Source organism: Streptomonospora wellingtoniae (genome assembly GCF_031845375.1).
Lineage (GTDB): Bacteria > Actinomycetota > Actinomycetes > Streptosporangiales > Streptosporangiaceae > Streptomonospora > Streptomonospora wellingtoniae.
This window is the reverse complement of sequence record NZ_JAVREK010000016.1, coordinates 1-56,532: the sequence shown is the minus strand read 5'-3', so window position 1 is coordinate 56,532 and position 56,532 is coordinate 1. Positions and strand designations below refer to the sequence as shown.

General features: G+C 72.2%; 52 protein-coding genes, 1 tRNA gene and 2 pseudogenes (1 of these 55 only partly in view). 32 read left to right on the top strand and 23 right to left on the bottom strand.

The genetic code is table 11. The annotated features are described in order from the left end of the window. Positions 1 to 131: the start of an HD domain-containing protein gene (locus RM446_RS15625; RefSeq protein ID WP_311546037.1), read on the bottom strand. Its footprint begins 457 nt before the window's first position; the window shows 131 of its 588 coding nt (coding positions 1-131); it begins with the start codon at positions 129 to 131; its stop codon lies beyond the left edge, outside the window. An 11-nt stretch (positions 132 to 142) separates the two neighbouring features. Then, complete coding sequence (locus tag RM446_RS15620; RefSeq protein WP_311546036.1) at positions 143 to 1,273, bottom strand: helix-turn-helix domain-containing protein; 1,131 nt, start codon at positions 1,271 to 1,273, stop codon at positions 143 to 145. 107 nt (positions 1,274 to 1,380) lie between these two features. Here RM446_RS15620 and RM446_RS15615 point away from each other — a divergent pair, with 107 nt between their 5' ends. The 7 genes and pseudogenes from RM446_RS15615 to RM446_RS24860 all read left to right on the top strand — a co-directional run bounded on the left by RM446_RS15615 (position 1,381) and on the right by RM446_RS24860 (position 6,748). Continuing rightward, positions 1,381 to 1,695, top strand: a complete 315-nt coding sequence (locus tag RM446_RS15615) for a hypothetical protein (protein ID WP_311546035.1) — start codon at positions 1,381 to 1,383, stop codon at positions 1,693 to 1,695. After that, positions 1,692 to 1,970, top strand: a complete 279-nt coding sequence (locus tag RM446_RS15610; protein WP_311546034.1) for a hypothetical protein — start codon at positions 1,692 to 1,694, stop codon at positions 1,968 to 1,970. Before RM446_RS15615 ends, RM446_RS15610 begins: the two co-directional genes overlap by 4 nt. Positions 1,971 to 2,239: 269 nt before the next feature. After that, a complete protein-coding gene (locus tag RM446_RS15605; protein ID WP_311546033.1) occupies positions 2,240 to 3,292 on the top strand; it encodes a methyltransferase domain-containing protein in 1,053 nt (350 codons plus the stop codon). 252 nt (positions 3,293 to 3,544) lie between these two features. Further along, a complete protein-coding gene (locus RM446_RS15600; RefSeq protein WP_311546032.1) occupies positions 3,545 to 4,426 on the top strand; it encodes a protein kinase family protein in 882 nt (293 codons plus the stop codon). Positions 4,427 to 5,006: 580 nt separating this feature from the next. After that, on the top strand, positions 5,007 to 5,276 hold the full coding sequence (locus RM446_RS15595) for a hypothetical protein (protein WP_311546031.1): 270 nt from the start codon (positions 5,007 to 5,009) through the stop codon (positions 5,274 to 5,276). A 99-nt stretch (positions 5,277 to 5,375) separates the two neighbouring features. Continuing rightward, on the top strand, positions 5,376 to 5,888 hold the full coding sequence (locus tag RM446_RS15590; RefSeq protein WP_398695293.1) for a DUF6879 family protein: 513 nt from the start codon (positions 5,376 to 5,378) through the stop codon (positions 5,886 to 5,888). Between the two features lie 46 nt (positions 5,889 to 5,934). Next, positions 5,935 to 6,748: pseudogene (locus RM446_RS24860) on the top strand (DUF6082 family protein). Between the two features lie 17 nt (positions 6,749 to 6,765). Here the strand turns inward: RM446_RS24860 and RM446_RS15585 are convergent. The 3 genes from RM446_RS15585 to RM446_RS15575 form a co-directional block, all read right to left on the bottom strand. Then, positions 6,766 to 7,164 (bottom strand): PIN domain-containing protein, encoded by a 399-nt coding sequence (locus RM446_RS15585; RefSeq protein ID WP_398695270.1) that lies wholly within the window; start codon positions 7,162 to 7,164, stop codon positions 6,766 to 6,768. Continuing rightward, positions 7,161 to 7,430: a CopG family transcriptional regulator gene (locus tag RM446_RS15580; protein ID WP_311546028.1), complete on the bottom strand. Its 270-nt coding sequence runs from the start codon at positions 7,428 to 7,430 to the stop codon at positions 7,161 to 7,163. Before RM446_RS15580 ends, RM446_RS15585 begins: the two co-directional genes overlap by 4 nt. 131 nt (positions 7,431 to 7,561) lie before the next feature. Then, a complete protein-coding gene (locus tag RM446_RS15575; protein WP_311546027.1) occupies positions 7,562 to 10,966 on the bottom strand; it encodes an ATP-binding protein in 3,405 nt (1,134 codons plus the stop codon). Between the two features lie 370 nt (positions 10,967 to 11,336). On the opposite strand from RM446_RS15575, the gene RM446_RS15570 reads away from it, so the two are divergent. After that, positions 11,337 to 11,858 (top strand): hypothetical protein, encoded by a 522-nt coding sequence (locus RM446_RS15570; protein ID WP_311546026.1) that lies wholly within the window; start codon positions 11,337 to 11,339, stop codon positions 11,856 to 11,858. Here RM446_RS15570 and RM446_RS15565 read toward each other — a convergent pair. The 3 genes from RM446_RS15565 to RM446_RS15555 all read right to left on the bottom strand — a co-directional run bounded on the left by RM446_RS15565 (position 11,848) and on the right by RM446_RS15555 (position 14,213). Then, a complete protein-coding gene (locus RM446_RS15565) occupies positions 11,848 to 12,354 on the bottom strand; it encodes a hypothetical protein (RefSeq protein ID WP_311546025.1) in 507 nt (168 codons plus the stop codon). The two genes, RM446_RS15570 and RM446_RS15565, sit on opposite strands and share 11 nt — an antisense overlap. 87 nt (positions 12,355 to 12,441) lie before the next feature. Beyond that, on the bottom strand, positions 12,442 to 13,239 hold the full coding sequence (locus RM446_RS15560; RefSeq protein WP_311546024.1) for an ABC transporter permease: 798 nt from the start codon (positions 13,237 to 13,239) through the stop codon (positions 12,442 to 12,444). Then, the gene (locus RM446_RS15555; protein WP_311546023.1) at positions 13,236 to 14,213 is read right to left on the bottom strand and encodes an ABC transporter ATP-binding protein; all 978 of its coding nucleotides are present in this window, start codon (positions 14,211 to 14,213) and stop codon (positions 13,236 to 13,238) included. The genes RM446_RS15560 and RM446_RS15555 overlap by 4 nt, the downstream gene beginning before the upstream one ends. A gap of 397 nt (positions 14,214 to 14,610) precedes the next feature. On the opposite strand from RM446_RS15555, the gene RM446_RS15550 reads away from it, so the two are divergent. The 8 genes from RM446_RS15550 to RM446_RS15515 are packed head-to-tail and all read left to right on the top strand — an operon-like array spanning position 14,611 to position 21,181. Continuing rightward, positions 14,611 to 15,336, top strand: a complete 726-nt coding sequence (locus tag RM446_RS15550; RefSeq protein ID WP_398695266.1) for a helix-turn-helix transcriptional regulator — start codon at positions 14,611 to 14,613, stop codon at positions 15,334 to 15,336. A gap of 19 nt (positions 15,337 to 15,355) precedes the next feature. After that, the gene (sufB, locus tag RM446_RS15545) at positions 15,356 to 16,768 is read left to right on the top strand and encodes a Fe-S cluster assembly protein SufB (RefSeq protein WP_311546022.1); all 1,413 of its coding nucleotides are present in this window, start codon (positions 15,356 to 15,358) and stop codon (positions 16,766 to 16,768) included. Positions 16,769 to 16,770: 2 nt separating this feature from the next. Next, positions 16,771 to 17,940, top strand: coding sequence for a Fe-S cluster assembly protein SufD (sufD, locus tag RM446_RS15540; RefSeq protein WP_311546021.1), 1,170 nt, complete (start codon positions 16,771 to 16,773; stop codon positions 17,938 to 17,940). After that, positions 17,933 to 18,265, top strand: a complete 333-nt coding sequence (locus tag RM446_RS15535; protein ID WP_311546020.1) for a non-heme iron oxygenase ferredoxin subunit — start codon at positions 17,933 to 17,935, stop codon at positions 18,263 to 18,265. Before sufD ends, RM446_RS15535 begins: the two co-directional genes overlap by 8 nt. A gap of 7 nt (positions 18,266 to 18,272) precedes the next feature. Next, positions 18,273 to 19,040: a Fe-S cluster assembly ATPase SufC gene (sufC, locus tag RM446_RS15530; RefSeq protein WP_311546019.1), complete on the top strand. Its 768-nt coding sequence runs from the start codon at positions 18,273 to 18,275 to the stop codon at positions 19,038 to 19,040. Beyond that, positions 19,037 to 20,326, top strand: coding sequence for a cysteine desulfurase (locus tag RM446_RS15525; protein ID WP_311546018.1), 1,290 nt, complete (start codon positions 19,037 to 19,039; stop codon positions 20,324 to 20,326). The genes sufC and RM446_RS15525 overlap by 4 nt, the downstream gene beginning before the upstream one ends. 19 nt (positions 20,327 to 20,345) lie before the next feature. Further along, complete coding sequence (sufU, locus tag RM446_RS15520) at positions 20,346 to 20,831, top strand: Fe-S cluster assembly sulfur transfer protein SufU (protein WP_311546017.1); 486 nt, start codon at positions 20,346 to 20,348, stop codon at positions 20,829 to 20,831. After that, positions 20,828 to 21,181, top strand: coding sequence for a metal-sulfur cluster assembly factor (locus RM446_RS15515; protein WP_311546016.1), 354 nt, complete (start codon positions 20,828 to 20,830; stop codon positions 21,179 to 21,181). Before sufU ends, RM446_RS15515 begins: the two co-directional genes overlap by 4 nt. A gap of 120 nt (positions 21,182 to 21,301) precedes the next feature. Here RM446_RS15515 and RM446_RS15510 read toward each other — a convergent pair whose 3' ends face one another. The 4 genes from RM446_RS15510 to RM446_RS15495 form a co-directional block, all read right to left on the bottom strand. Next, positions 21,302 to 21,694 carry a PIN domain-containing protein gene (locus tag RM446_RS15510; RefSeq protein WP_311546015.1) on the bottom strand — a complete coding sequence of 131 codons (393 nt, stop codon included), beginning with the start codon at positions 21,692 to 21,694 and terminating at the stop codon, positions 21,302 to 21,304. After that, on the bottom strand, positions 21,691 to 21,969 hold the full coding sequence (locus tag RM446_RS15505) for a type II toxin-antitoxin system Phd/YefM family antitoxin (RefSeq protein ID WP_311546014.1): 279 nt from the start codon (positions 21,967 to 21,969) through the stop codon (positions 21,691 to 21,693). The genes RM446_RS15510 and RM446_RS15505 overlap by 4 nt, the downstream gene beginning before the upstream one ends. 39 nt (positions 21,970 to 22,008) lie before the next feature. Continuing rightward, positions 22,009 to 24,153: a hypothetical protein gene (locus RM446_RS15500; protein ID WP_311546013.1), complete on the bottom strand. Its 2,145-nt coding sequence runs from the start codon at positions 24,151 to 24,153 to the stop codon at positions 22,009 to 22,011. A gap of 436 nt (positions 24,154 to 24,589) precedes the next feature. After that, positions 24,590 to 25,027 (bottom strand): SseB family protein, encoded by a 438-nt coding sequence (locus tag RM446_RS15495; RefSeq protein ID WP_311546012.1) that lies wholly within the window; start codon positions 25,025 to 25,027, stop codon positions 24,590 to 24,592. 280 nt (positions 25,028 to 25,307) lie between these two features. Here RM446_RS15495 and RM446_RS15490 point away from each other — a divergent pair, with 280 nt between their 5' ends. Then, the gene (locus tag RM446_RS15490) at positions 25,308 to 26,288 is read left to right on the top strand and encodes an SGNH/GDSL hydrolase family protein (protein ID WP_311546011.1); all 981 of its coding nucleotides are present in this window, start codon (positions 25,308 to 25,310) and stop codon (positions 26,286 to 26,288) included. Between the two features lie 87 nt (positions 26,289 to 26,375). Here the strand turns inward: RM446_RS15490 and RM446_RS15485 are convergent, their stop codons facing one another. The 5 genes from RM446_RS15485 to RM446_RS15465 form a co-directional block, all read right to left on the bottom strand. Beyond that, positions 26,376 to 27,560 carry an EAL domain-containing protein gene (locus RM446_RS15485; protein WP_311546010.1) on the bottom strand — a complete coding sequence of 395 codons (1,185 nt, stop codon included), beginning with the start codon at positions 27,558 to 27,560 and terminating at the stop codon, positions 26,376 to 26,378. 259 nt (positions 27,561 to 27,819) lie between these two features. Then, positions 27,820 to 29,058: a beta-ketoacyl-ACP synthase II gene (fabF, locus tag RM446_RS15480; protein ID WP_311546009.1), complete on the bottom strand. Its 1,239-nt coding sequence runs from the start codon at positions 29,056 to 29,058 to the stop codon at positions 27,820 to 27,822. Between the two features lie 110 nt (positions 29,059 to 29,168). Then, positions 29,169 to 29,408 carry an acyl carrier protein gene (locus tag RM446_RS15475; RefSeq protein ID WP_311546008.1) on the bottom strand — a complete coding sequence of 80 codons (240 nt, stop codon included), beginning with the start codon at positions 29,406 to 29,408 and terminating at the stop codon, positions 29,169 to 29,171. Positions 29,409 to 29,491: 83 nt separating this feature from the next. Continuing rightward, the gene (locus tag RM446_RS15470) at positions 29,492 to 30,445 is read right to left on the bottom strand and encodes a beta-ketoacyl-ACP synthase III (RefSeq protein ID WP_311546007.1); all 954 of its coding nucleotides are present in this window, start codon (positions 30,443 to 30,445) and stop codon (positions 29,492 to 29,494) included. Further along, positions 30,445 to 31,404 (bottom strand): ACP S-malonyltransferase, encoded by a 960-nt coding sequence (locus RM446_RS15465; protein ID WP_311546006.1) that lies wholly within the window; start codon positions 31,402 to 31,404, stop codon positions 30,445 to 30,447. The genes RM446_RS15470 and RM446_RS15465 overlap by 1 nt, the downstream gene beginning before the upstream one ends. A gap of 221 nt (positions 31,405 to 31,625) precedes the next feature. Here RM446_RS15465 and RM446_RS15460 point away from each other — a divergent pair, with 221 nt between their 5' ends. Next, a complete protein-coding gene (locus RM446_RS15460; protein WP_311546005.1) occupies positions 31,626 to 32,849 on the top strand; it encodes a PucR family transcriptional regulator in 1,224 nt (407 codons plus the stop codon). 541 nt (positions 32,850 to 33,390) lie between these two features. Further along, positions 33,391 to 34,254: a hypothetical protein gene (locus tag RM446_RS15455; RefSeq protein WP_398695259.1), complete on the top strand. Its 864-nt coding sequence runs from the start codon at positions 33,391 to 33,393 to the stop codon at positions 34,252 to 34,254. Between the two features lie 134 nt (positions 34,255 to 34,388). On the opposite strand, the gene RM446_RS15450 is transcribed toward RM446_RS15455, so the two are convergent. Continuing rightward, positions 34,389 to 35,090, bottom strand: coding sequence for a GntR family transcriptional regulator (locus RM446_RS15450; protein WP_311546004.1), 702 nt, complete (start codon positions 35,088 to 35,090; stop codon positions 34,389 to 34,391). Between the two features lie 257 nt (positions 35,091 to 35,347). Between RM446_RS15450 and RM446_RS15445 the strand changes: the two genes are divergently transcribed. The 5 genes and pseudogenes from RM446_RS15445 to RM446_RS15425 all read left to right on the top strand — a co-directional run bounded on the left by RM446_RS15445 (position 35,348) and on the right by RM446_RS15425 (position 40,010). Next, positions 35,348 to 36,595, top strand: coding sequence for an NRAMP family divalent metal transporter (locus RM446_RS15445; protein ID WP_311546003.1), 1,248 nt, complete (start codon positions 35,348 to 35,350; stop codon positions 36,593 to 36,595). A gap of 57 nt (positions 36,596 to 36,652) precedes the next feature. Next, positions 36,653 to 37,435, top strand: a complete 783-nt coding sequence (locus tag RM446_RS15440) for a LamB/YcsF family protein (RefSeq protein ID WP_311546002.1) — start codon at positions 36,653 to 36,655, stop codon at positions 37,433 to 37,435. Positions 37,436 to 37,529: 94 nt separating this feature from the next. Further along, positions 37,530 to 38,132: pseudogene (locus tag RM446_RS15435) on the top strand (5-oxoprolinase subunit B family protein); the annotation flags it as partial. Positions 38,133 to 38,256: 124 nt separating this feature from the next. Next, a complete protein-coding gene (locus tag RM446_RS15430; RefSeq protein ID WP_311546001.1) occupies positions 38,257 to 39,111 on the top strand; it encodes a 5-oxoprolinase subunit C family protein in 855 nt (284 codons plus the stop codon). A gap of 74 nt (positions 39,112 to 39,185) precedes the next feature. Further along, a complete protein-coding gene (locus RM446_RS15425; RefSeq protein ID WP_311546000.1) occupies positions 39,186 to 40,010 on the top strand; it encodes a putative hydro-lyase in 825 nt (274 codons plus the stop codon). Between the two features lie 34 nt (positions 40,011 to 40,044). Here RM446_RS15425 and RM446_RS15420 read toward each other — a convergent pair whose 3' ends face one another. Then, the gene (locus RM446_RS15420; protein WP_311545999.1) at positions 40,045 to 42,003 is read right to left on the bottom strand and encodes a DUF7800 domain-containing protein; all 1,959 of its coding nucleotides are present in this window, start codon (positions 42,001 to 42,003) and stop codon (positions 40,045 to 40,047) included. 160 nt (positions 42,004 to 42,163) lie between these two features. On the opposite strand from RM446_RS15420, the gene RM446_RS15415 reads away from it, so the two are divergent. The 4 genes from RM446_RS15415 to RM446_RS15400 all read left to right on the top strand — a co-directional run bounded on the left by RM446_RS15415 (position 42,164) and on the right by RM446_RS15400 (position 43,929). Next, the gene (locus tag RM446_RS15415) at positions 42,164 to 42,577 is read left to right on the top strand and encodes a YjbQ family protein (protein ID WP_311545998.1); all 414 of its coding nucleotides are present in this window, start codon (positions 42,164 to 42,166) and stop codon (positions 42,575 to 42,577) included. A 182-nt stretch (positions 42,578 to 42,759) separates the two neighbouring features. After that, complete coding sequence (locus RM446_RS15410) at positions 42,760 to 43,191, top strand: DUF3052 domain-containing protein (RefSeq protein WP_311545997.1); 432 nt, start codon at positions 42,760 to 42,762, stop codon at positions 43,189 to 43,191. A gap of 126 nt (positions 43,192 to 43,317) precedes the next feature. Continuing rightward, positions 43,318 to 43,779, top strand: a complete 462-nt coding sequence (locus RM446_RS15405; protein ID WP_311545996.1) for a peroxiredoxin — start codon at positions 43,318 to 43,320, stop codon at positions 43,777 to 43,779. A 77-nt stretch (positions 43,780 to 43,856) separates the two neighbouring features. After that, positions 43,857 to 43,929: transfer RNA gene (locus RM446_RS15400), tRNA-Val, on the top strand. Positions 43,930 to 44,221: 292 nt separating this feature from the next. On the opposite strand, the gene RM446_RS15395 is transcribed toward RM446_RS15400, so the two are convergent. Beyond that, the gene (locus RM446_RS15395) at positions 44,222 to 45,790 is read right to left on the bottom strand and encodes a TROVE domain-containing protein (RefSeq protein ID WP_311545995.1); all 1,569 of its coding nucleotides are present in this window, start codon (positions 45,788 to 45,790) and stop codon (positions 44,222 to 44,224) included. A 596-nt stretch (positions 45,791 to 46,386) separates the two neighbouring features. Here RM446_RS15395 and RM446_RS15390 point away from each other — a divergent pair. After that, the gene (locus tag RM446_RS15390; protein WP_311545994.1) at positions 46,387 to 46,944 is read left to right on the top strand and encodes a MarR family winged helix-turn-helix transcriptional regulator; all 558 of its coding nucleotides are present in this window, start codon (positions 46,387 to 46,389) and stop codon (positions 46,942 to 46,944) included. 129 nt (positions 46,945 to 47,073) lie between these two features. On the opposite strand, the gene RM446_RS15385 is transcribed toward RM446_RS15390, so the two are convergent. The 3 genes from RM446_RS15385 to RM446_RS15375 form a co-directional block, all read right to left on the bottom strand. Continuing rightward, on the bottom strand, positions 47,074 to 49,326 hold the full coding sequence (locus tag RM446_RS15385; protein ID WP_311545993.1) for a rhamnogalacturonan lyase family protein: 2,253 nt from the start codon (positions 49,324 to 49,326) through the stop codon (positions 47,074 to 47,076). 357 nt (positions 49,327 to 49,683) lie between these two features. Then, a complete protein-coding gene (locus tag RM446_RS15380) occupies positions 49,684 to 50,322 on the bottom strand; it encodes a maleylpyruvate isomerase N-terminal domain-containing protein (RefSeq protein ID WP_311545992.1) in 639 nt (212 codons plus the stop codon). Between the two features lie 64 nt (positions 50,323 to 50,386). Then, a complete protein-coding gene (locus tag RM446_RS15375; protein WP_311545991.1) occupies positions 50,387 to 51,058 on the bottom strand; it encodes a phosphoribosyltransferase in 672 nt (223 codons plus the stop codon). 260 nt (positions 51,059 to 51,318) lie between these two features. Here RM446_RS15375 and RM446_RS15370 point away from each other — a divergent pair, with 260 nt between their 5' ends. From RM446_RS15370 to RM446_RS15360, 3 genes are all read left to right on the top strand, one after another. Next, positions 51,319 to 52,515, top strand: a complete 1,197-nt coding sequence (locus RM446_RS15370) for a carboxylate-amine ligase (RefSeq protein WP_311545990.1) — start codon at positions 51,319 to 51,321, stop codon at positions 52,513 to 52,515. Beyond that, positions 52,466 to 54,430: a transketolase gene (locus RM446_RS15365; protein WP_311545989.1), complete on the top strand. Its 1,965-nt coding sequence runs from the start codon at positions 52,466 to 52,468 to the stop codon at positions 54,428 to 54,430. Before RM446_RS15370 ends, RM446_RS15365 begins: the two co-directional genes overlap by 50 nt. 737 nt (positions 54,431 to 55,167) lie before the next feature. Beyond that, on the top strand, positions 55,168 to 56,532 hold a 1,365-nt coding region (locus RM446_RS15360), incomplete at its 3' end, for a family 2B encapsulin nanocompartment shell protein (RefSeq protein WP_311545988.1).

Below are 56,532 nucleotides of genomic sequence, written 5' to 3'. Positions count from 1 at the left end.
CGGTAGGCGTGGTCGGCGATGGACTCGGCGTCGGCGACGCCCGCGACCACCCACCCGGTGCGCTTGTACCGCTTCAGCATCCCGGCCTCGTAGAGGAAGTCAACGACGCGGGTGTCCTGCTGGTCTGCCATGTGATCCTTTCTCACCGCCGGTGGATGATCCGTAGAGCGTAAAGCACCTCGTTGAGTTCGCGGCGCGACTGCGGCGACATCGCGCCGTCCTCGTCGAGGATGCGCTTGGCGGCGCTGCTGAGAGCGGTGCCGCGGGTGGGGGTGATCGCGTCGGGTTTGCGGTGCACGAGCGACCACAAGCTATGAGCGACCACGTCCACGTAGGGGTTGCCCGCCACGAGCTTGGCGGTCAGATGCTCCAGCAGCCGGTCACCGTGCCAGGCGCCGAGATCGACTTCGATCATGAACGTGTCGTCAAGCTGGGGATCGGTGAGTTCCCCGAGCCAGTACGCCCAGTAGTTCAGGTTCGCGATCTCGCACTCGTCGGTTTCGACGTGGACGCCGATGAACTGCGGCAGAGCATCGGCGTCGCCCTGGCGGGCCAGCGTGTGGGCGCCGGAGCGCACCACCGCCCATGATGGCGTCCATTCGTCGGAGCGCAGCCGCCGCTGCTCGGTGCGCTGCATCACCGCCAGCCACTCGACCGTTTCGCTGGACTGGTCGTAGCCGGCGACGTAGTGGGCCTGGCGGCGCAGCAGCGCCCCTTCAGCTGTGTCGGGTGCGGCCTGCTCGGCGGCGTCGCGCAAGTGGTCCATGACGTGGCGGCGTTCGTCGGCGGCCAATTGGGGGCCGGGCGGTGCGGGGCCGCGGCGGCGCACCGGTGCCTCGGCCAGTGCGGCCGGGGCGGTGCCGGTGAAGGTCCAGCCGAGGAGGTCGGTGAAGGGGCGGGTGATGACCCAGCTCGCCAGCGGGTGCCCGTCGAGCTCGATTGGGCCTTCGCTGCTGAGGACGTAGCCGATGAACCGGTCGGCCTCCATCGCCGTATCGAGCTGGGGGAGCAGCCGCGGCGATGCGCCCGACCGCAGCAGGAAGTGGCGTATGCGCAGGTAGGTGCCGGCCGAAACCGCCGTCAGTGGGCGGCGGCCTGACTCCCATCCCTGCACCGTGGTCACGTCCACCCTCAAGCGTTCGGCGAGGTCTTCCTGTGTGGAGCCCAGGACCTGCCGGATGACCTTGAGGACGTAGCCGGCGATGCGGCCTTCGCGGTCGCCGTGGAGCAAACCCTGACCGGCGGTCGGGGTAATACCGTGGGGAGTCGGCATCAGGTCCTCCTGACCTGCAATTACCCGTACTGGCGGTCACTGCCGCCGTAGCTCTGGGCTGCGTAGCGTAAGCACCACGATAGACACCCATCATTGCAGGCGGCGAAATGATGATCCCTGAGAACGACCTGGCTGACGTCGGCTCAGTGCTCGGCGACGGCTGGACGGCATCCGCAGAGACGACGGGCACCATGGTTGCCGTGCTGGAGGGCCGGTGGCGTGTGTGGCGTTCGGTCGACGAGCGCGGTCGGCATGCTGCCTGGTGCGCCACCAACCTCGACCCGGCCAGCGACCGGGTACCGACCCTGCACGCCACCACCCTGGTGGGCCTGGCGCGGCAGCTGGACAACCCGCCGCAGGCCGTCGGGCTCGGCCCTTCCCCGGAGGCACTGGCCGTCCACGCCGCAGGGTTGCGGCCGTGACGTGGCCATACCGCTACATCGGCGGGAACAACGGCGAAGTCGAGCTACCCGAGGGCATGGCTGCGGACTTTCCGGCTTGGGAGCTGCGCAGGTTCCGCTGGTGCGGCGACGAGCGGTGGGCGGTGCGGCGTCACGTGCCCCCGCCACCCGAAGCCCGCGGGGTGGCCGCGTCGTGGGTGGGCTGGTCCGACGAGGAGCGGATCCGGGTCTGGCTGCGGGGTCAAGACCAGGTGATGGCCGACGAGCGCATATACACGTCCGCGCCGCCGCCCTGACGGCTCACCACGCCCGCGCCGGGTCTCCCTACCCGGCCGACCGCCCGACTACCCCGAATCACCTCCCGATACGGGGGCATCCTGCCAATCGCCTCAGCTAGGAGAACTACCATGGCGCAATGCGGACCGTGCAGCGGCACGGGCATCATCTGGGAATCCACCGACGGCGACACGGGGAAGAACCCGTGGAAGTCCCGGCAGCCGGTCACCTGCCCCCACTGCAACGGAAGCGGACAGCGATGACGCCCATCGACAATGCGTTCAGGGCCGTGGAGCGGACCGCATTCATCCCCGACCGCGTCTGGCCCCGCACAGGGCAGCCGCCCCTGGACCGCGCCGAGCGCCCGCAGGAGTGGGCCGACCTCGTCGACTCAGACGCCTCCGTCGTCACCCAGGTCGACGACGGCCAGGACGGCGGTATCGGCCGGCCCACCTCGTCGTCGTCGGCGCCCGGGGTCATGGCCCGCATGCTGGAGGCGCTGGACGTGCGCCCCGGCATGCGGGTGCTGGAGATCGGGACCGGAACCGGCTACAACGCGGCGATCCTCGCCGAACTGGTCGGCCCCGCGGGGATGGTGACCACGGTCGAGGTTGATTCCGCGGTGTCGAGGCAGGCGCGCACCAACCTGGAGGCGGCCGCCCCCGCGGTGCGGGTGGTTACAGGCGACGGCGAGCAGGGCCACCCGCCCGGCGCGCCGTATGACCGGGTGATCGCAACGTGCTCGGTGACCCGCATCCCGCCCGCGTGGCTAACTCAGGTGGCCGAGGGCGCGGTGATGGTCGCGCCGTGGATACCGTCGCCGGACATGCCCGGCGGTGTCCTCGCCCGCCTCACCGTCCAGGACGGGTCGGCGTCCGGCCGATTCGTCGAGCACACGTCGTTCATGCTGCTGCGCGCCCACCGCTGGGACGGCGAGGCGCCGCACGACTTCGGCGCCGACCCTGACGAGGAGGCTCGGGCCAACACCGACCCGCGCGAGACGGTGCTCGACGAGGACGCCGGCCCCGCGCTCGCGCTGATGGTGCCCGGCTGGCGTGTGGGGATGCGCCACCCCGCACCCGGCGCTGAGCACTATGTGTGGGTCTCGGCGACCGGCAGCGCGTCGTGGGCGCGGCTGCACGGCGACGGCCGGGTGGAGCAGGGCGGTCCGCGCCGCCTGTGGGCGGAGTTGGTCGAGGCCCGCCAATGGTGGGTCGAGCACGGTTGTCCCGGTGTCACCGACTTCGGGGTCACCGTCGACGTCGACGGGAGGCACCGGGTGTGGTTGGGCGGGCCGGATGGGCCGTCATGGACCCACCCCGGTACGACCGCGTTCGGCTGACCGCTGAAATGACGACTCGCCGCGCCATCCGCCGGGGGCGGTCCGCCCCCGGCTGACCCGGCCGGTAGCCTTCACGCATCCTGTACCACAAGTAATTAGGATGTGACAAGGCGTTAGTACGCGTTGTTCGTGTCGGTTCCCGCGGCAGCCACCTCGCCCGCGCCATGGTCGCCGAACTGCTGGGGGTGCCGCGCCCGCGGTAAACCGGTTACGTCCTCCGGGCCGCCGAGCCGAAAGGATCAGTACCGCCTAATGCCGCCCTCCCAGGACACCAGCACCCCGCCACGCTCGATGGACGACCTCTCGTCCGTGGATCTCGACGACGTGCTGCACCAGGCCCGCACCCGCCTGGGCCGCGACCTGGTGGGCGCCGCCGCCCACTACGGCCGGGTCAACGGCACCGCGGGTTTCCGCACCGACGCCGGCACCTGGGTGCGCCTGTCCTGGCGGCGCAACACCCGTCTCGACCCGTCCGCCTGGCTCGGAACCGAGGCAGCGGCGGCGGCGATCAGCGATAGCGTCCCGCGCCCCGGCTGGATCGCCGCCGCCACCTGGTCCGATCCCGATCGTGGCGTGGTGTGGCGGGCCGAGGAGACCACCCTGGCTCCCGCCCCCGCGCTCTCGACCACCGGCGAGATCACCACCGACACCCCTCTCCACGGACAGTGGTGGAACGCCTTGGTGACCGCTCTGGAGGCCCTCGCGGCCCACACCACCGACCGCACCGCCCTCGACCACGCCCACCTCACGCGCCGCATCCACGAGGTCTACGGCACGAGAATCGACAGCCGCATCCCCGACAACGAATGGGCCTGCGCCCACGGCGACCTGGGATACGCGAACCTCACCGGCCCCGAACTGATGCTGCTGGACTGGGAGAGCTGGGGCATGGCCCCAATCGGATGGGACGCCGCCTGCCTGTGGTCGGCCTCCCTGCGCGTCCCCCATATCGCCGACGAGGTTCTACAACGGTTCGAGGCGGCGTTGTCGACCCGCAGCGGCAGGTTGTGCCGCCTGCTGCTGTGCGCCAACGTCGCCCACGCCACCCGGCGGCTCGGACGCGAACTGCCCGCGACCGGCGCGGCCGCCGCAGCCGCTGAGACCCTCCTGGACGACCTCGCCCGCACACCCTGATACCGCGTCCCGCCTTTCGGACACCCGAGCGGAGGGCTCGACGAACCACTGAACGCCCGGAGACCGAATCCGCGGGCGAGCTGATGACCGTGCTTGAATGGCCGGATCCGGCGCCCGAAGCCGGCCATGCAAGCACGATGGATGCCCTTACGGTCGAGCCCCGGGTTCCGCCCCCTCCACGTCAACTCCGCGCGAACCCGTGGTGCGGCAGCCGGTCGGCCAGCGGCGAGAAGAACCTACAGCTCCAACACCGTCGCCTGCGTCGAGGTCTCCGAGTGGTACAAGTCCAGCCACAGCGGCGGAAACGCAGGCGCCTGCCTCGAAGCCACCAACACCCCGACAACATCCACATCCGCGACACCTAGCACCGCGACCTGGGCCACCTCATCTTCCCCGCCTCCTCCTGGCACGCCTTCCTCTCCACCCTCAAGGCCGAGGAGCTGTGAGCAGACCCCGCCGTCCCTCTCCTCCGCGCCTACATGTGGTGACCGAATAGAGACAATGGGCTGTCCTCAGCTTGCGGGGCCGTCGTGCCGCTGAAAGGCTGAACACCCCGGCAGTCAGCGGACGTGGAGGCCCCATGGCGCGCGCGTGGGAAGCGGACGACAAGGCGCAGTTCTTCCGGCGGTTGGGTAAGACCGCAGCCGAGTTGGGGGACAGCAAGTCCACCCAGGACTGCCCCGACATCTGGGAGTTCGACAGCGGGGATATCGCCGTTATCGGCCGCGATTTCACTGACGTATTTGCGAGTCGTCTCCCGGACGACGTGCGGATCGGCGCCGACGAGCGCCTTGTGGTCATCCCTGGCAACATGCTGAGCGCGGCCAAGCCGGACATCCGCGATGCTTGAGCGAATCTCCGAGATCCCCACCTTCCCCGGCACGATGCTGGCCCGTCCCGCCTACCATGCCGACTTCGACACCGAGTTCACCCCGCTCACCGGCGTCCTCTGGAAGTTGGAACGCGCCCAGACCTACCAGAGCACGGCGATCCGAGCTGGGAGGCGTTCATCGCCGGCGACTGGGAGCGCTCGCTCGTCCTCAACGACGAGGAGCGCGACGGCGCCCGCGCCGAAGCGAAGTCTTTGCGCGAACAAGGCGTGGAGATCCGGCGGCTGCGCATTGTCGAGAAGCCCGTCACGCCCTACGTGCAGTGGGAGATGCAGTACTTCCGCATTCTCGCTGAAGAGGGCTTTTCGCTCCGCGTCCTCGAAGCCGACAGCATCGCCGACTACGAGCGCTCCGGCCCGCTACCGGACCTGAACCTCCTCGGCGAGCGCGTGCTGTACCACATCGTCCAAGAGCCCGATGGAACGCCCGCGGGAGCGCGGCGCATCGACGACCCCGACAGCATCATCGGTGTGCGCCGTGCGATGGAGTCGCTCTTCGGGCGGGCGGAGCCGGTACTGGACTACTTCCACCGGGAGATCGCCCCGCTGCCCGCGCCGACCGTCGCCCCCTGAAACCGGAGTCGGCGGCGTCGTGCGAGGTAGCCGGGGCAACCGGGGGATGAGCCGCACATCCCTGGCCGTCGTGTTCGTGCTGCTCGTCGCGGTGGCCGCATCCTTCGTCGGGCTGTCACCGCTGGTGCTCGACGTCTTCCGCGGCGGCAGCAACTACTGGGAGCGACTCAGCTTCATCGGTCAAACCTACGGCGCGGCCTCCGCGCTGCTGTCGGTGTTCGCCATCATCGGCGTGACCGCGACCCTGATCTACCAGTCGCGCGAGGTCAAAGCGGCACGGGAGGAGGCGCGCCGCAGCGCGATGGGCGACCTTCTCACGATGGCGATGGAGGATCCGGACTTCAACGAGTGCTGGGGACCGACCGGTCTCGACGAGCCGTTCAAGGACCAGCGCCAGCACATGTACGTCAACATGATCCTCCCAGTGGGAGGCGGCATACGAGACGGGAGCCCTCGGCGACAAGCGGCTGCGCGCCGTCGCCGCCGAGATTTTCCTCGGGCGGGTCGGCCGCAAGTCCTGGGAAGACGCCCGCGAGATCCGGCTTGCCACCACGGAGAACAAGCGCGCCCGCCGGTTCCACGAAGTGCTCGACGAGGCGTACCGGAGCGTCGCTCACCTGCCGATCCCGAACCCCGGCCTGCCCGCCCCACCCGCCCAGACCGAAGAGGACCGCCCCGAACCTTCGCCGCGCGCCCGCCCTCGGCGTCGCCGGATCCCGCCTGTCCTCTGGTTCCTGCTGGGTGCAGGGGCTGCGGCAACGGCGAAGGAGGCGCTGAGCACCCGGAGCCCGGGCGAAAACGGACCGGGCTTGCGCCGAGGACGTCTCCAGGCCCGGTTTCGACGCCGACTCCGTCCCTGAAGCAGGTCTTGGCGCGTCTAGAGCTTGACGACCACGACCCGGCCGCCGCAGAGGGTGCGCAGGTCGTCCTCGTCGGAGGTGAAGACGGTGACGGGTTCGCGCTGGCGGAGGGCGACGGCCGCGAGGGCGGCGTCGATCGCATGGCGGTGCCCGCGCAGGCCCGTCCCGCGCAGCAGGCCGATCGCCTCCTGCGAAAGCTCTTCGGTCACCGGTTCCACGTGGATGCGGGACAGGGTCCATTGCCATGCCGCGTGGCGAATCCTGTCGTGGTACGCCTCGATCAGCGTCATGGAGGAGGTCATCACGCGGACGCCGGCATCGTGCGCGTCCCTGAGCCTGGCGCCCATGCGGCGATCCCCCCGTGCTGCTTGGGAGAGTCCTTCACTGTCCAGGAGATAGACGTGTCCCGCGCTCATCCCGCATCACGGAGCTGCTCGTGCGCCAGTTCGGCGTGGCGGCGTTCGATCTCCCGGCGTTCGGCCGCCGCCTCGGCCAGCTCCTCCTCGGTCACCTCCCCGTACTCCGACTCCCACCACTGGACGAACTCGCCCAGCCGATCCCGCTCGTGCTGGCGCTCCAGCGCGTGGGTGACGTAGTGGCTGAAGTTCCCCGACCCGACCGTCTTTCGGATGGCCTCTGCCAGCTCCTCCGGGAGAGTGACGGTGTACTTCTTCGTGGTCATACCGTTGACCATACCATCGGGGTGGTGTGTCCCCGGATGATCGTGCTGAAAGGCCCGGATCCGCGTGCTGGATCCGGGCATCCCAGCACGACAGGTGCCCTCACAGGCGAGCGGCCGCGCGCCCTGCGAGGTCAGGTCGGCGCGAACCCGTGGTGCGGCAGCCGGTCGGCGAGGGTCGAGAAGTGGTCCAGCTTCGCCCAGGCGGCGCGGTCGCCGATCACGTACAGGCGGCGCTTGGCGCGGCTGACGGCGACGTTGACCAGATTGGGGCGTTGGGCCGCCCACTCCTTGGCGCGGGGCTTGGACGGATCGCCGCCCAGGACCAGGACGACGACGTCGGCCTCCTTGCCCTGCGTCGTGTGCACCGTGCCGGCGTTGCCGTTCGGTACGCCGCAGTCCTGCGCGATGCGGCTGGCGACTTTGGCCACCGATGCGAACGGGGAGACCACGAAGACCTCGTTCATGTCCTGGCCGCGGTCGCTGAGTTTCTGCAGAACCCGCCGCAGCGGAACCCGTTCGGATTCCACCCAATGGTCGCGCGTCTCGCCAGCCGCGGGGACGTCTACCCAGGCACTGTTCGCGATCCCCTCCAACGGCCTCCGCTCCGGGGTTCCGAACACCATCATCCCCCCGTAGGCCACCTCGTTGGAGATGTCGAACATCGGGGAGTCGCAGCGCCGGTGCACGCGCAGCGGGCAGCCCACCCACAGCGGCTCGCCCTCGGGGCCGATCAGTTCGGTGCCCAACGGCGTCACCTCGTCGGCCAACTGCTGGACCGACGTCCGCTCGGGCACCCACTTGCCTTCCACCCCGTAGTGGCGGCGCAGCGCCTCCTGCGCCGTGTAGGGCAGGCTGCAGATCGGCTCCAGTTGCAGCGGGTCGCCCACGACCACGGCCCGGCGCGATCGCCACAGTGCCCCGACGGCCTGCTGCGGTGTGGCCTGCCCGGCCTCGTCGATGAGCAGCCACCCCAGTTCCTCGCGGCCGAACGCGGAGAACTGCTTGGCGAATGAGGAGAACGTGGACGAGACCACAGGTACCACCATGAACAGGCTCCGCCAGGCGCCCAGCACCCCCTGTGCCGGTGCCTCGGCCGCCTGCCTGCCACGCAGCACCTGGTCGGCGACGGCGAGGTTCGCACGCATCTTGGATGCAGAGCACTCGATGAAGGCGCGGTGCAGCTCGACAGCGGCCAGGAAAACCCGTGTGCGGGCCGCCGTCAGTTCCGGGTCTCCCCAGATCGAGGCGAGTTCGCGGCTGTGGTCATCGGCCAGCACCTCGCTGGACGGGATGAAACCCTCCCATTCGCGCCATCCGCGATCGGTCGACTCCTTCACCGCCGTGTAGTCGCGCTCGGTCCTCTCGCGGTGGTCGACGGCGGCCGCGAGTTCGCGTTCGCCGGCCAGAACCTCCTCATCGGCCCCGTCCAGGCTCCGGGCGGACTCCTGCTCGGCCGCGCGGGCCCCGCTGAGGGACTCCTCCATGTCGCGCTGCCGGCTCTTCCACTCCCGGTGGGCGCGGTCGAGAGTGACGATCCGGCGGAGGATACCGGGCCGGAGTTCCCAATGCCGGGCCGCCGACTGCTCCCACATCCGCCAGGTCTCGCGGGCGTTGCGGTGCTGCTCGTCGGCCTTCTGACGACCTGCCCGCGCGGTGTCGCGCCTCTGCTGCGCCCGCTCGACGGCGGCGGGCGCCTCCTCGGCGGCGCGGCGGAGGTCCGCCAGGCGGTGCGTGTCCGTGACGAAGTCCCGGCGCTGCCGGCGCAGCCGCTCCACTTCGCGCTCGGCGTCGTTGAACGCCGATACCGCGGCCCGCCAGCGCTGGATCCCCCCGGCGTTCGCGCGTTTGAGCACGTCGTCCATGCCGCCGCCCGGCGGCCGCCTCCGGCCGTCCGCTTGGGGCTGCGGCGGACCGCCCTCCCAGAAGCGGCGGGCGAAGTCGAGCCGGTTGGACTGGCGCCCGAGGCGGGCGGCGAGCACGCCCCACGAGGGGCCGTCCAGTACCTTCTCGCCGACCTCGGCGAAATAGTCGGCGCTGTCGGCCCATTCCTCGGCGATCGCGTCGGCTCCCGGGATCTCGGTGGTCACGTTCTCCACCGCCCCGTTGTTCGCCGAAGCCACCACGATCTCGTGGCCGGTGAGGGGCTCAATGAGGGGGTAGACGGTGTGCGTCTTCTTCCCGGTGCGCCACGTGACCGGTGCGGAATAGGCGTCGTCGGGAGTGGCGAGCCGGGCGAGAGCCCGGGCCCGCTCCGCGACCACGTGAGCCACCAGATCGCGCAGCAGGGTGGTCTTTCCTGTGCCGGGGGGACCGTTGACGGCGAAGAGGCCGCTTCGGTCGCCGCCCAGGTGCTCGACGACGGAGTTGACCGCGACCTGCTGGCCGAACACCAGCGGATGGGCCGTCTTGGCAGGCCAGCGTGCCGCCGGCGTCCTGCCCAAGCCGGCCCGCTGTGTGCCGCTCTCCGCGCGCAGGTCGTGGCGCTTGATCCGCCTCGTCGATTCCGACGGGGAAAGGTAGCCGCGCAGCGCGGCACCGAACCGGCCGTTCCGCACCGCTGCGGCGACCCGTGCCAGGTCGTCGGCGATGCGGCTGTTGAGCATCTCTCCCACGTCGGGTGGGGGAGGCTGCTCGGGAGGCGGTTCGCATTCGCCCCGGTCGGCCGCGCGCTGGTGCATGGTGTCCTGCTGGCGGCTGTGCTCCTTCGCCGCCTGCCAGGAGGTCACCTGTTCGCTCTTCACTCGCACCAGCGGCAGGGCGAAACCGTCGATGCCGCACAGGCGCAGCGCCATCTCCGTGCACACCCGCAGGTCGGCGGCGGTAAGGGCACGGCGGTGGCCGTCGGCGGCGTTGGAGTCGGGGCGGGCGAAATCGCGGGACTGCGCGCCATCCGGGTCCGGCGGAAGGCCGCCGTTGCGGGCGAGTTTGTCGGCGGCGGTCTCCAGCAGCTCCCAGACGTCGGACAACTCCTCCGCTTCCAACGGGTCGTCGTCGAGCACGGTCAGCAGCGCCGTGCGCGCGCACTCGCCGTCGCCGGTGGCCAACCACTCGAACAGCAGGCGGAAGACGTCCTCGACGGCTTCGAAACCGACGAGCCAATCGGTCTGACCCGGCCCGGGGTCAAGGGTCTCTCCCACCGCCCATCCGCAACTGCCGAGCCCTTCGGTATCCAGTAGCGGACGGCCAGCGGAGTCGAGCACGAACGCGGCGACGGGGGCTCTTCCCAGGGGCCGCTCCTCCACGTCGCCGACGAAATCCTCGGCACCGAACTTCTCACGCAGCAGGTCACGGACGCGGTGGAGGTCGATCGCCCCGCAGTAGACGGTGTGCCGCCACTCCTTGTTGGCGGGGGCGGGTTGCTGCCTCTGGAACTGGTGGCCGGGCTGCCAGGGGAGCGGGTCTGCTCCTACCGGGTCGACGTCGGCGACGGGCAGGAACTTGCTGGCACCGACCTTCGGGAGGTCCTGCGGTAGGAAGTACTCCACGGACCGCCAGTAATCGAGCACGTCGGCCTTCTGGTGGTCGCTGTCGCCCACGCGCTCCCCATCTCTCCGTTATCAGGCGGCTCCGGACCGTTTCTAGCAGGCTGCGGGGGCGCCCGCGTCGCCGGTGCGTGGAGGTAACCGTCGGCCGAGGGCCGGGGCGGTGCGGATACCGAGGTCACAGTCGGCCCGCCCGGTCGCGGCCGGGTTCGGACACGGTACGGCGCAAGCGCCTTGGCAGCAGAAGCCAACCCGCAGTGTCCGCACGCCGTCCTACGATGGAAGCCTGCTCGCCCGCGCAACCGCGCCACCTGGTCGCCCAGCAGTTGCTCGCCCTCACCCTGCAACGCGGTACGGTCGGCGACCGGCTCTAAGCACCGGATGGAACGGCCTTGCACCGTTCGACCGGTCCCTCGACCATCTGATGGAGAACGGCCTGCTCGACTCGGACGGCGGCATGCTGTTCGTCGGCCCCGGAGCCGAACGCCGCTTCGGGCGGCGCCACTTCAGCGCGCTGACCGCCTCGTTCACCGCCCCGCCGCAGTTCACCGTGCTGGCCGGACGCCAGGAGATCGGCCGAACCGACACCGCTGTGCTCACCGAGGAGCGGGACGGGCCGCTGCTGCTTCTGCTGGGCGGGCGCAGCCGGCGGGTGACCTCCCTGGACTGGAAGCGCCGCGGGGCCTACGTCGAACCCGCCGAGGGCGGGGGAGTGGCGAGGTGGAACGGCGGCGTCGCCGGGCTTTCCGTCGAACCGACCCGCGCCATGCGCGAGGTGCTGCCGGGAGCCGAGCCACCGGTGTCATTCCCCCACCGAGCCCGCGACTCCCTGGACGGCTGGCGCCGCGACGGCGCACCCGCGGCAGCGCATCGTGACGGCACTCTCGTGACGCGCGACGGAACCGGTAGGGGCGGTGTCGAGGTGGGAAGACCGGCTATCCGGTAGGAGGCCGGGGCGAGCCGGTGCGCCGTGTCGGCGGTGGCCGGTTCGTCTCCTGCGCGCCCACGGCGTCATTGTGCTGCTGCGCCCGCGGCACCTTCGCGTCGGCATCCCAGCCACGGTCCGCGCATGCCGGCAGCGGGGCGGGTGCGTCAAGCGGGCGTACCGCTGCTGATGGATCCTGCCGCGCTGTTCCGCCGCGCGGTGCGATGGCGGTGACGGCCGCCAGGGCCAGCATCCAGGCGAGGGCTTCCACTGCCGGCTGCACCAGGATCATCGCCAGCCCGACGGCGTTCTGCCGACCCAGGCCCGCGGCGGCCTGCAGGACGAGCCACGCGTAGGGCAGCGCGGCCGCCGCCAGTTGCACGGCGAGCGCCGTCCACATCAGCCGGGCCCGGACCGGTCGGCGGCGCACCAGCAGCACCGCGCCGACCGCGAGGACCACCAGCGGCGGCCCCAGCGATCGGATGAGGGCGACCAGGGGCACACCGACGGACTCCACGCGCACGAGCTTAACGACGGCTACCGCGCGCGGTTCCGTGCGCCGCGCGCGGACCCGGTCGGCGGGGACCGCGCGGTGCCGCCGGGGCTACTCCCAGCGGAACAGCCGTGCGGCCAGCACCGCGCCGGCGGCGGCCCAGGCGGCCAGCACCGCCACGGGGCCGAGCGCGGGCGCCGCACCGTCGGCGAGCACGCCGCGCAGCCCCTCGGCGAGGGCGGTGATGGGCAGGGCCTCCACCGCGGTACCCGCCGCCTCGGGCAGCCGGTCGACCGGGAAGACGACTCCGCCCAGCCCCAGCAGCACGACGTAGACGAGGTTGGCCGCGGCCAGGGTCGCCTCGGCGCGCAGCGTCCCGGCCATCAGCAGCGCCAGCGCGGTGAAGCACGCGGTCGCCAGCAGGACCAGCAGGACGGCGTAGGCGACACCGGCCGCGTCGGCCTGCGGGCGCCAGCCCAGCGCCGCGGCGGTGGCGCAGATGAGCACGATCTGCACGGACTGCACGCCCAGCACCGCCAGCGTCTTGGCCGCCAGCAGGCCGCCGCGCGGAAGCGGGGTCGCGCCCAGCCGCTTGAGCACCCCGTAGCGGCGCTCGAACCCGGTGCCGATGGCCTGGCCGGTGAAGGCGGTGGAGAGTACGGCCAGCGCCAGGACACCCGGAGCGAGGAAGTCCACACGCGGGCCGGGGCCCAGGTCGAGCACCGGCGTGAGGCTGAACCCCGTCAGCAGCAGGAGCGGGATCACCATGGTCAGCAGCAGCTGCTCGCCGTTGCGCAGCATGATGCGCACCTCCATGGCGGCCTGCGCCCCGACCATGCGGTGCAGCGGGGCGGCCCCCGGTGCGGGAGCGAAGAGGGCGGGTGCGGTGCGGGTGCGTGGTTCGGTCATGGCTCGCGTAGGTCTCGGCCGGTGAGTTCGAGGAAGACGTCCTCCAGGCTGCGCCGCTGCACACGCAGCCCTTCGGGGGAGATGCCGTTGGCCGCGCACCAGGCGCCCACGGTGGCCACCAGTTCGGGGCCGATGCCCTCGGGCGCGTCGGCGGTGACGGCGTACTCGGTGAGCACGGCGGTGCCGCGGCGGGCCGCGCCGGGGCCCGGCCCTCCGCCGCCGCGCCGCTCGACGCCCGCCGCGGCGGGCAGCGCCGACCCCAGACCGGCGGTGTCCAGGTCGGCGTCGGCGAGGAAGCGCAGCTCCTGGCGGGACTCGGTCAGCTCGTCGGGCGCACCCGCGGCGACGGTGCGGCCGTGGTCGATGATCACCACATGGTCGGCGAGCCGCTCGGCCTCCTCCATGTAGTGGGTCGTCAGCACCACGCCGACCCCGGAGTCGCGCAGCTCGCCGATGAGGTCCCAGGTGGCGTGGCGCGCCTGCGGGTCCAGACCTGCCGTGGGCTCGTCGAGGAACACCAGCTCGGGGCGGCCGACCACGGCGGCGGCCAGGGACAGCCGCTGCTGCTGGCCGCCGGAGAGGCGCCGGAACGGCTTCGCGGCGGCGGAGACCAGGCCCAGGCGCTCCAGCAGCACCTCGGGCGGGACCGGGCCGGCGTGGAAGGAGGCCACCAGGCGCAGCCACTCGCCGGCGCGGGCGCCGGTGGGGACGCCGCCCGACTGCAGCATCACGCCCACACGCGGTTTGAGCGCGCCGGCGTCGGCGGCCGGGTCCAGGCCCAGCACACGCACGCGGCCCGCGTCGGCGCGCCGGAAGCCCTCGCAGATCTCGACCGTGCTGGTCTTGCCGGCGCCGTTGGGGCCCAGCAGCGCGGTGACCGCGCCGCGGGCCGCGGAGAACGTCAGGCCCGCCACGGCGGTTGTCGCGCCGTAGCGCTTGACCAGTTCAGTGGCCTCGACCGCGGCTGTCTCCATGGGGCCCGAGTCTATGGCGGGGCCGGGGCGGCCCCGCACCGGCCCGGCCGCAGTGCGGCGACGTGCCCCGACCGTGGTGGCGGGGGCGCCGATGACCGCGCGCGGTGCCCCGCGCGGCACCGCCGGGCGCGGGCGGGAATACCGGGCGGCCCCGGGCGTTGCCCTGACGGGTGCCCGAACGGGGATTGGGACGCCGGGCGCCGAACCCGGTGAGGCAAGGCTGTCCTGGGTGACCAACCGCATGGAGTGCCGTTTGCCTGCCGGGACTTATTTACGCCACACTGATGTTGTGAAAAACGTGGGGAACCGTCAGCAGTCCGCGGGAGGCGCCGCCGTCGGCGCGTCCGCGGCCGCTCACGGCCCCGAGCGAGGTGCCGAGAACGGTACGCGCGCACGCGTGGCACGGCTGATCCTCGAACACGGGCCCATCACCGCCGCCATGCTCGGCGAGCGGCTCGGCCTCACTCCGGCGGCGATCCGCCGCCACCTCGACAACCTGATGAACGAGGGCATGGTCGAAGCCCGCGACTCCCGCGACCGCGGGCGCCGCGGCCGCGGCAGGCCGGCCCGGGTCTTCGCCATCACCGATGCCGGACGCGACGCGTTCGTGCACGGCTACGACGACCTCGCCGCCAGTGCGCTGCGGTTCCTCGCCGAGAAGGCCGGGTCCCAGGCCGTCGCCGAGTTCGCCCGGAGCCAGGTGGCCGACCTCGAACGGCGCTACCGCCCGATGCTGGCCGCGGCACCGCCGCAGCAGCGCATCCGGCTGCTGGCCGAGGCGCTGTCCAGCGACGGCTACGCGGCGTCGGCCGGTGAGGCCCCCGCTCCGGGCGGCGGCGACCAGCTGTGCCAGCACCACTGCCCGGTGGCCCACGTCGCCACGGAGTTCCCCGAACTGTGCGAGGCCGAGGTCGAGGTCTTCGAGCGGCTGCTGGGGACCCCGGTGCGGCGGCTGGCCACCATCGCCCACGGCGACGGCGTGTGCACCACACACGTCACCCCGCGCGACATCGCCGATGCCGAGCCCCGTCCCGCCGGGAGCCCGGACCGGTCGCGCACAGATGAGAACACGCCCGCCCGTCCCGGGGCGAGGGGCGGGCGACGCCAGATGAAGGACGTCTGAGTCCAGGAGGATCCGCGTAATGACGTCTACCGCGCACCCCGAGCTCGAAGGGCTCGGCACCTACGAGTACGGCTGGGCCGACCGAGACGAGGCCGGCGCCTCCGCTCGGCGCGGCCTGAACGAAGAGGTCGTCCGCGACATCTCCGGCAAGAAGGACGAGCCGGAGTGGATGGAGAAGCTCCGTCTCAAGTCGCTGCGCCTCTTCGGCAAGAAGCCGCTGCCCGAGTGGGGCGCCGACCTCGGGGGCATCGACTTCGAGAAGATCAAGTACTTCGTGCGGTCCACCGAGCAGCAGGCCGCCTCCTGGGAGGAGCTGCCGGAGGACATCAAGAACACCTACGACAAGCTCGGGATCCCCGAGGCCGAGAAGCAGCGCCTGGTCGCCGGTGTAGCCGCGCAGTACGAGTCCGAGGTCGTGTACCACCAGATCCGCGAGGACCTGGAGCAGCAGGGCGTCCTCTTCCTGGACACCGACACCGCGCTGAAGGAGCACCCGGAGCTCTTCCAGGAGTACTTCGGCTCGGTCATCCCGCCCGGCGACAACAAGTTCTCGGCGCTCAACACCGCCGTGTGGAGCGGCGGGTCGTTCATCTACGTGCCGCCGAACGTGCACGTCGAGATCCCGCTGCAGGCCTACTTCCGGATCAACACCGAGAACATGGGCCAGTTCGAGCGGACGCTGATCATCGTCGACGAGGGCGCCTACGTCCACTACGTCGAGGGCTGCACGGCGCCGATCTACAAGACCGACTCGCTGCACTCCGCGGTCGTGGAGATCATCGTCAAGAAGAACGCCCGCTGCCGTTACACGACCATCCAGAACTGGTCGAACAACGTCTACAACCTGGTCACCAAGCGCGCCGTCGCCTACGAGGGCGCCACCATGGAGTGGATCGACGGCAACATCGGCTCCCAGGTGACGATGAAGTACCCGGCCGTCTACCTGATGGGCGAGCACGCCAAGGGCGAGACCCTCTCCGTCGCCTTCGCCGGCGAGGGCCAGCACCAGGACACCGGCTCCAAGATGGTGCACTGCGCGCCCAACACCTCCTCCACCATCGTCTCCAAGTCGGTGGCGCGCGGCGGTGGCCGCGCTTCCTACCGCGGACTGATCCAGGTGCAGGAGGGTGCCGACCACTCCAAGTCGACGGTCAAGTGCGACGCGCTGCTCATCGACACCATGAGCCGCTCGGACACCTACCCCTACAACGACATCCGCGAGGACGACGTGGAGATGGGCCACGAGGCCACCGTCTCCAAGGTCAGCGAGGACCAGCTCTTCTACCTGATGAGCCGCGGTCTGGACGAGGACGAGGCCATGGCGATGATCGTCCGCGGGTTCGTCGAGCCCATCGCGCGCGAACTCCCCATGGAGTACGCGCTGGAACTCAACCGGCTGATCGAACTGCAGATGGAAGGAGCGGTCGGTTAAGCATGGCCAGCCCCAATCTCGGAATCCGCGAGCACTCGCACGGCGGGGACATCCCGATCTCGCGCCTGGACGTGCACGGGTCCTTCGAGTCCGCGAGCTTCCCCGTGCCCAACGGGCGCGAGGAGGAGTGGCGCTTCACGCCGCTCCGCCGGCTGCGCGGCCTGCACCAGGGCCGCGAGATCGCCGACGGCACGGTCGCCGTCGAGGTCTCCGGCCCTGAGCAGGCCGTCGTCGAGCGCGTCGGACGCGACGACTCCCGCATCGGCGCGTCCTTCCTGCCCAACGACCGCGTCAGCGCGCTGGCCTGGGAGAGCTTCACCGACTTCAACCCGGCCACCGTGGTCACCGTGCCCAAGGACACCGAGCTGTCCGAGACGGTGTTCGTCAAGGTCACCGGCACCGAGCTCGGCGACGCCTACGGCCACATCCTGGTGCGCGCCGAGCAGCACTCCTCGGCCACCGTGGTCCTGGAGTACGCCGGTTCGGCCGTCTACGCCGACAACGTCGAGTTCGTCGTCGAGGACGGCGCCTCGCTGACCGTGATCAGCCTGCAGGACTGGAACGACGACGCCGTCCAGGTGTCCCACCAGTACGCCACGGTGGGCCGCGACGCCCGGTTCCGCAGCTTCGTGGTCACGCTCGGCGGCGACCTGGTCCGCCTGTCGCCCAGTGTCCGCTACAAGGGCACCGGCGGCGACGCCGAGCTGCACGGCCTGTACTTCACCGGCCGCGCCCAGCACCACGAGCACCGCTCGCTGATCGACCACAACGAGTCCAACACCCGCAGCCGCGTCGAGTACAAGGGCGCGCTCAGCGGCGAGGACGCCCACGCGGTGTGGATCGGCGACGTCATCATCGGCGAGGGCACCTCCGGCACCGACTCCTACGAGCACAACCGCAACCTGGTGCTCACCGACGGCACGAGGGTCGACTCCGTGCCGAACCTGGAGATCTTCACCGGAGAGGTCGAGGGCGCGGGCCACGCCAGCGCCAGCGGCCGGCTCGACGACATCCACCTCTTCTACCTGCAGTCGCGCGGCATCCCCGCCGACGAGGCCCGGCGTCTCGTCATCCGCGGGTACTTCCAGGAGCTCATCGGCCGCATCGAGGTCCCCGAGCTTCGCGACCGCATCATGGACGAGGTGGAGGAGAAGCTGGCCCTCCATGAGTGACGGATACACCCGGGTGTGTTCGCTGAGCGACGTCCCCGACGAGGGCGCGCTGGGCGTGGAGATCGGCGACACGCCGGTGGCGGTGGTGCGCAGCGAAGGCGAGGTCTACGCCATCAGCGACATCTGCTCCCACGCCGAGGTGAACCTGTCCGAGGGCGAGGTCGAGGACGGGACCGTCGAGTGCTGGCTGCACGGGTCCTGCTTCGACCTCGGCTCGGGCAAGCCGATCAACCCGCCGGCGACCCAACCGGTCGCCACCTACGCAGTGCAGATCGACGGCGACGACGTCCTCGTCTCGCTGGACACCCAGAGTTCAAAAGGCTGAATCGCATATGACGAAGTTCGAAATCCGCGGGGTGCGCGCCGACGTCCTCATCGGCGCCGAGGAGCGCCAGGAGATCCTCAAGGGCGTCGACCTCACCATCAACTCCGGCGAGACCCACGCCATCATGGGGCCCAACGGCTCCGGCAAGTCCACGCTCGCCTACGCCATCGCCGGCCACCCCCGCTACGAGATCACCGACGGCGAGGTGCTTCTCGACGGCGAGAACGTGCTGGAGATGAGCGTCGACGAGCGCGCCCGCGCCGGCCTGTTCCTGGCCATGCAGTACCCCGTCGAGGTTCCGGGCGTATCCATGTCCAACTTCCTGCGCAGCTCGGTCACCGCCGTGCGCGGCGAGGCGCCCAAGCTCCGCACCTTCTCCAAGGAGCTGCAGGAGACCATGGGCAACCTGGCCATCGACTCCTCCTTCGCCGCGCGCGGTGTCAACGAGGGCTTCTCCGGCGGTGAGAAGAAGCGCCACGAGATCCTCCAGCTGGAGCTGCTCAAGCCGCGCATGGCCATCCTCGACGAGACCGACTCCGGCCTCGACGTGGACGCGCTGAAGGTCGTCTCGGCCGGCATCAACCGTGCGCGCGAGACCGGCGACGTGGGCGTCATGCTGATCACCCACTACACCCGCATCCTCAACTACGTCCAGGCCGACCACGTCCACGTGTTCGCCGGCGGCCGTGTCGCCGAGTCCGGCGGGCCGGAGCTGGCCGACACCCTGGAGTCCGAGGGCTACGAGCGTTTCGCGAAGGCAGGCGCAGCGAAGTGACCACGAGCGAGCTGGGGCGCCTCGACGTCGAGGCGGTGCGGGCCGACTTCCCGGTCCTGGCCCGCACCGTCCGCGACGAGCGCCCGCTGGTGTATCTCGATTCCGGAGCGACATCGCAGAAGCCCCGGCAGGTGGTCGAGGCCGAACGGGTCTTCTACGAACGCCACAACGCGGCGGTGCACCGCGGCGCGCACCAGCTCTCCGAGGAGGCCACCGACGCCTATGAGAGCGCGCGCGCGACCATCGCGGCGTTCGTGGGTGCCCAGCCCGGCGAGGTCGTCTTCACCAAGAACGCCACCGAGGCGATCAACCTGGTGGCCTACGCCATGAGCAACGCCGCCACCGGCGGCGACGCCCACGCCCGGTTCGTCGTGGGCCCCGGCGACGAGATCCTCGTCACCGAGATGGAGCACCACGGAAATCTGGTGCCCTGGCAGCAGCTGTGCCAGCGCACCGGCGCGACGCTGCGGTGGTTCCCGGTGACCCCCGAGGGCCGGCTGGACCTGAGCGGCATCGAGGAGCTGATCAACGACCGCACCAAGCTCGTGGCGATCGCCCACCAGTCCAACGTGCTGGGCACCGTCAACCCGGTCGCCGCCATCGCCGAGCGCGCCCACGCCCACGGCGCGCTGGTGCTGGCCGACGCCGCGCAGTCGGTGCCGCACATGCCGGTCGACGTCGCCGAGCTGGGCGTGGACTTCCTCGCGTTCTCTGGGCACAAGATGCTCGGGCCGACCGGCATCGGCGTGCTGTGGGGGCGTCCGGAGCTGCTGGCGGCCATGCCGCCGTTCATCACCGGCGGGTCCATGATCGGTGTGGTCTACATGGACCACACCACCTGGGCCGACCCGCCTCAGCGCTTCGAGGCCGGGACCCCGATGGCGGCGCAGGCCGTGGGACTGGCCGCCGCGTGCGACTACCTCAGCGCGGTGGGTATGGACAAGGTGCAGGCCCACGAGCACGCTCTCACCGAGTACGCGCTCAAGCGGGTCGCCGAGGTGCCGGGCGTGCGCATCATCGGACCTGCCGACGCCGTCGACCGCGGCGGCGCGATCGCGTTCACCGTCGAGGACATCCACCCGCACGACGTGGGCCAGGTGCTCGACGACCTCGGCGTCGAGGTGCGCGTGGGCCACCACTGCGCGTGGCCCCTGCACCGCTGCTACGAGACCGTGGCCACCACGCGGGCGTCGTTCTACCTGTACAACACGTTCGCCGAAGTCGACGCCCTGGCCGAGGGAATCCGGGCCGCGCAGCGGTTCTTCGGCACCGCGGCTGCACGCTAGGAGGGGACAGGCCGCTACTATGCAGCTCGACTCCATGTACCAGGAGATCATCCTGGACCACTACCGCAACCCGCACAACAAGGGGCTGCGTGAGCCGCACGACGGCGAGGCCCACCACATCAACCCCACCTGCGGCGACGAGATCACCCTGCGCGTCCGGCTCACGCCGGCCGTCGAAGGGGGCGGACTCGACGGCGGGGCGACGGTCAGCGACGTGTCCTACGACAGCATGGGCTGCTCGATCAGCCAGGCCAGCGCCTCGGTGCTGACCGACCTGCTCATCGGGCGCAGCATCGACGAGGGCATGCGCACGCTCGACGAGTTCACCGAGCTCATGCACTCCAAGGGCCACGCCGAGCCCGACGAGGACGTGCTGGAGGACGCGGTGGCCTTCGCCGGCGTCTCGAAATACCCTGCCCGTATCAAGTGCGCCCTGCTCGCCTGGATGGCGTGGAAGGACGCGACCGCCCAGTCCCTGGAAACGGAGAAGGAGGGCGCCTCATGACCGAACAGGACTCCACCGCCACCGCACCGGAGCCCGCCGGCGGCGAGGCGTTGGCTGAGGAGATCGGCGAGGCGTTGAAGGACGTCATCGACCCCGAGCTCGGGGTCAACGTCGTCGACCTCGGTCTGCTCTACGGGGTCAACGTCGACGGGGACGTCATCACCCTGGACATGACGCTCACCAGCGCCGCCTGCCCCCTGACCGACGTCATCGAGGACCAGGCGAACACCGCGCTGGACGAGTTCGAGCGCGAGGTCAAGATCAACTGGGTCTGGATGCCCCCGTGGGGCCCGGACAAGATCACCGACGACGGCCGCGACCAGCTGCGTATGCTCGGCTTCAACGTCTGAGCACGCCCGCACCGGACCGCACCGCGTCCTCTCGCACGCTTCCCCTCGGGGCCCGGCACAGCCGACGGCCGCGGGGGGAAGCGTGCGTCTGCGGGTCGGCACGACGGGTTCGCCGCTCGATCAGCCCTGGTGCAGAGCGGGAGCGATGATCTCGACCAGGTGGTCGAACGGCGCGAAGTCGGCGATGTTCGCGGTCATGACGGCTGCGCCGTGCCGATGGGCCTGGGCCGCGATGAGGGCGTCTTTGCTGCGGACCTTTGCGCCCGTCGTCCGGGCGCAGGCGGCGACGAGGCCGTAGGAGCGGCTGGACTCGACGTCGAACTCGAGCCACTCGTATCTGAGGTCGAGCTGGTTGAGGCGGCGAGTGCGCACGGCGGCGTCGTGCGGGGTCTTCGCGGCACGGATCCCGAACTCGAGTTCGGCCCGGGACAGCATGCTCGCACTGTGAACCTGCGCCGGACCGAACAGGTACTTGTCGAGATCGATCAGGATGTTCGTGTCGAGGAGGATCACGTCTGCTCCCACGGGTCGACGAGCTCGTCGTCCATCGCGTTCTCGACATCCTCGCGCCAAGACGCTGCGTCGCGTGGACTCAAGGGACTGGCGGAGGTGATCGTCATGAGCTCGGCGCCGGAGACCCAGCGTCTCTTCTGCGCATGGTCCGGAACGAGCCGAACGCCGGTGGGACGGCCGTATGCCGTGATCTCGAACTCGTCGCCGCTCTCCAGTACGCGCTGGATCACGGTCTGGGGATTCTGCTTCAGTTCGCGTGTTCCGATGGTCTCCATGGTCCCACGATAGGGGCGTTGTAGACGCGCGTCTACACTTCAATGCGCCGGGATCAGGCCGGGGCCGAGCTCCTGGGCGATGTCGGTGTCGCCGCGCTCGGTCAGGCTCTCCAGCAGGGACTGCGGCTCCGCGGCGCGGTCGTCGGAGCCGTCCTCGCTGATGCGCCGCGCGATGATCTTGAGGGCCTCCTCGGTGGCGGCGGGTGCTGTGTAGCCGATCAGGTGCAGCGCGCGGCCGGTCGGACCGTGCGAGCTCATGTCGGCGGCCGGCAGGCGGCGCGCGTCCAGCCGGTCGCCGTTGACGGTGATGAAGACCCGGTCGCCGGGCTGCGCGGAGAGGCGGCGCAGCAGCGGACGCAGCGAGTCGAACGCCGGCTGGTCGCGCCAGACCAGCACCAGCAGGTCCGCGCCGGGCGCCGTCAAGCACAGCAGGCGGCCCGGTTGCAAGCCCAGATGCGTCGCATAGCCCGGCGGCACGGTCACCGGTGCGCCGTGCAGGTGGTCGCCGGAGACGTCCACACGATGCCACCACCGGCCGTCGGGAGCGCGGAAGCAGCGGGCCGAGTCGGCCACCCGCGGCGGCTGCGGAGCGCTCGGCCGGGGATGGTCGGCGTGGTCCTGCAGCGGTACCTCGCCGCCGGGGCGCCGCCTGATCGGCAGCCCGTTGGCGGTGGTGGTCCCCTCTGCCTCGGCGTCGGGGTCGGGCGGGGTGCTTCCGTAGGCGGGGCCGGGCGGCGCGTTCTCCACCGGGATCGACGGGTCGACCATGACGTGGCCCTCGCGGATGGTCACACCCGGCGTGCTCAGCAGCCATGCGCGCACGGCCTGCTGGCGGATGCCGATCCGGGCCAGCCGGATCGCGGCGTCGGAGGTGCTGGGCGCGTCTCCCAGCATCTCGCGGGTCTGCCAGCGCATCCGGTGCGGGTCGTCGGCGACCAGCCAGCCGTTGTGCAGCCTGCGGTCGGTGAAGAGGGTGATGACGACCCGCCACAGCGGCGTGCCCAGCGCGGGGACCTCGACCGGATGGTCGGGATGGGCGGTGATGAGGTGGTCGACGGTGGCGGCCGCTCCTAGGTGGTCGGAGAGCTCGCGCATGTGCTTGGTCAGCGGACCGCCCGCCGGCGAGCCCAGCCACTGCAGCAGCCGCTCCTCGACGGTGCGCTGGGCGTTGCGGATGTCGCGCAGGTCCACGCCGAGCTGGTCGGTCAGCAACCGGATGCTGACGGGTTCCGAGGCGAACAGCCGCTCGGCGGCGACGGTGCGCTCGACGTCGGTCCAGTTGCGGAAGAAGTCCTCGAGGAGGTCCACCAGGGGGTGGCGGCCGAGCTCGGGGGCGGGGGCGGGGGCGGGTGCGGGCTCGTCGGCGCCCTGCTGCTTGACCCGGCTGAAGGCGGGGCGGCGCAGCGTGCGGTCGGGCCCCAGCAGCGAGCTGCGCACCGGCCCCGCGGAGGCCTCGGCCGCGGCGGACCCGGCGGCCTCGGTGGCGGCACCGGCGCCCGGCCTCGACCGGGTCTCCTCGTCGCGCTGGGCGCGCAGCGCGCGCAGCGTGCGGATGGCCCGGGTGGCAGGGCTCTGCGTCGTCGGCGCGTCTTCGGGCTCGGCGGGCGCCCGGGCGGGTTCGGCGCCGGTGGCGGCGGTGAGATAGGCCAGGGCGCTGTGCACGTGGTCGGGCGCCGAGTCGGGCATCCAGTTCGCCAGGGTGCGTACGGCCTCGACCATCAGCCCCGGGGAGGGCGAGGCGGCGCGGCCCTGCTCGCCGGCGAAGGGCTCGACCGCCCGCCAGGTGGCGGTGCCGACGAGGTCGAGGGGACCGCAGCTTTCGGGCAGCCCCCAGGAGCCGATGGCGGCCGGGCTGGCCGTGACCAGCCGCTCCCAGCTGCCGGCGGTGGCCAGCAGGACGCCCCGCACGGGTTCGGCGACGTCGTCGAGGTCGACCTCGGAGGCCCGCAGGCACGGCAGGAATTCGCCCAGCTGGAGGTGGCTCCACTGCTCGGCGGCCAGCCGCGCGAGGGAGTGCGACAGCCAGGTGGTTCCGGCGATGTCCAGGACGCGGGGCAGCGGCAGCGAGTTCCACCAGCCCTCGATCAGCCGGGCGTGCCACAGCACCGGCCCCACCATCGCGGGATCACTCCACCGCAGGGCGGGAACGAGGTCGGTGAGGCAGATCGGGGAGACGGCGTTCATCTGCTGAAGACCTCGACCTCCGCGCGTCCGGCCCGCTGCGGGAAGCCGGAACCGGTTCCCCGCGGGCAAATACGTTCCTGGACCACAGTACGTCCACCCGCCCGGCGCCCGGTGCCCGGCCGCCGGTGGCGCGGTCGGTGCCCGGCAGGTCGAAGCGGCGCACCCTCGGGTGATCGTACGTGCGCGTGCCGCGGTTGAATAGTGCGGCGGCGAATCGGATTCGACCAGGTGGCAGCGGGTGCGACGTCACGATTCCGGTGCTCGGTCCCGCCTGGTGGAACGCCGGTTCCGACGGGGGCAAGCAGTTATTGTGACGTAGGTCACGCGAGTCGGGCCGCTTCGGTGCGTAGGCACTCCCGGGCGTCCTCCGGCCGGTGTGGTAGCAGAGCACTCCGCCCCGCGGCGGGGGCGCGCCCCCGCCGCAGGGCGGCCGCGATCACGTTGCCAGCGCCGCGACGGTGTCGGGATAGATCGGGACGCTGGCCGGGTTGCCGGGGTTCAGCGCCAGCCCGACGCCGTCGGGCATCGCCTCGGCGAGGTCGCGCGCCGCCAGCACCGTGTAGGGCAGTTCGGCGCTGCGCAGCCCCAACTGCTCCTCGGAGGTGAACGCCGGGATGAACGGCGCGCCTTCGAGTTCCAGGGTGGGCAGCGCCACCGAGCCGTCGTCCTGGGTTCCCGAGCCCTGCGGCAGCGGGACCCACACCTGCCCCTCGCGCAGTGCGGAGATGAAGGCGCTCACGGGAGCCGGATCGGGAGACTCGGCGCCTGACTGGTCCAGCGCGTCCTGCAGCGCCTGCTCGACGTCGTTGGCCGGGAAGGCCTCAGCCTGCTCGCCGGACTCGCTGTTCTCCGGAATGGCGTCGCTGTTGCTCATGCGGGTGCAACGGCTCCTTGCGTTCGTCGCGTGCGTAACCCTCCGGCCGCCGTTCGGCCGGCTGCCGAGGCGACGCACCTGACGCCCGGAGATCGGACCTGGTGCAGGCGTGTCGGCGGTAGTCGGAGGTATGCTTGTCGGGCAGGCCCTACCCTTGCCTCTCCCTGTTGACACATCCTCGTCCGTGTCGTGTGAGAGACGCACCCCGTTGCCGAGCTCCCCGCGCGTCGCCGTGGGCCGTTGCGCCGGTGCCCGTGGCCGAGCTGCATGATTGGTTGATGTGACTGACCTGGAGATGAATCCCCCGGAGGGCGATCAGGCGCAGCCGTCCGCAGTCGTCCGCTCCTACGTGGCCATCGGCGACAGCCTGACCGAAGGCCTCGACGACCCGGCGTCCGACGGACGGTACCGCGGGTTCGCCGACCGCCTCGCCGAGCATCTGAGCGCCTCCGCACCCGGTTTCCGCTACGCCAACCTCGCTGTGCGCGGGCGCCGTATGCGCCACATCTTCGGCGAGCAGCTGGAACAGACCCTGAACTTCGGGCCGGATCTGGTCACCGTGCACGCCGGCGGCAACGACGTGCTGCGGCCCAACGCCGACCTCGACGGCCTCGCCGCCGAGTTCGAGGCCGGCATCCGGCGGCTGCGCGACGCCGGCATCCGCGTGGTGATCCTCTCCGGGCACGACACCGGCTGGATTCCTGTCCTGCGCGTCTACCGCGGCAGGATCGCGGTGTTCAGCATGCACCTGCGCGCCGTCGCCGAACGCACCGCCAGCGACATCGTCGACCTGTGGTCGATGGGGGCGCTGAACGATCCCCGCGCCTGGAGCGTGGACCGGCTGCACTTCAACGCCGAGGGTCACCGGATCGTCGCCGCCCGCATCGCCGACCTGCTCGACGCGCCGATGGGCCCGCGCGAGATCTGGGTGCGCCCGTGGGAGAGCCCGCCCGAGCGGCTCCCGCGCATCCTCCGCCGCCGCGAGAACTGGCGCTGGGCCCGCGAGCACCTGGTGCCGTGGCTGAGCCGCCGCGCCCTCGGCCGGTCCTCGGGTGACGGCCGCGCCCCCAAGCGGCCCCAGCTCACCGAGCTGTCGCCCGACCCGGAGGGGGCCGAGTCCAACGGGAGCGGTCCGACCGCGGTGGAGAGCGGCGGCGCTGAGCCCGCCTCCGGGGGAGGAGGGGCCGGCTACCGGCCCCCGAACGGGCGCGCCCGCCTGGGGCAGGCGCGCAGCCGCGAGCACCGGAGCGGACGCGGCTGACACGGGAATCCGGGCCGATCCGACCGGCCCGCGCGGCGCCGCCGGGACCGGCGGACCGCCCGAGGGGGCCCGGCCGGACCCGCCCGATCACTCGGCGTCGCCGGCCAGGCTCTGGATCAGGTCGCCGACGTGCACGATCCCCGTGCACTGGCCGAATTCGTTGACGGTGACGAGATCGTCGTAGACGCGCTCGCGCTCATGCCCGGCCGCCCGCAGCGCCGCCATGGCCCGCACATTGCGGGGCACCGTCCGCGGAGTGTCGGCCAGCCTGCTCGCCGGCCGCTTCGCGTGCAGCGCGTGGCCGTAGGGCCCCGTCACCGCGAGCAGGAACCGCGCGCGGTCGATATGCGCGACCGGGCGATCGCGGTGGTCGATCAGCACGACGCTGTTCAGCGCGGTGTCGGCGCTGAACGCGTCCAGCACCTCTTCGGCCGTGGCGTCGGTGTTCAGGGCAACCGGCGGCCGCATGAACTCGGTGACCGGAGGTCCGGAGCCGTGGCGCTCCTGGGCGGCCTCGACCGGGGCCGCCGGAACCGAGGCGACGCGCTCGCCGGGCAGCCACTCGTCGTCAGCGAACAGCGGCCCCTGAGCGAGTCGCACACCGGCCTCGCGCAGCCGGCTCACCTGCTCGTCGGAGGTGACTCCTGCGGCCATCGGGAAGACCCCGCCGCCGTGCCCGATGCGCACCAGGCCGTCGACGAGCGCGCCCATGCGCTGGTCGCCGGGCAGCCCGCCGACGATCCCGGGATCGATGCGCAGCAGGAACGGCCTGGTTTCCAGCAGCAGGTCCGGCGGCACGGCGGCGGTGCCCAGGCCGCAGCGGAACCCCTTCTCCCGCAGTCGGGCGAGCCCGTGCACCAGCGGTTCGCGGGGGACCCGGGGAAGGTCGGGACCGAGCATGAGGGTGACGTCGCGTGGTCGACGCCCGCACCGGCGCAGCGTGCCCTCGAACAGCTGGAAGACCTCGGGTGCGGCCGTCACGGCCTGCGCGGGCAGGGGTAGGACGAGGGGGAGCAGGGACTCGCGGGCGGTCGCGCTGCGCACGAGCCGGGAGAGCCGCTCGGCCGCCGAGGCGGGATCTCCGGGCCACTCGGTTCGCGACCTGCCGTCCGCCGCGCGGATGTCGGTGCCCACGGCGAGCACCGCTCCGGAGTCGAGATCGACGACGGGCCGGTAGACCGGGACCTCGCCCGAGCCGCTGTCGGCGGCCGCGCTGCGGTGGTCTCCGGGACCGGGGTGCCTATCGCTCAACGCCGGGGACTGACGGGACACACGGAAATCTTCGCGGAGACGGGAGCGGCCTGTCAGCGGCCGCGGACACGAGTTCAAGCGCCCTTCTCCGGACGGCGGCCGGACGTTCACGTTCGGCGGAGCCGGGTGTGCCCGGACAAGCGAAAGGGCGGACGGGCCCGGCCCGTCCGCCCGCGCTGCGGGGAGATCCTACGACGAGATGCCGCCGTGTGCGCCCCCATGCGGGGCGACCGGTGGCATCCCCGGCACCCCGCCGGGGGTGGTTCCTGCCGAGAGGGCGCTAGGCGCGGCGGAAGGCGACGGCGACGTTGTGGCCGCCGAAGCCGAAGGACTCGTTGAGTGCGGCGACCGCGTCGGCGGGCATGTCGCGCGACTTGTCGCGCACGATGTCCACCTGCACCTCGGGGTCGAGCTCCTCGATGTTGATCGTCGGCGGGATGCGCCCTTCGTACAGCGCCAGGACCGTGGCTATGGACTCCACCGCGCCGGCGCCGCCGAGCAGGTGGCCGGTCATGGACTTGGTCGAGGTGACCGCCACGCGGTCCGCCGCCGAGTCCCCCAGGGCGGCCCGGATGGCGACGCTTTCGCCGACGTCGCCGGCCGGAGTGGAGGTGGCGTGGGCATTGACGTGGGCGATGTCGGAGGGAGCCAGGTCGGCGTCCTCCAGCACGGCGCGGATGGCCTGGGCCTGGCCCTTGCCCTCGGGGTCGGGCAGCACGATGTCGTGGGCGTCGTTGGTGTAGCCCGCGCCGGCGGCGACGGCGTAGACCCGCGCACCGCGCGCGGCGGCGTGCTCGGCCGACTCCAGGACCACGATGCCGGCGCCCTCGCCCATGACGAAGCCGTCGCGCTGGGTGTCCCAGGGCCGCGAGGCGCCTTGCGGGTCCTCGTTGCGGGTGGACAGCGCGCGCATCGACGCGAACGAGGCCATGTTCAGCGGGTGGATGGCGGCTTCGACGCCGCCGGCGATCACCACGTCGGCGCGGCCGCTGCGGATCATGTGGATGGCGTCGGCCACGGCCTCGGCGCTGGAGGCGCACGCGCTCACCGGCGCGTGCGCGCCGGCGCGGGCCGAGTACTCCAGCGACACCGCCGCAGCGGGACCGTTGGGCATCAGCATGGGGACGGTGAACGGGGAGACGCGCTTCCAGCCGCGCTCACGGAAGATGTCGTACTGCTCCAGGATCGTCAGGATGCCGCCGATCCCGCTGGAGACCACGGCGCCCAGGCGGGTCGGGTCGACGTCGGGGGAGGCGGAGTCCTCCCAGGCCTCCTTGGCCGCGATCAGCGCCAGTTGCTGGGTGCGGTCCAGCCGCCGCAGGCGCTGCCGCGGCAGCACCTCCGAGGGCTCCGTGGCGATGCGGCCGGCGAAGTGCACCGGCAGATCCTGGACCCAGTCCTCCTGGAGCGTGTCGATACCGGACCGGCCTTCGAGAAGTGCGGACCAGGTGCTGGTGACATCACCTCCCAGCGGGGTGGTGGCGCCGAGTCCCGTGACGACGACTTCGGTGGTGTTCATCGCTCCCAATCGCCCTTCACATCGGGTGGTCGATCTCCCGGCCGGTACCCGGACGGGCTGGCAGGGGGCCCGGCCCGCCGACCGGCTTCACGGCCGGCGGGCCCGGTGCGCTACTTCTGGATGAAGTTGATGACGTCCTGGACGGTCTTGAGGTCCTTGAGCTGGTCGTCGGGAATCTCGACGCCGAACTTGTCCTGCGCGGCGACGGCGATCTCCACCATCGACAGGGAGTCGATGTCCAGGTCGTCGACGAAACTCTTCTCCGGGGTGACCTCGCTCGCCGAGACGCCTGCGATCTCGTCGATGATCTCGCCGAGGCCGTCGAGGATCTCCTGCTCGGTGTGAGCCATGTCGGGGTTCTCCTTAGTGAACTGCGTGTCGGTCGATACGTGCCGCGGCACCCGGCCCCGGAGAGGGCCGCGCCCGCGGATGTCTAGGGAATCTCCAGCACTTGGGCCGAGTAGGTCAGGCCCGCGCCGAATCCCATGGTGAGCACGAGGCTCCCCGAAGGCAGCTCGCCGCGTCCGGACATGCGCGACAGCGCAAGCGGAACCGAAGCCGACGAGGTGTTGCCCGCGGTGACGATATCGCGGGCGATGATCGCCTGGGGCGCTCCCAGCTTGCGGGCGATCGCCTCGACGATGCGCAGGTTCGCCTGGTGGGGCACGAAGGCGGTCAGCTGCTCGGGCTCGACGCCCGCGCGGCGCAGAGCCTCGGCGGCGACCGCGTTGAGCTCGGTGGTCGCCCAGCGGAAGACGGCCTGGCCCTCCTGGTAGAGGTACTTGTCGTCGCGCAGGTAGATCTTGTCGGCGCGGTCGCCCGAGCTGCCCCAGACCACCGGGCCGATGCCGGGGGTCTCTGCGGCGGTCACCACGGCGGCGCCTGCGCCGTCGGCGAAGATCACACAGGTGGAGCGGTCCTCCCAGTCGAGCCAGTCCGACAGCTTCTCCGAACCGATGACCAGCACGTTGTGCGCCGATCCGGCGCGCACGGAGTCCGCGGCCAGGCCGAGGCCGTAGCAGAAGCCGGCGCAGGCGGCGTTGACGTCGAAGGCGCCCGGCGCCTCGATGCCCAGGCGCGCCGAGACGCGTGCGGCCGCGTTGGGGATCTGGTCGACCAGAGTGCAGGTGGCGACGATGACCAGATCGATGTCGGCCGGCGCGAGGCCGCTCGCCGCCAGCGCCTTGCCGCCGGCGGCCGCGCCCATCGACACGACGCTGTCGTCGGGGCCGGCGATGCGCCGCTCCTTGATGCCGACGCGGCTCTGGATCCACTCGTCGCTGGTCTCGACCCGCTCGGCGAGGTCGTCGTTGGTGACGACGTTCGCCGGCTGGTACTCGCCCAGCGCGATGACGCGCGCTCCCGCCGCCGCGGGGAGAAGGTTCATCAGGGGCGGCCTTCCTGTCGGGTTGCGGTGCCCTGGCTGTGTTCGCGGACGATCTCGCGGGCGCGGTCGAGGTCGCCGGGGGTCTTGACGGCCAGCCGCTCGACGCCGGGCAGTCCGCGCTTGGCCAGGCCGGTCAGCGTGCCGGCGGGAGGAAGCTCGACGAGGGCGGTGACGCCCAGTCCGGCCAGCGTCTCGGTGCAGGAGTCCCAGCGCACCGGCGCGCTGATCTGCTGGACGAGGCGTTCGAGGTAGTCGCCGCCTGTGGCGACCACCGCGCCGTCGCGGTTGGACAGCAGCCGGGTGCGGGGATCGGCGGGCTCGACGGACTTGGCCAGCCGCTCCACGCGCTCCACGGCCGGGGTCATGTGGTGGGTGTGGAAGGCGCCGGCCACCGAGAGCGACCGCAGCCGGGCCCGCGGCGGAGGGTCCTCCGCCAGCGCGGCGAGCTGCTCGGTGGTCCCGGCCGCAACGATCTGCCCGGAGCCGTTGTCGTTGGCGGGCGTGAGCCCGTGGGACTCCAGCGCGGCCAGCACCTCGTCGCGGTCGCCGCCGAGCACCGCGGTCATGCCGGTCTCGGTCTGAGCGGCGGCCTCGGCCATGCCCCGCCCGCGCTCGGCCACCAGGGTCAGCGCGTCCTCGGGGCGCAGTACGCCGGCGAGTCCCGCGGCGGTCAGCTCGCCGACGCTGTGGCCGGCGACGGCGTCGATGGAGTCGGGGGCGGAGTCGAGGTCGCCGAAGAGCGCGGTGGCGGCGGCGAAGCCCGCGCCGACCAGCAGCGGCTGGGCCACCGCGGTGTCGCGGATCTCCTCGGCGTCGGCGGTGGTCCCGTAGCGCTTCAGGTCCAGGCCGACGGCCTCGGACCATCGTTCGACGAGTTCGGCCGTTCCGGGCAGTTCGAGCCAGGGGGCGAGGAATCCGGGCACCTGGGCGCCCTGGCCGGGAGCAACGATGACAAGCACGTCACCAACACTGCCCTGTAGGACCCCTCCGAACGGATGCGGACCGAGACGAAAAAACAGGGTCCGGGTTTGTCGCCGATCTACAACTTCGCATCCGGGGGAACGCGAAAAGCGGTACTGGTCACACTGACGGCCGCGTTCTCCCGCCGCAAGAGGGCTCGCGGCACCGGCCCGCGGCCGCCGTGTCGTGCGCGCACCCGCGTCGATGCCACTCTAGAAGCGTGAGCACCGATTCCACCGATCGAGCGGACGAACAGGCGCCGGGCGGCGACGACGCCGTCCGCGCGGCCACCGTCCAGCAGCTGGAGCGCGCGATGGGCACGCTGGGCACCGCAGCGGTCGCGCGCATGGAGAGCCGGCTGTCCTGGTTCCGGCGGATGTCGGCCGAGGACCGCTCGTGGGTCGGGCTGGTCGCCCAGTCGGGTGTGGCCGCCTTCGTCGAGTGGTTCAAGAACCCGGCGCGCGGAAAGCCCGCGATCACCGTCGAGGTGTTCGGCACCGCGCCCCGCGAGCTGACGCGCTCGGTCACCCTCCAGCAGACCGTCGACATGATCCGCGTCGTGATCGACGTGGTGGAGAACCAGGTCGACGAGCTCGCGGCGCCCGGGGGAGAGCAGCAGCTGCGCGAGGCGGTGCTGCACTACACGCGCGAGGTGGCCTTCAGCTCCGCCAAGGTCTATGCCCGCGCCGCCGAGGCGCGCGGAGCCTGGGACGCCCGGCTCGAGGCGCTGGTGGTGGACGCGCTGCTGCACGGCGACCGCGAGGAGGGCCTCGAAACCTGGGGCGCGGCCCTGGGCTGGTCGCGCACGCCGGTACTGGCGCTGGCGGGAAGCCTGGGCGAAGCCGACTCCGAGAGCACACTGGAGGATCTGCGGTCGGCGGCCCGTCGGGCCGGGCACGACGTGCTGGCGGGCGTGCAGGGCGAACGCGTCATCGCCGTCATCGGTCTCAGCGAGAAGCTCGTCGGCGACTCGGCGGCGCTCGCCGCGGCCGAGCCGCTGGCAGGGCTGTTCGGGCCCGGGCCCGTGGTGGTCGGGCCGGCGGTGGGCGACCTGCGTGTGGCCAACCGCTCGGTGCGCGCGGCGGTCAACGGGCTGCGCGCAGCCGTGGCCTGGCCGGACGCCCCCCGGCCGGTGCGCGCCGAGGACCTGCTGCCCGAGCGCGCCCTGGAGGGCGACACCGCCGCGCGGCGGCAGCTGGTGGAGGAGGTCTACCGGCCGCTGCGCAACGCGGGCTCGCCGCTGCTGGACACGCTGTCGGTCTACCTGGAGCACGCCTCGTCGCTGGAGTCGACGGCGCGGATGCTGTTCGTGCACCCCAACACGGTGCGCTACCGGCTGAGCCGCATCGCCGAACTTACCGGCCACGTACCCGCCGACGGGCGGGGCTCGTTCGTGCTGCGCATCGCCATCACCCTGGGCCGCATCTCCGAACGGGAGCCCTAGCTAGCTGTTAGCGGGGCGGTGCACTCGCGCCCGGTTCGGTCGGACGGGCGTTTCGGGCGGCTGTGAGCGGCTGATTCCGCATCGTTTCGGATATCTGAGATTGATCCACCGCATCTCGGGCAAGAATCGGGACGATCGTCGATACACAGGGATTCGTCCCGACCGACCTCGTCATCGCCGTCGAAACGCCATCAGCCACCGGACGGACGCAGGCCCGCGAGGGGTGCTCCCCGCGGTCCTCCCCCCGCGTCCTGAACGGGGGAGTTCCCGCAGTATCCGGGAACTCGGCCCCCGAAAAGCGGATAGTGTAACCGGTGGGTGGTTGGCGATGGTCCGTCCAGGGTCGAGGCGGCCTGCCCCGGCTTCGGGGCGGGGATGACGGGTTGCGGCCGGGAGACCGTTACACGCGGCGTCTCGGACCGGAACGACAGCGGGTAGCGCCACACGGGTCGTGACGCGCGGTGTCTCCGCAACCGGGGCTGCGGGTGACGGCCGGGGTCCCACTCGCACAGCGCAGCACGAGTTTGGGGGTGGCACAGCGGTGATCATCGGTCGCGTCGGGAACAAGCTGAGCAAGGTGGCGGCGGCGCTGAGACGTCCGACCGAGTCAGGCCAGATGCTGCGCCAGGTGCTGTTCTTCATCCCCGCTCCCCTGCCCGTCATCGGCATCGTCGCGCTCCTGGTGGGCGGCGGCCTGTCGTCTCCCGGCTGGACCATCCTGCTCGCCGGCTCCGTCGGTGTGGCGTCCCTGCTGCTGGCTCTGATGGTCCAGCCCACCCCGCTGCCCGAAGGGCTCTCGGCCGAGGCGTCGGTGCGCCGGTCGATGCACCGCTTCCGGCAGATCACGAACCTGCGCATCGCTCTGGCGCTCACCCCGGTGGCGGTGGGCGCGGCAGCCGCCGTCGTGGGCGGCGGCCTCTTCCCGCTGTTCGTCGCGCTTGCGCTGGCGTGGCCGCAGCTGCTGCTGGCGTCGCCGACCTTCTTCACCATCACCCGCGCGCGCCGCGCCATGGAGGCCTGGGGCACCCGGGCCTACCTGTGGGCCGCTCTGGCGCAGCCCGCCCCGGTCGAATGGCCGCTCGCCACGCCGCTGGCCGCGCGGTACCGCGAACGGCGGCGGCAGCGCGAGGGCGGCCGGACACCGACGGGCGCGGAGACCGGGACCGTCGAGACCGCGGCCGAGACCGAGTACGAGGAGCACGACGCGCCCTCCGCGGGCGACGACCCCGAGCAGTCGGAGGCGGTCGGCGAGCAGCGGCCCGCCGGGTCGGGCGGCATCGTTCCCGGCTTCCCCGGCTCCGGAGCCGCGACCGGACCGAGGCCCGTGCCGCGCCAGCCGCGGCCCCCGCGACGCAAGAGCCAGCCCCAGCGCCCGGGCGGCAGCCGCCCCAAGGCCAAGAACTGAAGGTTCAGCCCCCTCGCTGAGACTTCGCGCAGACCGACATACCCGGCGCGGGGCGCTTTCGCGTGCCGGCGGGCACGTCGGCGTCCTCATGCGCCGAGCCGCGCGCGGATACCGCCCTGCGGCCGGGGCGGCGCTCAGGCGCGCGGCGGGACGGTGAAGGCGCGCACCAGCTGGTTCTCGGCGATGTCGAAGTAGCCCGCGAGCTCCTCGGCGGCGGTGTCGAAGGAGCCGGCGGCCAGCAGCTCGTAGATCGCGCGGTTGCGGTCCAGGTAAGGCGCGTAGAAGTCGCGCGGCGCCGCCATCACGTGAAAGGCCAGGCGCAGCTCGGCGAGCAGCTGGCGCATCGTCTCGTCCACGCGCGGACTGCCCAGCAGGCCGCCGATCGCGCGGTGGTAGGCCATGTTCGCGGTGCCGATGCCCTCCCAGTCGCCGCAGGCGCGTGCCGCCTCGCCCTGCTCGACCGCGGCGCCGACGGTGCCGACCGCCTCGGCGGGCGCCTGCGGGCCCGAGCGGACGGCCGCCAGCTCCAGCGCCCGGCGCATCCGGAACATGTCGACCACGTCCTCGGCCCCCGGCTTGGCGACGAACACGCCGCGGTTGAACTCGTGGACGAGCAGCCGTTCGTGGCCCAGCAGCCGGAACGCCTCGCGCAGGGTATTGCGCGAGACCCGGAACTTGCGGCCCAGGCGCTCCTCCGACAGCCGCGCGCCCGGCGCCAGCGCGCCGTTGATGATGTGGCCGCGCAGCAGGTCTGCTACGCGCTCGGCGGTGCTGGAGCGCTCCAGGTCCTCCCCGGCGTCGGGAAGATCGTCGATCCAGTCGCCGGTGGCGGTCACGCGCGCTCCCTCTCCTACTGCGTCGGGTCCCGGGTTCATTGTCCCCGATGGGCGCGAGCGCCCGCACACCCGTCCGCGTGCCCGTCGGCGCGAGCGGAGGGCGGAAGCGGGGCAGGCGGACGTTACATGCGGTGACGCGGCCGGAAACCTGGCAGAAATTGGAGTATTGAAGTATTGTTCAACAATCCTTGTGAGGGGCGTCTCACGTCGCGGTGAGCGCCTCACCGCTTCGGCATCCACCCCCCAGGAGGGACCGCATGAGTGAAACCCCCGAGGTGGCCCCCAAGCCGCCGCGCACCCGGCGCGTACTGCTGAACAGCGGTCTGCTCGGCGCGATGTTCCTGATGGCCACCAGCGCCATCGGACCCGGCTTCATCACCCAGACCACCGAGTTCACCGCCCGCCTGGGCGCGGCGTTCGCGTTCGCGATCCTGGTCTCGGTGCTGGTCGACATCGCCGTCCAGCTCAACATCTGGCGCGTCATCGGCGTGGCCGAGATGCGCGCCCAGGACCTGGCCAACAAGGTACTGCCGGGCGCCGGCTACGTGCTGGCCGCGCTCGTCGTATTCGGCGGCATCGTCTTCAACGTCGGCAACATCGCCGGAACCGCGTTGGGCCTGGACGCCCTGGCCGGCGTCGACATGAAGCTCGGCGGTGCGCTCTCGGCCGCTGTCGCCGTCGCGCTGTTCGTGCTGCGTGGCGCGGGCGTGGCCCTGGACCGCATCCTGGTGGCCCTGGGCGTGCTGATGATCGGCCTGACGCTCTACGTCACCTTCGTGTCGCGTCCGCCGGTCGGCGACGCGCTGCGCCACGCAGTGCTTCCCGGCGAGGTCACCGGCGACCTGTTCCTGGCCACCGTCACCATCATCGGCGGCACCGTCGGCGGCTACATCACCTACGCGGGGGCCCACCGCCTGGTCGACAACGGCCTGGGCGGAATCCGCAACGTCGGGGCAGTCACCCAGACCTCGGTCGTGGGCATCGTCGTCACCGGCGTAATGCGGGTGCTGCTGTTCCTCGCGGTGCTGGGTGTGGTCACCGGCGGCGCGGCCATCCTCGACTCGCCCAACGCGCCGGCCGCCGCGTTCGCCGCCGCCGCGGGCGAGACCGGCCGCCGCCTGTTCGGACTGATCATGTGGGCCGCGGCGATCAGCTCCGTCATCGGCGCCTCCTACACCTCCGTCTCGTTCATCTCGACGTTCTCGGCGGGGATGGCCCGCAACCGCAACTGGCTCGTCGCCGGGTTCATCGCGCTGTGCACCGTGCTGTACCTGGGGCTGGGGCAGGCGCCGGCGACCCTGCTCATCCTGGCCGGCTCTCTCAACGGGCTGATCCTGCCCGTGGGACTGGGCATCATGCTCTGGGTGGCTGCGCGCCGGCGGGCGGACCTGCTGCACGGCTACCGCTACCCGGTGTGGCTGCTGGGCCTCGGCGTCCTGGCCTGGTTGGTGACCGTCTACATCGCGGCCAACGCGCTGGGCGGCATCGCCGACCTGTGGCAGTAGCGGCGCCGGGCGCACCGCGGCCGCCGCACGGGAATCGAGAGGAACGGGGACCATACGATGCGCATCGACCTCAACTCGGATCTGGGCGAGAGCTTCGGCAACTGGCGGCTGGGCGACGACAGCGCGCTGCTGTCCGTCGTCACCAGCGCCAACGTGGCGTGCGGGTTCCATGCCGGAGATCCCACGGTGCTGCGCGATGCGTGCACCGGCGCCGTCGAGCGGGGGGTGGCCATCGGCGCCCAGGTCGGCTACCGCGACCTCGCAGGGTTCGGCCGCCGGTTCATCGACATGCCCTCGGCCGAGCTGACGAACGACGTCCTTTACCAGATCGGCGCGCTGGAGGCGATGGCGCACGCGGCCGGCGGGCGCGTCCGCTACGTCAAGCCGCACGGTGCGCTCTACAACGCCATCGTGCACCACGAGGACCAGGCGGCGGCGGTCGCCGAGGCCGTCGCGCTCTACGACCCCGGCCTGCCGGTGCTCGGCCTGCCGGGGTCGGTGTGGCTACACCGCGCCGGGCAGGCCGGGCTGCGCACGGTCCGCGAGGCCTTCGCCGATCGCGCCTACACCCCCGAGGGCACCCTCGTCTCCCGCCGCGAGCCGGGCGCCGTCCTGCACGACGCCGAGGAGATCGCCCGGCGCTGCCTGGACATGGTGCGCGGCGAGCCCGTCGCGGCGGTCGACGGGACGCCGGTGCGCATCCAGGCCGAGTCGCTGTGCGTGCACGGTGACAGTCCCGGCGCCGTCGGGATCGCCCGCGCGGTGGCCGAACGGCTGCGCGGAGCGGGCGTCGAGCTCGCGCCCTTCACCGGGGCCGCCGCGCCCGCTGGAGACGGGTGATGAGGGCCGGTGCCGGTCGGCCGTCCCGTCCCGCCCGGCGGGGCGCGGCGGGAGGGGCGCGCACCGTTGCGCGGGCCTCCGGCGGGGGTGCCGCATGCGCGTGCTGAGGTGCGCCGACTCCGGAGTGCTGGTGGAGGTCGCCGACCTCGACGAGGCGCTGGCGCTGCAGGCGGCCCTCATCGAGGATCCGCCCCGCGGCGTCGCCGACGTCGTCCCCGCCGCCCGCACGGTGCTGCTGCGGATGAATCCCGACGGCGGCGACGTGGCGGCGGTGGCGGAGGCGGTGGGCCGGCTGCGCCCGCGGCGCGGTGAGCGGGCGTCGGCAGGCGAGCTGGAGGTGCCCGTCCAGTACGACGGCGAGGACCTCGCCGACATCGCCGCGTTGACCGGGCTGAGCGAGCGCGGCGTGGTCGACGTCCACACCGGCGCGGAGTGGACCGTCGCCTTCTGCGGTTTCGCGCCGGGGTTCGGCTATCTGGTGTGCGGCGACACGCGGCTGCACGTGCCGCGCCGCAGCGAGGCGCGGGCCCGCGTGCCTGCCGGGGCCGTCGCGCTGGCGGGGGAGTTCACCGGCGTCTACCCGCGCGTATCGCCGGGCGGCTGGCAGCTGCTGGGCCGCACCGACGTCGCGACCTGGGACCTGGATCGCGACCCGCCGGCGCTGCTGCGCCCCGGTGTGCGGGTGCGGTTCACCGAGGAGCCGCCTCCGGCGCGCCGGCGGGGCGCCGATTCGGCCGCCGCGGCGGGCCGGACGGCCGCGCGCAACGGGGCGCAAGGCGGTCAGCACAGCCGTGGGCGGAGTGGAAGGAGCGGCCGCACCGATGCCGGCAGTTGAGGTCGTGCGCACGGGCGTCCTGAGCACCGTGCAGGACAGCGGGCGCCGAGGGCACGCGGCGCTGGGCGTGGGCGGCTCAGGGGCCGCCGACCGGGCCTCCTATGCGCTGGCCAACCGGCTGCTGGCCAACCCCGAGGGGGCCGCGGCGCTCGAAGCGACCATGGGCGGCCTGGTCCTGCGGGCGCGCGGCGCGGTGACCGCGGCCGTCACCGGTGCGCCCTGCCCGGTCGCGGTCGACGGCCGCGGCGCTGCCACCGGCACCGTCCTGCACCTGCCCGACGGCGCCGAACTGCGCCTGGGACCCCCGCCGAGCGGGCTGCGCAGCTACGTCGCGGTGCGCGGCGGTCTCGACGTGGCGCCCGTCCTGGGCTCGCGCAGCACCGACACGTTGGCGGGCCTCGGTCCGCCGCCGCCCCAAGAGGGCACGGTGCTGCCGGTCGGCCCGGCGCCGCGCGGCCTGCCGACGGTCGACTGGGTGCCGGTCCCCCCGTTCCCGGAGCGGGAGCTGAGCCTGCGGGTCGTGCCGGGCCCGCGCGACGACTGGTTCGGCGACGGCGTGCTGGAAGTCCTGCTGTCCTCGGCCTACGAGGTCACCTCCCGCAGCGACCGGATCGGCGCGCGCCTGTGGGGCCCGGCCCTGTCCCGGCTCGGCGGCGGTGAGCTGCCCAGCGAGGGGATGGTCCCCGGGTCGCTGCAGGTGCCCCCGGAAGGGCGGCCCGTGCTGTTCTTGGCCGACCACCCCGTCACGGGCGGCTATCCCGTCATCGCGGTCGTGGTCGCCGCCGACGTCTCGCGCGCGGCCCAGGCCCGTCCCGGCGCCAGGCTGAGGTTCCACCTGTGAGCGCGTCGCCGCCCGGGTGGTCCGCCCGCCCGGAGGCGTGCGCCCGCGTCCGAGCGGAAAACGGAGGTCCTGACATGTCCGACACCGCAGCCGGCCCCGACGGCCCTCGCGCGGCCCCCGCCGTTCCGGCCCGCTTGGCGCCCGCGGAGGCCCGCGAGCGCTTCCGCGCCGGCCTCCGCATGCCGACAGCGGGCTTCTGCGCCGGCTACGCACAGGCCAACCTGATCGCCCTGCCGCGGGACCTCGCCTTCGACTTCCTGCTGTTCGCCCAGCGCAACCCGAAGCCGTGTCCGGTGCTGGACGTCACCGGGCCCGGGGAGGTGTCGGCGCCGGTCTTCGCCGGCGACCTGCGCAGCGACCTTCCGGCCTACCGGGTCTACGAGCACGGCCGGCTGGTCGCCGAGACGGCCGACGCGACCGCCTACTGGCGCCCGGACCTCGTCGCGTTCCTGATCGGGTGCAGCTTCACGTTCGAGTCGCCGATGCAGGAGGCGGGCATCCCCCTGCGCCACATCGACACCGGACGCAACGTCGCGATGTACACCACCGACCGCCCGTGCCGTCCCGCCGGGCGGCTGTCGGGGCCGCTGGTGGTGTCGATGCGGCCCGTTCCGGCCGAGCGGGTCGCCGACGCCGTGCGCATCACCGCGCGCTACCCGTCGGTGCACGGCGCACCGGTGCACGTGGGCGACCCCGCGGGACTGGGCATCGCCGACCTGGGCACGCCCGACTTCGGCGATCCCGTGGAGGTCCGCCCCGGCGAGGTTCCGGTGTTCTGGGCGTGCGGAGTGACGCCGCAGGCGGCGGTGGCGGCGTCGGCGCCGGAGTTCGCCCTCGCCCACGCGCCCGGGCACATGGCGATCACCGACGCCCGCGACCACGACTATCAGGTCCCCTGACGGGCCCGGGGTGCCGGCCGCGGCGGGCCGGGCGTCAGGGCGTGAGCACGTGGCGGGCCAGCTCGCGAACGTCGGTGCGCGGGGACTCGTTGGGGGTGAGCCGCTTGACGGTGCGCTTGTCCGCCGGCGAGTGCGACCACACCACCTCGGCGCTGCGGCCGTCCAGTACCAGCGCGCCCAGTGCGTTGTCGTACCAGGGGCCACCCTCGATGCTCCAGCGCAGCGGGGACCGGGGCACGCGCGCGGAGCGCGCCATCAGCGAGCCGAGCGCGGCGATGACCCCGCGGCCGCTCAGCCAGGTCAGCGTGCGCAGCGCCGCCGGCATCCGGTTGCACGTGGGCGAGCACACGAGCTGGGCGATGCGGGTGCCGCCCTCGCCGGAAGCGCCCGCGGCCCGGGCGCGTGCCAGGTAGGAGAAGTGCACGTCGCCGCCGAGGAAGAGCACGCCGGCGGGCGGCGCGCCGCGTTCGCCCGCGGCGACCCGCAGCACGGTGTCGGCGATCGAGCGGAACGAGGACTGGAAGGCCGCCCAGTGCTCCAGGTCGATCTCCTGGCGAACCTTCTCTGCGGGACCGCGCATGGCCCTTCCCCACGCTCCGGCGCACACGGCCTCGTTCCAGGATTCGAGGTGGTGGACGCCCGACGGCAGCAGGAACGGCAGCGTGCTGGCGACGACGAGGTGGTCGACGTCGCCGGTGAGCTGCTCGTCCAGCCAAGCGGCGCCGACGGGGTCGAGGATGCTGCGCCGGGTGTCGTCGTCGACGACGCGGCCGCACCGGGTGTCGACCATCAGCAGGCGGTCGCGGCCGATGTCGAAGCGGAAGCTCCACCGGTAGCTGTCGGCCTCCCGGTGGGAGCGCCAGGCGAAGGCGTCGACGACGGCCGAGGCGTCGGCGCCCGCGGCGGCGGTCCGCTGCGGCGGACCGGGTGCGCCGGGAGGAACGGGGGTTTCGGGTGCCTCGGAGGCGGCCGGGACGTCCCCGGCGGTGGGGGAGGGGGCGGTGGCCGTTCCCTCGCCGCCGCCGTGCGCCGGCGCACCGGTGGGACCGCGCCCGGCGTCCGCCGCGGCGGAGACCTGCATGACCTCGGCGAAACGCGGATCGGCCGCGCGCTCGTCCGGCGCGAGGTTGCCCAGGTGCTGGTAGATCCAGTAGGCGCCCAGCCCTGCGGTGATACGCGGCCGCCACCACGGGTTCTGCTCCATCTGCCGCCGCCACGTGCCCGACGTGTTCCAGTCGTCGCGGATGTCGTGGTCGTCGAACAGCATCAGCGTGGGAACCGTCGACAGCAGCCACCGGATGTCGGGGTCAGACCAGGACTGGCGGTACAGCTCGGCGTACTCGTCGAAGGAGACCACTTCGTCGGGCGGCAGGGAGCCCGCTGGTCCCTGCCCCTGCGCGCGGGCGTGCGCCCGGCGGCGCGCGAGGTAGTCGGTCATGCCCGGCTGGAGTTCGTCGGCGTAGACCTGGTCGCCGATGAGGAGCAGCAGCGAAGGCTCGGGCTCGCGCCCGCCGACTGAGGGCGCTCCGGCGGCCCCGGCGCCGAACCCGCTCGGCGTGGAGCCGTCCGCCCCGGAAGCGCCGCTGCGCGCGGCCGCCAGGCGCAGCGCGTAGGCGCGCAGCATGTCCACGCCATAGCGCAGGACGCTCCCGCGCGAGTGGTCGGTGGGGGTGTGGCAGGAGCCGAAGAGCACGCGCGCGGGCGCGGCGGTGTCGAGTGTGTGCACCACGCTCGGCGGGCGGCCGGCGCCCTGCTGCGGCCAGGCGGTCTCGCCGTTCAGCCGCACCTCGTAGGGCAGCGCCGCGCCGGGCGGCAGCTCGCGCAGGTCGCAGAGCGCGTAGTGGTGTCCGTGCACGGTGAACGTGGGGGAGCGGGCCGTGTGCTCGCCGGCTGTGACGGCGACCTCGCACGGCGCCTCCGTCTCCACCCAGATGGTCGCCGTCGTTTCCGTCACGTGCCGCAGCAGCGGGCCGAGGCGCAGGCCGTTGCCCACACGCCCCCCTTCCCTGGAGGTCGGTCGGCGGTATCCGGACGGCAGCGGGCCCGACCGGATCTTCCGCACCCGAGTATGGCCGCCACCGGCCCCGGCGGCCACTGTCGGTCCCGCCCCCGCGGAGGTTGCAGGGAGCGCCGTACTGGGTACGCGTTGCCGCATGCGGACAAAACTTCTCGACCTGCGCACCGGAGGGTCCGAGAGCATCACCGATATCACCGGGCTGTGCAGGGACTTCGTGGCCGAATCCGGCGGCGACGGCCTGCTCAACGTCTTCGTGCCGCACGCCACGGCCGGCGTGAGCGTGATGGAGCTCGGTGCCGGATCCGACGACGACCTGCTCGCGCTGCTCGGCGACCTGCTGCCCAAGGACGACCGGTGGCGGCACCGCCACGGCTCCTACGGCCACGGCCGTGACCACGTGCTCCCCGCGCTCATCCCGCCCCAGGCCACGGTACCCGTGGTCGGCGGCCGCCTTGAGCTGGGAACCTGGCAGTCCATCGCGTTCGTCGACACCAATATCGACAATCCGACCAGGCAAGTCCGCCTCTCGTTCTTGACGGGCGCCGGATAGCGGACAGGATGGTAAGTGCAGTACACCTCAGGGCGCAGGCGCGTTGACGGATCAGGTCCCCAGCGTGTGAACTTAGCCCTCAACAGCGGGGTCGCCCCGGTGATACGGGACCGCGCACGGTCGGCCCGCCGGAACATCTGCGGGATCGGCGCGAAGAGCAGAACTTGTGGAGGAGGACTTTCGTGAGCGCGACCGCGGGCCAGGCACAAAGCGAACGTGGCCTGGCCGACCGACTCGGATTCAAACCGGGTCAGGTGGTGCAGGAATTCTTGTTCGACGACGACGTGGACGAGGAGCTGCGCGCCTCGATCGCCGAGCGAACCGGCGAGGAGCTGGTCGACGAGGATTACGACGGCGTCGTCGACGCCGCGCTGCTGTGGTGGCGGAGCGACGAGGAGGACGACCTCACCGATGTCCTGGTCGACGTTCTCGGCGCGGTGGAGGGCGGGGGCATCATCCTCGTACTGACCCCCAAGCCCGGGCGCGAGGGACACGTCGCGCCGAGCGAGGTCACCGAGGCGTCCACGACGGCCGGACTGTCGCAGACCAGCGCCGTGAGCGCCGGCGCGAACTGGTCGGGGACACGGCTCGTCGCGCCGAAGGTGCAGCGCTGAGCGGCTCCCGTTCCCGGCCGGGACGGCGTCTGCGGAGCGGATTGCCATAGGGTGACCCGCGGGTGTGCCGTCCGTCGGCATCGGCGGGCGGCGCACGCCCCTGTCCGCGCGTTCGCAGGAGGTCCCATGTCGATCGAGCCGGGCGAGGCCGCTCCCCACTTCGAGCTGTCCGACCAGCACGGCCAGACCGTGCGCCTCGCCGACTTCGCCGACCGCAGGAACGTCGTGCTGGTCTTCTATCCTCTGGCGTTTTCCGGCGTGTGCCAAGGCGAGCTGACGGCGCTGCGTGAGGCATCCGGAGACCTGGTCAACGACCGGGTGCAGCTGGCGACGGTCTCGGTCGACTCCATGTTCGCCCACCGGGCCTGGGCCGACCGGGAGGGCCTGGAGTTCCCGCTGCTGTCGGACTTCTGGCCGCACGGCGGCACGGCCCGGACCTACGGCGTCTTCGACGAGGCCCGCGGGGTGGCGCTGCGCGCGACCTTCGTCATCGACAAGGCGGGCGTCGTCCGCTGGAAGGTCGTCAACCCGATCTCCGAACCGCGCGACGTCGACGACTACCGCAAGGCGCTCGCCGACCTCGCCTGACGCCGCCCCTGCAACCGGTCCCGGCGCCCTGCGGAGCCGGTACGATTTCCCTGTCACCGGATCCGCACCACACATCCGGGCGTGTAGCTCAGTTGGCAGAGCCCCCGCCTTACAAGCGGGTGGTCGGAGGTTCGAGTCCTCTCGCGCCCACACAGGTCAGCTCCCCTTTCTCGTCCCTTGTTCGAGTCTCCCGGACCCGAGTGGGGGACGAGAGGGATCGAGACCCGAGCCTCAAGCGGTCGGCGCGCGGACTCCCGGTGGATCTCCTTGCCCGCGCTGAGGGCTGCCCCAACCCCACGATCAGCGGCCTCCGAGCGCGGTCGGGACGCTCGCGTTCCGAAGGACCCGCGGCCATTCTGGCGGTGCTCGCCCAGGTCGGGAATCGGGCTACGTCGTCCGCCGGGTGCGCCACGGCGGGGCGCGCCCGGCTGCGCCTACCGGGTCAGTCGCGGGACTCCCACGGCCACGCCGCGCGCTGCCCCGACCCGATCAGCGGAATCATCCGAAACGCTGCATCCGACAGCCCTCCGAAGGTGTGTCGGTTGCCCTCACCCGACGGGCCGTGTCCGTAGCGGTAGCCCGCCAGGTTCCAGGTGTAGACCGGCACCGTCTCCGGCACCTGCCGAGTGGCCTCCTCGCCGCCCCGCGCCTGCTCGTCGGTGACGATCACCACCCGGTCCTGGACCCGGAAGCGGGACCGCACCGCGTCGGCGGTGTTGGTGCCGCCCATCCACGAGAACCGGTCGATGATCCGCAGCAGCGAATCCTCGCGCGCCACATGCACCGGCTGCGACCGGGTTCCGAACTCCACCAGATCGGCGCTTGCGCACCGCATCGCCAGCGCGGCCCCGAAGGTCGCGGCGGCGTCGGCGCGGTTCAGGTCGGAGCGGGCCGACAGCGGTGACTGCATGGACCCCGACCGGTCGACCAGCACCAGGGTGCTCCCGCCCAGCTCGGGGACGTTGCCCAGGGACGCCTGCAATGCCTTGTCGAGCGCGTGGCCCCACCGCAGCGACGGCGCGTTGCGGTAGGCCGCGAGGAACCGCATCGGGAACTGCCGCGACTTCGCGACCTCCTCGGAGTCGGCAAGCCGCTCGGCGACCTGCTGCGCGACCTCATCGGACACCCCGGCCTGGTCGAAGTTGCGGAGGTTCCGCAGCAGCGCCATGTAGCCCATGGACGGGATCAGCGCCTCCCACAGGGCGGCCTTGTCGACCTTGTCGCCCGCCATCGACAGGGCGGCCTCCCACGTCATCCCGGCCCGCTTCAGCTCGTCGGGGTCGAGGAGAATGTCCGCGCGCTCCTCCACGGAGTCCCCGAAAGCGAGGTTGCGCGCCAGCACCGGCAGCGTGTGCGTGTCGGGGACCGTGCCGCGACCGTGGCGCCGGTCGTGTGCGTACTGGAACAGGTGCCCCTGCCACGGCTTGTCAGATTCGGGGGAGGCGTGCACCAGGTTGAGCACGTCGGAGAACCGGAAGCCGCGCGAACCGGTGTCGTACTTGATCATCGACCGCTCGTCGTACAGGCGCCCCACAGCGTCGGCGATGCCGCGCTTGACGGGCTTGGGCACCGAGCGCCCGTACCGGCGGGTCCAGTAGGCCAGAGCCTCGCCGGGCTCGTCCGCGCGCTGCAGAGCGGCGGTCACCATCTGGCGGGAGTGGCCGTGCGCTCCGGCCTCCAGGCGCGCCTTCGCGCCTTCGAGGGCGGCGACGGTCGCGCCGGTGCGCATGTTGCCTTCGCCGCGCAGCCATCCCACGAACCCCGTGAACCACTCGGGGTCGGCCACCGCAGCCTCGCGGGCGAGCGCGCGGAACCTGGCGTCACGCTCGTTGGCGCCCTCGTAGAAGGTCTGCTCGCCGACCATGTTCGCGACCGCGAGCAGGAACAACTCGCTCTTGGTGTCGCGCGCGTAGCCGGGGGCGCCCTCATGAGTGCGGCCCGAGGGGGCCTGCTCTCCAGCGATGGGGCCGCGGCCGGAAGGACGGGCGCCGACGGTGTTGAACTTGGCCAAAGGAAGGCTCCTTCCGCGCGGGGAGAAGCCCTCTTCAGGTGATGCGCCCGAGGTCGAGGTCGCGGACGGTGCGTAGGTGCTCGACCGATCGAACTGCACCGGTGAACCGGTGACGCGGCTCGAACCGGCAACCACCCGCTAAGAGGCGAAGTAACCGTCTCCTGCGCGCCGGGCGCACCATCTGAGGTTGTGCCCCCCCGAGATCAGAGTCGGCGCCGGTGATTCGTTGGAAGAAGTAACCGGAGCCTGCGCACCGGGAGGTGCCGCCATCACAGTACAGGAGAGTCGCGACAGCGGGGGCCGGGTTTCGCCCACCTGGCCGACCCGGTCCTTGAGGATGTGGCCCATGGCGGAAGGGCCGATCGGCAGGTCGACGCCGTAGCGCTGCACTACGTACTGCGAGAGGGCAGCCCCACCGGCGGGTGTTCGGCGCGGACGCGCAGGGCCGCCCGCAGGTTGTCGTCGGTGTGCTGGCGGCTACCGGGCGGCAGCGGGTGCGGATCTTCGACCGGGAGAGGACCGAGGGAGGCGAGGCTGCGCGGGGCGGGCGTATGCGGGGGCTCCGCTTGGGTGCGCTGATGTATCGGTCTACATCGATGCTGCATCGAATAGGCTGGACACCGCCGCCGCCTCCGCGCCGCTCGGCCGGTGCCGGCGGCGAGAGCACGAGGAGGCCGGTCATCACCGCTGAGCAGAGTCCCCGGACCACTCCGCCCGCTGCGCCGGCGGAGCTTTCCGCGACCGGAGCGCTGTGGACGCGCCTGGTCGCCCTGCACAGCCGGGTCGACGCCCTCGTAGAGCGCGCCCTGCACCGGGGGTTCGGCATCGGGCTGTCGGAGTTCCTCGCGCTGTCGGCGTGCGCAGGTGCTCCCGACGGCGAGATGCGCATGCAGGACCTCACCGACGCCGTCAACCTCAACCAGAGCTCGGTCAGCCGCATGGTGACCCGCCTGGAGCGCACCGGCCTGACCGAGCGCCGCAGCTGCGAACACGACCGGCGCGGGGTGTACACCGGGATCACCGGTCACGGAATGGACGTGTTCCGCCGGGCCGTACCGGTCTACGAGTCCGTCCTCGCCGAGGCCCTCGACCTCAGCGCGGCCGACCCCGAGTTGGCCAGCCTCGTCGAGCACCTTTCCGCCCTGCGGACCTGAGGCCCCCCGGCCGCGCCGCTCATTCTCGCCCACCGCGGCCGTTGGCGCGCCGAGCGGATCCTCCGCATTGCGCCATACGCGTGCGGCCCGCCGGCACCGGTCCGGCCGACCGCACGCGTCGCGGAAGGGTCAGGAGGTGTGGACGTCGGGCACGGGAGCCGCGTCCATGCCGTCGCCGATGAAGTAGCTCGGATGGGGCGGCTGGTTGTAGGCGGTGTTCTGCCAGGCCATGGCCACGCGGTACTGGGTGTCGTGCATCAGCGTGGGCATCCGGACGCTCGTCGGGTGCGGTGTGGAGTAGATCCGCAGCGCGCTGCTGTCCTCAGTGCGCCAGACCACCTCCTCGCGCCAGTCACCGAGGATGTCGCCGCTCAGCGCCGGCGTGGACTTGGTCCCGTTGTTGGAGGCGACGCCCTCGCCGGTCAGCAGGCGCTCGTCGCCTTCGGGGCCGTAGGAGTCGATGTGCGTGCCGTCGAGCAGTTCGCGCACCGGATCCCCGTCCCACCACGCGACGAAGTTCGTCGAGGACGGAGTGCGGCCGATGTTGTTCCCCTGGCCGTCGAACAGGCCGCTGATCCCGCCGCCGGCCGCCCAGAACTCCGCGCCGGGATTGCCGGCCCAGACGTCGGCGGCCACGCCGCGGCCTGGGCCCTCCTGGCCGTCGGCTGTGGGCTTGCGCCACAGGGTCTCGCCGGTCGCGGCGTCGTCCAGATGGGCGCCCGCTGCGCCGCCGGTGCGCTCCTGGATGTCGAACACCTCCAGGCCGCCGCGCTCGGGCAGGAAGTCGCCGACGTGCAGCGCGTCGCCGTGGCCGTAGCCGGTGTTCCACAGGCCGCTGCCGTCGTCGTCCACGGCCATGGCGCCGTAGACCACCTCGTCGCGGCCGTCGCCGTCGGCGTCGGCGATGCTCAGCTGGTGGTTGCCCTGGCCCGCCCAGGCGGAGCCGGCTTCGTCACTGTCGAAGGTCCAGCGCTCGGTGAGCCGGCCGTCGCGCCAGTCCCAGGCGACGAGCACCGAGCGGGTGTAGTAGCCGCGCGCCATGATCAGGCTCGGGCGCTCGCCGTCGAGGTAGGCCACCCCGGCCAGGAACCGGTCGACCCGGTTGCCGTAGTCGTCGCCCCAATCCCCGACGTTCCCGCGCGAGGGACGGTAGTCGACAGTGCTCAGTTCGGAGCCGTCGGCGCCCTCGAAGACCGTGAGGTACTCCGGGCCCGAGAGGATGTAGCCGCTGTCGTCGCGGTGGTCGGCGCCCGCGTCGCCGATCACTTCGCCCCGGCCGTCGACGGTGCCGTCGGCGGTCTTCATGGCGACCTCGGCCGCGCCGTCGCCGTCCAGGTCGTAGACCGAGAACTGGGTGTAGTGGGCGCCGGCGCGGATATTGCGGCCCAGGTCGACGCGCCACAGGCGGGTGCCGTCGAGCTCGTAGGCGTCGACGATGGTGCTGCCCGTGTAGCCGGACTGGGAGTTGTCCTTGGCGTTGCTCGGCTGCCACTTGAGCACGATCTCGTAGGCGCCGTCGCCGTCGAGGTCGCCGACGCCGGCATCGTTGGCCGAGTAGCTGTAAGAGCCGTCAGGGGTGCTGCCGCCCGCGGGCCGCTGCAGAGGGACGTCCAGGTAGCCCCGGCCGAACCGCAGGGCCGAGGGCGAGGCCTCCTGCTCCTGGCCGTCGACGACGGGCCGGACGGTGTAGTCCGCACCGGAGGGTGCCGGAGAGTCCAGGTAGGAGGTCGCGCCGGTGAGGGGCTCGGGGTTCACCCGGGTGCCGCCGCGGTAGACGTTGAAGGCGACGCCGCCGGGGTCGGTCGCCAGCATCCGCCAGCTCACCAGGTTGCCGTCGCCGCTGCGGACGCTGACCGGGCCGCGGCCGAGGGCCTCGACCTGGCGGCCCGAGGTGTCGTCGCCGTCGCCGTCGCCGTCGCCGTCGCCGGTGGAACCGTCGCACACGGTGCCGTTGAGGGTGAAGGCCCGGGGAGCGCCGTTGGTTCCGGTGTGCGTGGCCTGGAAGCCGAACTCGACGGTGCCGCCGGAGGGGATCGCAGCGTTGTAGGAAGCGTCGTCCACGCGCACCCGCGAGCCCGACTGGGTGGCCTCACCGTTCCACGATCCGGTGACGTTCTGGCCGTCGGCGAACTCCCATTCGAGCGTCCAGCCGTCGATCGGGTCGCCGAGATTGGTGATCGCCACCTCGGCCGTGAAGCCGTTGTTCCACTGGTTGACGGTGTAGTCGATGCTGCAGCCGGCCGCGGCGCTCGCCGGCGGTGCCGCCAGGAGGGCCGCACCCGCGGCCCACGCTGCCGCCGCAGCGGCGGCAGCGTGCAGCCGGGGCCGGGGCCGGTGCCGGTGCCGTCCCGGGCTGCGGGTCGGGGGGATTCCGTCTGTCATGCGAGGCTCCTCGCTCCCCGCGCGCCGCTGCGCAGAAGAGCGCGGAGGCGGGCTCCGCCTACCGCGAATCGGCGCCGGGGATCGGTGGGGGATGGGGCGTGATCGGTCTTCGGTTCGGATTCCCGAGGTCGGCGTCGAACGGGGGTGGAGAGTGGCGTGTGTGTTCGGCGAAACCCCATGGCCGCAGGGATCCTGGGCACTCCATTTACAGTTGAAAGCGCTTTCAATCGCCTCTGGGCGAACGAACATAGCACGACCGGGAGAAGGCTGGAAGGGATTCGATAAAATCGATTCAAGATCCCTTTTTCGCTCGCGCCCGCCACCCCCCGCCGCGATCGCGGCAGCGGACCGCGGGGCTCAGCCCCATTCGACGCGGACCTGGGTGCGCCACTGCTCGACAAGTTCGGCGAGGCCGTCGACCGCCACCTCGAAGGCGCGGTTCCACAGAGCGAGGTAGAGCTGCGCTGCGGTGCCGCCGAACACCGCGTCGGGGCGCTCCGCTGCGGCCAAGGCCGTCGTGCCGGCCGCCGCCACGGCGGGCTCCTCGCTGATGCGCACCGACCAGGAGTGGCCGGTGTCGGCGCAGCGCACCACGACGGTGCGGGGCTCCAGAGAGCGCAGCGTGCTCCTCCGCCGCGGCAGGAAGCCGCAGAGCAGCTCGTCGATCCCGTCCGCCGCCAGGGCCGGCGTGACCGGCACATCGGCGGTAGGCGGCGGCCCGCCCAGGCTCGCGGCGAGGGCGTCGACGCTGTGGATCGTGGTCTCGTGCGCCTGCCTGCGGGCCCAGAACAGCCGAGGCCGGGGCGCGTCCTTCAGGAACACCGGGGCCTCCGCGTCGTCCGGGGCCGCCCGCAGCGTCGCGACGAGGTCGTCGAGCCCGGCGGAGAACCAGGCGAAGGGGTCCGGCGCGGCCGTTCCCTCGGCGTGGGAGCGCTCGGTGTCGTGGTCGCGGTCCCCGCGGAGGACGGCGGCGGCCCACCTGTGCACCATCGTCATTGCAAATGGAAATCGTTTTCCTTCACGATGGCTACAAGATCAACGGGGTTCGGGCGTGCCGCCGCTAGCCTTCCACACTTGCCAGCATGCGCTGAACCTCGGCGTCGCCGACCTGCGGGAAGCTCTTATACCACAGGCTGACCGCCTGGAACTGCGGCGGGCTCAGCACGCACACGACGCGGTCGCACACGTCGGCGAGGGCCCGGGCGGCCTCAGGCGAGCACACCGGTACCGCCAGCGTCAGCGACGCCGGCTCCTGCTCGCGCAGAGCCGACAGCGCCGCCCGGGCGCTCATGCCCGTGGCGAGGCCGTCGTCGACGACCACCACGTCGCGTCCGGCGACCCGCGGTGCGGGGCGCTCACCGCGGTAGGCCTCGACCCTGCGCCTTGCCTCGGCGCGCTCCTTCTCGACACTGTCCGCCAGTTCGCCGGGGTCCGGGCGCACCATGCGCTTCAGCCGGTCGTCGATGATCGGCGCTCCTTCGGCCGTCACAGCGCCCACCGCGGTCTCGGGGAAGTCGGGGGTGGTGATCTTGCGTACGACGGTCACGTCCAGGGGAGCCTTCAGCCGTTCGGCGACCACGCGGCCCACGGGCACGCCGCCGCGGGGCAGCGTCAGCACCACGGGATCGCGCAGTCGCAAGTCCAGAACGCGATCGGCCAGCCGCCGCCCCCCGTCGTCACGGTCGCGAAAGACCTGCATGCGGACCACCTCCGCCACGCCGTCGTGGAGCATCACGGCCCGGCTACCCCCCTGGCCGCATGCGGAAACCGCCCGCCGACCCCTCCGGCCCCGGGGGTTACCGCCCGAAGGGCGGGGTAGTCGGACACCGACGGCGTTCCGCCTCCGGTGCAGCCCGCGTCAGCGGCCCCGGGCGGCGCCGCCCCACCATCCCAAAGTCTCCGGTTCCCGGCGAGCCGGCCCTCGAGGGCGGGCTCCCCGTCCCCGCGCGGTGCCGTCGGCGACCGGGGCGCAATCGCGGAGGGCGGTGATCCGTGGTCATCACCCAGTCGCGTCGGAGCGGGCGCACCGGCGTCCCCACGATGGGCGTCGAAGAGGAGTTCTTCCTGGTCGACGATGCGGGGGCGCTCGCCCCGCGCAGTGTCGAGGTCCTGGAATCCGTTGCACCGGGGCCGAGCGCGCTGCTCGGCGAGTTCACCCGGAGCCAGGTCGAGTCGGCCGGCCCGGTCTGCACCGGGGTGGACGAGCTGCTCGGCGGACTGCGCGCCGCGCGGCAGCGGCTGGCCCAAGCCGCCGCCGGCCAGGGAGCGCGGGTGGTGGCCGGAGGGGTGCCGATCATGCCGGAGAGCGGCCCCCAGCGGCTCAATCCGGGATCCCGCTACCAGCGCATCGCCGACCGCTTCGGCGCCGTGGCCGCCGCGGCGGGTACCAACTGCGGCTGCCACGTGCACGTGGGCGTTCCCGATCGCGACAGCGGGGTGGCGGCCAGCAACGGGCTGCGGCCGTGGCTGCCGGTGCTGTTGGCCCTGAGCGCGAACTCCCCGGTCTGCGAGGGGGCCGACACCGGCTACGCCAGCTGGCGCCAGCCCCGCTGGTCGCGCTGGCCCACCGGCGGACCGCCGCCGCCCATGGAGTCGGCCGAGCACTACGAGGCCTGTGTCGCGGCGCTGCTGGAGTCGGGCGCCGCGCTGGACCGCCGGATGGTCTACTGGGACATCCGGCTCTCCGATGTCAACCCGACGGTGGAGATCCGGGTGTGCGACGTCCCGTCCACCCCTGAGGAGTCGGCTCTTCTCGCGGTCCTGGTGCGCGCCCTGGTCAGCGCCGCCCTGGACGACGCCGCGGCCGGCCGTACGCCCGCGCGGCGCGACCCGGCGGTGCTGCGCGGCGACCTGTGGCGCGCCGCGCGCGACGGCTTGGAGGGCAGCTGCCCCGATCCGCTGGGCGGCGGCCGGCTGCGCCCGGTCCACGCCGTCCTCGCCGGGGCCGTCGAGCAGCTGCGGCCCTACCTCGCGCGCTCCGGCGACCTCGGCTACGCCCTGGAGGCGCTGGCCGTCCTGCGCACGCGGGGCGGCGGCGCGGCCCGCCAGCGCGCCTCCTACACCCGCCGGCTCAGCGCCGCCGACGTCGTCGACTACCTGGCCGGCGTCACGGTGCAGGGCCTGGGCTCCCGGCGGGCGCATGCGTCCGGGGAGCCGCCCCCGGCGCATGCGCGGCACTTCGGCGGGTAGCGGGCCGGGGCTGCCGTTCGCGGCGCTATGCCACATGAGGAGGAAGAACACGATGACCGACCGGCAACGGCTCAAGGAACTGGGACAGCAGTTGCGCGTCGACGCGGTCCGCGCCGCCGACGCCGCGGGTTCGGGACACCCGACCTCGTCGATGTCGGCGGCGGACCTCATGGCTGTGCTCGCCTCGGACCATCTCCGCTACGACTTCGACGAGCCCTCCCACTCGGGCAACGACCACCTGATCTTGTCCAAGGGGCACGCGTCGCCTCTGCTGTACGCCCTTTACAAGGCCTGCGGCGCGATCTCCGACGAGGAGCTGCTGCGCTACCGCAAGCTGGGCAGCCCGCTTGAGGGCCACCCCACGCCGCGGCTGCCGTGGGTCGACGTGGCCACCGGGTCCCTGGGGCAGGGCCTGCCGATCGGAGCGGGGGTGGCTCTGGCGGGCGCGAGCCTGGACCGCCTCCCGTACCGCGTCTGGGTGCTCTGCGGTGACAGCGAGCTCGCCGAGGGCTCGGTGTGGGAGGCCATGGAGTACGCCGGACAGGCGGGACTGGCCAACCTGACCGCTGTTTTGGACATCAACCGGCTGGGACAGCGCGGGCCGACCCGGCACGGCTGGGACCTGGACGCCTACCGCCGCCGCGTGGAGGCCTTCGGCTGGCACACGGTCGAGGTCGACGGACACGACGTCGACGAGATCGACGCGGCCTACCGTCGCGCGCGCGAGGAGGCCGAGCGCCCCACCGCGATCATCGCCCGCACCGTCAAGGGGGCCGGTGTCAGCGCCGTCGCCGACCAGGAGGGCGCGCACGGCAAGCCGCTGGCCGACGCCGAGCGGGCGGTCTCCGAGCTGGGCGGCCGGCGTGACCTGCGCATCGACGTCGCGCTGCCCGACAGCGGGGGAGTGCGCCAGCGCCCCGGCGGTTCCCGGGTCGACCTGCCGACCTACGCCGTGGGTGGCGAGGAGGCCACTCGCGACGCCTTCGGCCGAGCGGTCGCGGCGCTCGGTGACGCGCGCCCCGACACGGTCGTCCTGGACGGCGAGGTCGCCGACTCCACGCGCGCCAAGTTCTTCGTCGATCAGCACCCGGACCGCTTCTTCGAGTTCTACATCGCCGAGCAGCAGATGATCGCCGCAGCAGTGGGGCTGCAGGTACGCGGGTGGACGCCCTACGCGGCGACGTTCGCGGCCTTTCTGGCCCGCGCCTACGACTTCGTCCGCATGGCGGCGGTCAGCCGCGCGGACATCAACCTCGTCGGGTCCCACGCCGGTGTGTCCATCGGGGAGGACGGCCCCTCCCAGATGGGGCTGGAGGACATCGCGGCCCTGCGCGCCGTGCATAACAGCGTGGTGCTGCACCCCTGCGACGCCAACTCCGCCGCGCGCCTGACGGCCGGGATGGCCGAGCACGACGGAGTGAGCTACCTGCGGACGCTGCGCGGCAAGACGCCCGTGGTCTACGGGCCGGACGAAGGCTTCGAGATCGGCGGCAGCAAGGTGCTGCGATCCTCGGCGAGTGACCGGGTGACGGTCGTGGCCGCCGGTGCGACCGTTCACGAGGCGCTGGCCGCGGCCGATGCGCTCGCCGGCGAGGGGATCGGCGTGCGCGTGATCGACGCCTATTCGATCAAGCCGGTGGACGCCCCGAGGCTGCGGGCCGCGGCCGAGGAGACGGGGCGCATCGTCACCGTCGAGGACCACTGGCCCGAAGGCGGGCTGGGGGACGCGGTGCTGGACGTGTTCGCCGACACCCGTTCGACGCCGCGCACGATGAAGCTCGCGGTGACGGGGATGCCGGGCTCGGCCACCCCCGAGGAGCAGCGGCGCGAGGCCGGGATCGACGCCGGGGCCGTCGAGGCGGCGGTGCGGGGCATCCTGCGCCAAGAGCACGAGCCGGCCGCGGCGGGCAGCTGATCGGCCCGGGGCCGGCGGAGCGACACCCGCTCCAGCCGGTCCCCGGCGGTACCTCAGGCGGAAAATAGAGATCGAGTCGGTATGAGTAGTTCGGTGCGTCCGGGCTGCTTTTATTGTTTGGTCTGATTTATCCTCAGTAGTGCGGCGTGTGCGGCGGTTCGCTGCCCCGGTTGCAGGCATGCATTCATTGCGGTTACCGAATGTCCGGATTTGGTTGTCCGGAGGTTGATCCTCTTTTTCGGATGTTTTTTCGTTGCTGGGATTCGCGTTGTCCTGAAAGCGGTGTCCCCGGATTCAATGCAGGTAGGAGGGGCGGCACGGTAATCGCCGCCGTTGGTCCGACCGGACCGAATTCGGGGTGTATGAGCGGGCAATGCGTGTCCGTGGTGAAAGTCGGTGTTCGGGGCGCATGCGCGGAGGATCGCCGGGTACGTGGGGTGCCGACCAGGCGTGAGATCGACCAGCCGCCGAAAGTGACCGCCGAAGAGGTCGGTCCCGACGGAGCGGCGTGTGAAGCGGAGTTCTCCGGTGCGTATCCCGTCCCCCGCGGCGGACAGCCGACCGGGCGTCCTAGTGGAAGGCGAATCGGATTTCCCCGACATCCGCACACGAACGGTGCTTGGATAACGATCGGCCACCGCGGAACCGGGCGCCAGGCGGACTCCGTGTGCCGGGAACGCCGGTCGAAGAACAATCGGCACATAATCAACCCTCAGCAAGGATTGGGTGGAAACTCCATGACGGAGTCCGGTGTGGATAACGGGCAGCAGCGGCTGAGCCTGGGAACCGGGGCCGCGCGGAATCTCGCGACGACGACCAAGACTCCCCCGCAGATGCAGGGGATCACCTCCCGCTGGCTGCTGCGCCTGCTCCCCTGGATCGAGGCCACCGGCGGCTCCTACCGGGTGAACCGCCGGCTCACCTACACCGTCGGCGACGGGCGGGTCAGCTTCGTCGCGACCGGCGCCGAGGTGCGGGTGATCCCCAACGAGCTGTGCGAGCTGTCACTGCTGCGCGACTTCGACGACGAGGCCGCGCTGGAGGCGCTGGCCGAGCGCTTCACCCAGGAGGAGTACGCGCCCGGCGACATCATCGTCGAGCGGGGCTCCGCCGCCGACCGGGTGTGCCTGATCGCCCACGGCAAGGTGAGCCGGCTGGGCAGCGGCGAGTACGGCGACGAGACGGTCCTGGGGACCATGGTCGACGGCGACCACTTCGGAGCGGCAGCCCTGGTCGAGGACCAGGGCACCTGGGACGCCACGGCCAAGGCGCTCACACCCTGTACCGTGCTCACTCTGCGGCGCTCGGAGTTCGAGGAGGTCGCCGGGCGCTCCGAGGCACTGCGCGCGCATCTGGCCGAAGTCGGCTCCCGGGACGTGCCCGAGGCCGACGGCGACGGCGAGGCGGCGATCGCGGTGGCGTCGGGGCATGCGGGTGAGGCGTCGCTTCCGGGGACGTTCGTGGATTACGAGGCGGTGCCGCGGGAGTACGAGCTGAGTGTGGCGCAGACGGTGCTGCGGGTTCATACGCGGGTGGCGGATCTGTACAACCAGCCGATGAACCAGCTGGAGGAGCAGCTGCGGTTGACGGTGGAGGCGCTTCGGGAGCGCCAGGAGCACGAGATGGTGAACAACCGCGATTTCGGGTTGCTGCACAATGCGGACCTGAGGCAGCGGATTCCCACGCGCGGAGGTCCGCCCACCCCCGACGACCTCGACGAGCTGCTGGCAACGGTGTGGAAGCAGCCGGACTTCCTACTCGCCCACCCCCGCGCGATCGCCGCGTTCGGCCGCGAGTGCAGCCGCCGCGGCATCTACCCCCAAAGCGCCGACATCGAGGGGCACCGCGTACCCGCCTGGCGGGGCGTGCCCATGTTCCCCTGCAACAAGATCCCGGTCAGCGACACCCGCAGCACTTCGATCATGCTCATGCGCACCGGCCAGGAGAAGCAGGGCGTCGTCGGCCTCCACCAGACCGGCCTGCCCGACGAGTACCAGCCGGGGCTGTCGGTGCGGTTCATGGGCATCGACGACAAGGCCCTGATGTCCTACCTGGTCAGCACCTACTACTCGGCCGCAGTGCTGGTCCCCGACGCCCTCGGG

Bases quoted from the DNA above. Each gene is read 5' to 3' on its own strand.
- RM446_RS15620 (WP_311546036.1), bottom strand. From the start codon at position 1,273: ATGCCGACTCCCCACGGTATTACCCCGACCGCCGGTCAGGGTTTGCTC.
- RM446_RS15615 (WP_311546035.1), top strand. From the start codon at position 1,381: ATGATGATCCCTGAGAACGACCTGGCTGACGTCGGCTCAGTGCTCGGC.
- RM446_RS15600 (WP_311546032.1), top strand. From the start codon at position 3,545: ATGCCGCCCTCCCAGGACACCAGCACCCCGCCACGCTCGATGGACGAC.
- RM446_RS15595 (WP_311546031.1), top strand. From the start codon at position 5,007: ATGGCGCGCGCGTGGGAAGCGGACGACAAGGCGCAGTTCTTCCGGCGG.
- RM446_RS15585 (WP_398695270.1), bottom strand. From the start codon at position 7,164: ATGAGCGCGGGACACGTCTATCTCCTGGACAGTGAAGGACTCTCCCAA.
- RM446_RS15580 (WP_311546028.1), bottom strand. From the start codon at position 7,430: ATGACCACGAAGAAGTACACCGTCACTCTCCCGGAGGAGCTGGCAGAG.
- RM446_RS15570 (WP_311546026.1), top strand. From the start codon at position 11,337: ATGGAGAACGGCCTGCTCGACTCGGACGGCGGCATGCTGTTCGTCGGC.
- RM446_RS15560 (WP_311546024.1), bottom strand. From the start codon at position 13,239: ATGACCGAACCACGCACCCGCACCGCACCCGCCCTCTTCGCTCCCGCA.
- RM446_RS15555 (WP_311546023.1), bottom strand. From the start codon at position 14,213: ATGGAGACAGCCGCGGTCGAGGCCACTGAACTGGTCAAGCGCTACGGC.
- sufB (WP_311546022.1), top strand. From the start codon at position 15,356: ATGACGTCTACCGCGCACCCCGAGCTCGAAGGGCTCGGCACCTACGAG.
- sufD (WP_311546021.1), top strand. From the start codon at position 16,771: ATGGCCAGCCCCAATCTCGGAATCCGCGAGCACTCGCACGGCGGGGAC.
- RM446_RS15535 (WP_311546020.1), top strand. From the start codon at position 17,933: ATGAGTGACGGATACACCCGGGTGTGTTCGCTGAGCGACGTCCCCGAC.
- sufC (WP_311546019.1), top strand. From the start codon at position 18,273: ATGACGAAGTTCGAAATCCGCGGGGTGCGCGCCGACGTCCTCATCGGC.
- sufU (WP_311546017.1), top strand. From the start codon at position 20,346: ATGCAGCTCGACTCCATGTACCAGGAGATCATCCTGGACCACTACCGC.
- RM446_RS15515 (WP_311546016.1), top strand. From the start codon at position 20,828: ATGACCGAACAGGACTCCACCGCCACCGCACCGGAGCCCGCCGGCGGC.
- RM446_RS15505 (WP_311546014.1), bottom strand. From the start codon at position 21,969: ATGGAGACCATCGGAACACGCGAACTGAAGCAGAATCCCCAGACCGTG.
- RM446_RS15500 (WP_311546013.1), bottom strand. From the start codon at position 24,153: ATGAACGCCGTCTCCCCGATCTGCCTCACCGACCTCGTTCCCGCCCTG.
- RM446_RS15495 (WP_311546012.1), bottom strand. From the start codon at position 25,027: ATGAGCAACAGCGACGCCATTCCGGAGAACAGCGAGTCCGGCGAGCAG.
- fabF (WP_311546009.1), bottom strand. From the start codon at position 29,058: ATGAACACCACCGAAGTCGTCGTCACGGGACTCGGCGCCACCACCCCG.
- RM446_RS15475 (WP_311546008.1), bottom strand. From the start codon at position 29,408: ATGGCTCACACCGAGCAGGAGATCCTCGACGGCCTCGGCGAGATCATC.
- RM446_RS15470 (WP_311546007.1), bottom strand. From the start codon at position 30,445: ATGAACCTTCTCCCCGCGGCGGCGGGAGCGCGCGTCATCGCGCTGGGC.
- RM446_RS15445 (WP_311546003.1), top strand. From the start codon at position 35,348: ATGAGTGAAACCCCCGAGGTGGCCCCCAAGCCGCCGCGCACCCGGCGC.
- RM446_RS15440 (WP_311546002.1), top strand. From the start codon at position 36,653: ATGCGCATCGACCTCAACTCGGATCTGGGCGAGAGCTTCGGCAACTGG.
- RM446_RS15430 (WP_311546001.1), top strand. From the start codon at position 38,257: ATGCCGGCAGTTGAGGTCGTGCGCACGGGCGTCCTGAGCACCGTGCAG.
- RM446_RS15425 (WP_311546000.1), top strand. From the start codon at position 39,186: ATGTCCGACACCGCAGCCGGCCCCGACGGCCCTCGCGCGGCCCCCGCC.
- RM446_RS15415 (WP_311545998.1), top strand. From the start codon at position 42,164: ATGCGGACAAAACTTCTCGACCTGCGCACCGGAGGGTCCGAGAGCATC.
- RM446_RS15405 (WP_311545996.1), top strand. From the start codon at position 43,318: ATGTCGATCGAGCCGGGCGAGGCCGCTCCCCACTTCGAGCTGTCCGAC.
- RM446_RS15390 (WP_311545994.1), top strand. From the start codon at position 46,387: ATGCTGCATCGAATAGGCTGGACACCGCCGCCGCCTCCGCGCCGCTCG.
- RM446_RS15385 (WP_311545993.1), bottom strand. From the start codon at position 49,326: ATGACAGACGGAATCCCCCCGACCCGCAGCCCGGGACGGCACCGGCAC.
- RM446_RS15380 (WP_311545992.1), bottom strand. From the start codon at position 50,322: ATGACGATGGTGCACAGGTGGGCCGCCGCCGTCCTCCGCGGGGACCGC.
- RM446_RS15375 (WP_311545991.1), bottom strand. From the start codon at position 51,058: ATGCTCCACGACGGCGTGGCGGAGGTGGTCCGCATGCAGGTCTTTCGC.
- RM446_RS15365 (WP_311545989.1), top strand. From the start codon at position 52,466: ATGCGTCCGGGGAGCCGCCCCCGGCGCATGCGCGGCACTTCGGCGGGT.